This is a genomic window from Gudongella ferriphila (genome assembly GCF_046224405.1).
In the GTDB taxonomy this organism is placed as follows: domain Bacteria; phylum Bacillota; class Clostridia; order Tissierellales; family Tissierellaceae; genus Gudongella.
Genome location: NZ_JBJXRK010000022.1, coordinates 1 through 43,344, shown reverse-complemented (window position 1 = coordinate 43,344; position 43,344 = coordinate 1). Strand labels below are relative to the sequence as shown.

At 35.4% G+C, this 43,344-nt stretch carries 39 protein-coding genes, 1 pseudogene and 1 riboswitch; of the genes and pseudogenes, 34 read left to right on the top strand and 6 right to left on the bottom strand.

Annotation, left to right across the window (positions count from 1 at the left end; genetic code table 11):
• Positions 1 to 20: 20 nt before the first annotated feature.
• The 4 genes from ACKVDP_RS10610 (at position 21) to ACKVDP_RS10595 (ending at position 3,454) form a co-directional block, all read left to right on the top strand.
• Positions 21 to 557, top strand: a complete 537-nt coding sequence (locus ACKVDP_RS10610) for a GNAT family N-acetyltransferase (RefSeq protein WP_409228826.1) — start codon at positions 21 to 23, stop codon at positions 555 to 557.
• Between the two features lie 68 nt (positions 558 to 625).
• Positions 626 to 711: riboswitch (cyclic di-GMP riboswitch) on the top strand.
• A gap of 109 nt (positions 712 to 820) precedes the next feature.
• The gene (locus ACKVDP_RS10605; protein WP_409228825.1) at positions 821 to 2,647 is read left to right on the top strand and encodes a stalk domain-containing protein; all 1,827 of its coding nucleotides are present in this window, start codon (positions 821 to 823) and stop codon (positions 2,645 to 2,647) included.
• 131 nt (positions 2,648 to 2,778) lie between these two features.
• Positions 2,779 to 3,153, top strand: a complete 375-nt coding sequence (locus tag ACKVDP_RS10600) for an AbrB/MazE/SpoVT family DNA-binding domain-containing protein (protein WP_409228824.1) — start codon at positions 2,779 to 2,781, stop codon at positions 3,151 to 3,153.
• Positions 3,154 to 3,163: 10 nt separating this feature from the next.
• Entirely contained in the window at positions 3,164 to 3,454 is a 291-nt protein-coding gene (locus ACKVDP_RS10595) for a type II toxin-antitoxin system RelE/ParE family toxin (RefSeq protein WP_409228823.1), read from the top strand.
• Between the two features lie 31 nt (positions 3,455 to 3,485).
• Here ACKVDP_RS10595 and pdxA read toward each other — a convergent pair whose 3' ends face one another.
• From pdxA to ACKVDP_RS10565, 6 genes are all read right to left on the bottom strand, one after another.
• Positions 3,486 to 4,475: a 4-hydroxythreonine-4-phosphate dehydrogenase PdxA gene (gene pdxA, locus ACKVDP_RS10590; protein WP_409228822.1), complete on the bottom strand. Its 990-nt coding sequence runs from the start codon at positions 4,473 to 4,475 to the stop codon at positions 3,486 to 3,488.
• Between the two features lie 93 nt (positions 4,476 to 4,568).
• Positions 4,569 to 5,366, bottom strand: coding sequence for an ABC transporter permease (locus ACKVDP_RS10585; RefSeq protein WP_409228821.1), 798 nt, complete (start codon positions 5,364 to 5,366; stop codon positions 4,569 to 4,571).
• 15 nt (positions 5,367 to 5,381) lie between these two features.
• Positions 5,382 to 6,188, bottom strand: coding sequence for an ABC transporter permease subunit (locus ACKVDP_RS10580; RefSeq protein ID WP_409228820.1), 807 nt, complete (start codon positions 6,186 to 6,188; stop codon positions 5,382 to 5,384).
• A 12-nt stretch (positions 6,189 to 6,200) separates the two neighbouring features.
• Entirely contained in the window at positions 6,201 to 7,082 is an 882-nt protein-coding gene (locus ACKVDP_RS10575; RefSeq protein WP_409228819.1) for an ABC transporter ATP-binding protein, read from the bottom strand.
• Positions 7,079 to 7,693: a TetR/AcrR family transcriptional regulator gene (locus ACKVDP_RS10570; RefSeq protein WP_409228818.1), complete on the bottom strand. Its 615-nt coding sequence runs from the start codon at positions 7,691 to 7,693 to the stop codon at positions 7,079 to 7,081. The genes ACKVDP_RS10575 and ACKVDP_RS10570 overlap by 4 nt, the downstream gene beginning before the upstream one ends.
• A 156-nt stretch (positions 7,694 to 7,849) precedes the next feature.
• Positions 7,850 to 8,482, bottom strand: coding sequence for a hypothetical protein (locus ACKVDP_RS10565; RefSeq protein WP_409228817.1), 633 nt, complete (start codon positions 8,480 to 8,482; stop codon positions 7,850 to 7,852).
• A gap of 188 nt (positions 8,483 to 8,670) precedes the next feature.
• On the opposite strand from ACKVDP_RS10565, the gene ACKVDP_RS10560 reads away from it, so the two are divergent.
• The 30 genes and pseudogenes from ACKVDP_RS10560 to ACKVDP_RS10415 all read left to right on the top strand — a co-directional run.
• Positions 8,671 to 9,264: a type IV toxin-antitoxin system AbiEi family antitoxin domain-containing protein gene (locus ACKVDP_RS10560; RefSeq protein WP_409228816.1), complete on the top strand. Its 594-nt coding sequence runs from the start codon at positions 8,671 to 8,673 to the stop codon at positions 9,262 to 9,264.
• Positions 9,265 to 9,374: 110 nt separating this feature from the next.
• Positions 9,375 to 9,788, top strand: a complete 414-nt coding sequence (locus tag ACKVDP_RS10555) for a hypothetical protein (protein WP_409228815.1) — start codon at positions 9,375 to 9,377, stop codon at positions 9,786 to 9,788.
• A 92-nt stretch (positions 9,789 to 9,880) separates the two neighbouring features.
• On the top strand, positions 9,881 to 10,720 hold the full coding sequence (locus ACKVDP_RS10550; RefSeq protein WP_409228814.1) for an ADP-ribosylglycohydrolase family protein: 840 nt from the start codon (positions 9,881 to 9,883) through the stop codon (positions 10,718 to 10,720).
• A 229-nt stretch (positions 10,721 to 10,949) separates the two neighbouring features.
• Positions 10,950 to 11,711 (top strand): LamB/YcsF family protein, encoded by a 762-nt coding sequence (locus ACKVDP_RS10545; RefSeq protein ID WP_409228827.1) that lies wholly within the window; start codon positions 10,950 to 10,952, stop codon positions 11,709 to 11,711.
• 13 nt (positions 11,712 to 11,724) lie between these two features.
• Positions 11,725 to 12,921, top strand: coding sequence for an NRAMP family divalent metal transporter (locus tag ACKVDP_RS10540; protein ID WP_409228813.1), 1,197 nt, complete (start codon positions 11,725 to 11,727; stop codon positions 12,919 to 12,921).
• Positions 12,922 to 12,932: 11 nt separating this feature from the next.
• Positions 12,933 to 13,682, top strand: coding sequence for a 5-oxoprolinase subunit PxpB (gene pxpB, locus ACKVDP_RS10535; RefSeq protein WP_409228812.1), 750 nt, complete (start codon positions 12,933 to 12,935; stop codon positions 13,680 to 13,682).
• Complete coding sequence (locus tag ACKVDP_RS10530) at positions 13,672 to 14,697, top strand: 5-oxoprolinase/urea amidolyase family protein (RefSeq protein WP_409228811.1); 1,026 nt, start codon at positions 13,672 to 13,674, stop codon at positions 14,695 to 14,697. Before pxpB ends, ACKVDP_RS10530 begins: the two co-directional genes overlap by 11 nt.
• A 165-nt stretch (positions 14,698 to 14,862) precedes the next feature.
• Positions 14,863 to 15,753 carry a dihydrodipicolinate synthase family protein gene (locus ACKVDP_RS10525; RefSeq protein WP_409228810.1) on the top strand — a complete coding sequence of 297 codons (891 nt, stop codon included), beginning with the start codon at positions 14,863 to 14,865 and terminating at the stop codon, positions 15,751 to 15,753.
• A gap of 224 nt (positions 15,754 to 15,977) precedes the next feature.
• Positions 15,978 to 16,565 carry a hypothetical protein gene (locus ACKVDP_RS10520; RefSeq protein WP_409228808.1) on the top strand — a complete coding sequence of 196 codons (588 nt, stop codon included), beginning with the start codon at positions 15,978 to 15,980 and terminating at the stop codon, positions 16,563 to 16,565.
• A gap of 23 nt (positions 16,566 to 16,588) precedes the next feature.
• Positions 16,589 to 17,185, top strand: a complete 597-nt coding sequence (locus tag ACKVDP_RS10515; protein ID WP_409228806.1) for a DUF5105 domain-containing protein — start codon at positions 16,589 to 16,591, stop codon at positions 17,183 to 17,185.
• A gap of 93 nt (positions 17,186 to 17,278) precedes the next feature.
• Complete coding sequence (locus ACKVDP_RS10510; protein ID WP_409228805.1) at positions 17,279 to 19,504, top strand: AAA family ATPase; 2,226 nt, start codon at positions 17,279 to 17,281, stop codon at positions 19,502 to 19,504.
• A complete protein-coding gene (locus ACKVDP_RS10505; RefSeq protein ID WP_409228804.1) occupies positions 19,491 to 20,759 on the top strand; it encodes an McrC family protein in 1,269 nt (422 codons plus the stop codon). Before ACKVDP_RS10510 ends, ACKVDP_RS10505 begins: the two co-directional genes overlap by 14 nt.
• Positions 20,760 to 20,877: 118 nt before the next feature.
• Entirely contained in the window at positions 20,878 to 21,297 is a 420-nt protein-coding gene (locus ACKVDP_RS10500; RefSeq protein WP_409228803.1) for a hypothetical protein, read from the top strand.
• Between the two features lie 198 nt (positions 21,298 to 21,495).
• A complete protein-coding gene (locus tag ACKVDP_RS10495; RefSeq protein WP_409228802.1) occupies positions 21,496 to 22,149 on the top strand; it encodes a type I restriction-modification system subunit M N-terminal domain-containing protein in 654 nt (217 codons plus the stop codon).
• Between the two features lie 146 nt (positions 22,150 to 22,295).
• Positions 22,296 to 23,600 (top strand): hypothetical protein, encoded by a 1,305-nt coding sequence (locus ACKVDP_RS10490; protein WP_409228800.1) that lies wholly within the window; start codon positions 22,296 to 22,298, stop codon positions 23,598 to 23,600.
• Positions 23,601 to 23,825: 225 nt separating this feature from the next.
• Entirely contained in the window at positions 23,826 to 24,812 is a 987-nt protein-coding gene (locus ACKVDP_RS10485; protein ID WP_409228799.1) for a DUF6017 domain-containing protein, read from the top strand.
• 24 nt (positions 24,813 to 24,836) lie between these two features.
• Positions 24,837 to 25,337, top strand: a complete 501-nt coding sequence (locus ACKVDP_RS10480; RefSeq protein WP_409228798.1) for a PcfB family protein — start codon at positions 24,837 to 24,839, stop codon at positions 25,335 to 25,337.
• Positions 25,334 to 27,226 carry a VirD4-like conjugal transfer protein, CD1115 family gene (locus ACKVDP_RS10475; protein ID WP_409228797.1) on the top strand — a complete coding sequence of 631 codons (1,893 nt, stop codon included), beginning with the start codon at positions 25,334 to 25,336 and terminating at the stop codon, positions 27,224 to 27,226. Before ACKVDP_RS10480 ends, ACKVDP_RS10475 begins: the two co-directional genes overlap by 4 nt.
• 157 nt (positions 27,227 to 27,383) lie before the next feature.
• A complete protein-coding gene (locus tag ACKVDP_RS10470; RefSeq protein ID WP_409228796.1) occupies positions 27,384 to 27,596 on the top strand; it encodes a Maff2 family mobile element protein in 213 nt (70 codons plus the stop codon).
• Positions 27,597 to 27,605: 9 nt separating this feature from the next.
• On the top strand, positions 27,606 to 28,475 hold the full coding sequence (locus tag ACKVDP_RS10465) for a VirB6/TrbL-like conjugal transfer protein, CD1112 family (RefSeq protein ID WP_409228795.1): 870 nt from the start codon (positions 27,606 to 27,608) through the stop codon (positions 28,473 to 28,475).
• Between the two features lie 14 nt (positions 28,476 to 28,489).
• Complete coding sequence (locus tag ACKVDP_RS10460) at positions 28,490 to 28,780, top strand: hypothetical protein (RefSeq protein WP_409228794.1); 291 nt, start codon at positions 28,490 to 28,492, stop codon at positions 28,778 to 28,780.
• Positions 28,780 to 29,175 carry a PrgI family protein gene (locus tag ACKVDP_RS10455; RefSeq protein ID WP_409228793.1) on the top strand — a complete coding sequence of 132 codons (396 nt, stop codon included), beginning with the start codon at positions 28,780 to 28,782 and terminating at the stop codon, positions 29,173 to 29,175. Before ACKVDP_RS10460 ends, ACKVDP_RS10455 begins: the two co-directional genes overlap by 1 nt.
• Positions 29,126 to 31,537, top strand: coding sequence for a VirB4-like conjugal transfer ATPase, CD1110 family (locus ACKVDP_RS10450; protein ID WP_409228792.1), 2,412 nt, complete (start codon positions 29,126 to 29,128; stop codon positions 31,535 to 31,537). The genes ACKVDP_RS10455 and ACKVDP_RS10450 overlap by 50 nt, the downstream gene beginning before the upstream one ends.
• A complete protein-coding gene (locus tag ACKVDP_RS10445; protein WP_409228791.1) occupies positions 31,538 to 32,269 on the top strand; it encodes a phage antirepressor in 732 nt (243 codons plus the stop codon). It begins immediately after the preceding gene.
• A 463-nt stretch (positions 32,270 to 32,732) separates the two neighbouring features.
• Positions 32,733 to 34,292 (top strand): annotated as a pseudogene (locus ACKVDP_RS10440) (CD1108 family mobile element protein); the annotation flags it as partial.
• Between the two features lie 10 nt (positions 34,293 to 34,302).
• Entirely contained in the window at positions 34,303 to 34,536 is a 234-nt protein-coding gene (locus ACKVDP_RS10435; protein WP_409228789.1) for a hypothetical protein, read from the top strand.
• Positions 34,537 to 34,570: 34 nt separating this feature from the next.
• Positions 34,571 to 35,554 (top strand): CD1107 family mobile element protein, encoded by a 984-nt coding sequence (locus ACKVDP_RS10430; RefSeq protein WP_409228788.1) that lies wholly within the window; start codon positions 34,571 to 34,573, stop codon positions 35,552 to 35,554.
• Between the two features lie 218 nt (positions 35,555 to 35,772).
• Positions 35,773 to 40,383, top strand: a complete 4,611-nt coding sequence (locus tag ACKVDP_RS10425; RefSeq protein WP_409228787.1) for a sacsin N-terminal ATP-binding-like domain-containing protein — start codon at positions 35,773 to 35,775, stop codon at positions 40,381 to 40,383.
• Between the two features lie 220 nt (positions 40,384 to 40,603).
• Complete coding sequence (locus ACKVDP_RS10420) at positions 40,604 to 42,652, top strand: DNA topoisomerase 3 (RefSeq protein WP_409228785.1); 2,049 nt, start codon at positions 40,604 to 40,606, stop codon at positions 42,650 to 42,652.
• A 413-nt stretch (positions 42,653 to 43,065) separates the two neighbouring features.
• The coding region (locus tag ACKVDP_RS10415; RefSeq protein WP_409228784.1) for a sigma factor at positions 43,066 to 43,344 on the top strand (279 nt) is incomplete at its 3' end.

Genomic DNA, 43,344 nt, shown 5'->3' with positions numbered 1-43,344 from the left:
AATTTGACCGGAGGCGGCCCATGAAAGAGATAGAATTGAAAGACGGAAGTAAAATGATCATAAGAAGGGCGACAAAGGAGGACGCACCTCCCATAATCAGGTACCTGCAGCAGGTTGGTGGAGAATCCGACTTCATTACCTTCGGGCGGGGTGAGTTTGAAAAGACCGTTAAGGAGGAGGAAAGGTTCATCGAGAACATCTCAAGCCAGAAGAATGCCCTCTTTATCCTTGCGGAAAAGGATGGAAGGATCATCGGCAACCTAAGCTTTGCAGGAGGGCCGAGAAAAAGGGTCGAGCATGTGGGTGAGTTCGGAGTGACTGTCCTTAAGGAATTCTGGGGCATTGGAGTAGGGAAGGCCCTGATCCAGTATCTTATCGATTGGAGCAGGGACACGGGGATAATCCGAAAGATAAACCTCAGGGTAAGGTCCGACAACTTCTCAGCAATATCAGCATATGAAAAGCTGGGCTTTATCCAGGAGGGAATAAGGACAAGGGACCTTTGCATAAAGGGGGAATTCTTCGACTCAATCTGCATGGGACTGGAAATTGATTGATATTGATCAGGAAAATGAATTGTTGAGCTGATTTTTTGGGTATCAAGTAATCAAAGCAGAATATACTTTAGATGAATGGGCGCCTTGATTTTGGAGTCCATTAGATGGACGCTTGACTCCAAATGAGCGAATAGCGAAACCGACCTTTTATTTAGGTCGGTTTTTTTGTGGATAGAATAATAGGGCCAAGAGCAGAACAAGGATTGGGAGGTGAGAGGACAAATCAATTATGAGTATTTATTAAGAGAAAAGGAGGCAGAAAAATGAATGCCAAATGGATTAAAAGGATTTCATTTTTACTTGTTCTGGGGCTGCTTTTGATGAATCTACCATACCTTGCAGCCTTTGCAAATGAACAGGAAGAAAAACCCATAAGCATAATAGTAAATGGGAATGAGGTTACATTTGACAGTCCCCCAATAATTGAGGATGGAAGAACCCTAGTCCCTCTTAGGGCCATATTCGAAAGCCTTGAGGCTGATGTTCAATGGGACCCAATAGAAAGAAAAGTGACCTCAACCAAAGGAGACACCACAATAGTCCTGTACATAGGGAATAGGGAGGCATGGGTGAATGGAGAGTCAGTTATCCTTGATGTTCCTCCAAGCATTGTAAATGGAAGGACTCTTGTACCGGTTAGATTTGTAAGCGAATCCTTTGGAGGAGACGTCAAGTGGGATGGTATAGAACGGATTGTGAGGATTACAACTGATATGGCCGAAGCTGAAACAGGGCTGAATATTCCCGGATTTAACTTGTCCCAGACAGATCTGGCACTACTGCCAAACTGGGTCAAGGAGGGGATCAATCGATCTTTAATAGACAAGGAATACGATTCGGCCAAGATATACCTTGATTCGTTGTCCGTCCAGAAAGGTGTGAGTATAGCTGATGTAAGACCTGCAGGCCAGGACGGCATTATAAACTTTGAACTGCACAGGGGTATTATCATATGGGACACCGGATGCGATTACTCGCCCTATGTCACCTTCCAGGGTAATCAGAGCAACACCGGAGGCTGCGCAGGTAGGACCATGGTTCACATCATGAATATCCTAAAGGAAATGGAGCACCCATACACACCTGATGTCTCCTTCTGGTATCTTCACAGCAGACAGGAGCAGTTGGCCGATGGAGGGCCTGTGGACTCCAAATCCTTGCTACAGAACAATGGACTCTGCCCTGAGGCTTACGCACACACTGACTATGACAAAGCAGTTAAAATAACAAAAGCTGATGGCAGCATCTACTACGATTACAGCAATATGCCTCAGCCAAACGGATGGACCAACTCCCTGGCAAAATACTATCGTATGATGGAAAGCGAGGAATTTGAGCCCACCATTGAAAACATCAGGTATGGATTGAGGAATTATGGACCGCTGCTTGCAGCTGGATGGCTCTACAATATACAAGGTGAGGAGCCTAATGAACAGCACGCAGTGACTGTAGTGGGATATGATGATAATACAGAGACCGTAAAGTTCCTCAACAGCTGGAGTGACTTGTGGGGACCAACCGAGAATGGGTATTTTACACTTTCATACGATGACCTTGCGGAAAACTTCGAGTTTATGAGATTCTACCTGGTAATCCCTGTGGAGCGTGTTGGATCAGACCATGACTTTTCCGCAAGGATCCATATTGAGACAGGACACTTTTCAAGGAACAAACTCAAAGTTACAATAGGCACAGGTACACAAAGTCCCCTTGTTGTTTGGGATACTCCCAATGAATCAGTGTTCATAGACTACAGCAAGACCCTCAAGCTGGATGTTCCTTTACCATTCTATGCTGAAGAGCATTGGCCGCCTGCAAAGGGAATGCATTGGTATATTGAGGTCCAGAACACATCCACATGGGACACCGCAGAAATCAAGGCGCTGACCCTTGCAAGGCTTAAAAAGGACTCCAGTGGAAAACACAGCGTTGAGACATTCCCATCCAAGGATACGGGAACTGTTCTTCAACCTGGAGAGACAAGGAAGTTCTTTATACCGAACGTAGAAATGCTGGATATGATTCCAATTGACCCAACCTTTGATCCAATTACTTTACCTTTTGAACCAATTACATTTCCAATAAGGTAGACACTAAAAGGGCAGTCTGAAACTTTCGGGCTGTCCTAATGAATACCCCAAAATATGTCATTGACAATATTAAGGGGTTAGCTTATCCTAAAAGTAAGGAAACAAAGAAAATTTACTTTCGGAGGTGCTTTATGGAGGCCAGGAAACCTGGAGATATTAAAAAATATGATAAAAAGAGAATCAAGATTTCATCCAAAAGACAGATTACAATCCCTGCCAAGTATTATGATGCACTTAAGATCGACAAGGAAATGGAGTGCATCTATACTGATGGAATGCTGATACTCCTACCCATAAGGAATGAAAAATCAGATTTTGCAGAGGAAATATTAAGGGATCTGATAAGCCAAGGCTATAGTGGAGAGGAGCTTCTGAAGGAGTTTAAAAGAGTAAACAGAAAGGTTCGTCCTGCAGTTGAAAAGATGATAGAAGAGGCTGACCAATTGGCCAGAAAAGTAGCTGAGGATTACGTGGATTACACAGCTGATATTTTTGATGAAGAATAGGAGGTTGAGCATGCTTCCTATTGTATATATGCCAGCAGCTGAAAAGTATTTTAAGAAATTAAAAGATAAATCACTTAAAGAAAAATTCAAGATAGCTATAGAGGAAATTAGAAAAAATCCATATTATGGGAAATATAAAAAAGGTGATTTGGAAGGAATAATGGCAGTCGATGTTTATCATAACAAGACAAACTATGAGATTGCTTATAGGGTTTTAATGCTTGAAAATGGTGAAATTATTGTAATAATAATGGCAGGTACAAGAGAAAATTTTTACAAAGAACTTAAAAGATATCTATAGAAAAAATCCTATTTGAGCAATAGGATTTTTTCTATAGATAAGTAAGTGCATACTCCCCAGCCAGCCTGATTGCTTCAATCATGCTGGCTTCACTGACAATACCCTTGCCTGCAATATCAAAGGCTGTCCCGTGGTCCACTGAGGTCCTTAGGAAGGGCAAATTGTTTGTGATTGAAACCGTCTTTTCGAAATTAAGCATCTTGGCTGCGATATGGCCCTGGTCGTGATACAGGGATATGACAGCATCATATCTTCCGATGGCTGCAAAGTGGAAGACCGAATCGGCAGGAAGGGGACCCACCACATTGTATCCTTCATCAGCTGCTCTTTTAATGGCAGGCTTGATCTCATTCTCCTCCTCATCCCCAAAGAGTCCATGCTCTCCACCATGAGGGTTAAGTGCTGCAACTGCAAGAATAGGATCCTCCACGCCAAGTCTCTTAATAGCTGCAAAGGATCTTTTTATCATTTCGTAGACCCTATCATCAGTGACCATTTCACAGGCCTTTCTCAGGGACACGTGTCTTGTGAGGAAGAATATCCTTAAGCCTTCAACCTGAAACATGGTCAGGGGATTGGTGACGCCAGTAAGCTTTTCAAGCATTTCAGTATGACCGATATAGGGTACATTGGCAGCCCTAAGTGACTCCTTGTTTACAGGTGCTGTTGCAATGGCACTTACCTTTCCATCCAGGGCAAGCTCCACAGCTTTTTCAATGTACTCAAAGGCCGCTCTCCCGCAACCTCCGCTGACCTTTCCACGGATAAGACTTTTCATGTCAACATTATCGATGTTTATCATGTTTACTGACCCATCCTTGTATAGAAATTCTTTTTCATCAAGTACATTGATATTCGCATCCAGTCCACAAATACCAAGAACTTCCTCCATCACAGCCCTGCTTCCAACCACAACAGGCCTGCAAAGCTCAAGGATTCCTTTATCCATTAGTGCCTTTGCAATTATTTCAGGGCCAACCCCTGCAGGATCTCCCATGGTAACTCCAATTATTGGTTTCATAAATATCCCTCCCTAGCAATGCACTCATTAGAATCAGCTTGTGCTTATAATTTGATTATATTGCATAATTGCAACAAATCAAATGGATTGATTCTAAATAAGGTCCCGCTTTCCAAGCCTCTTGACAGCAAGGAGCATCAACCCTCCAACCAAAATGGCTGAAAGAGCTAGATAGAGAGGATCAAACCCACCTTCAGCCAGGGAAGCAAGATTGAAGTATCTGACAGGTGAAAGAAAGTTCAGGTGATCCAGATTGCCAACAAACTCTATTGAAAATGCAATGGCATAAGCGATAATCAGAACCATAAAGCCTCCAAGCATGCCTTTTCTGAAGTGTCCGGTTATGGACCCAAAGAACATTCCAACAGCTGAAAAGATTATTTGCGTAAAGAACATTCCAATTGTTGAGGTGACTATATGTGGAATTAAGCTTGATCCATCGGCAATGAAAGGCACAAGGAATATCACGGTACCCACAGCCGTTAGGATTGCAAATACAGCATTTATTATCAGAACCACTACACCCTTTGAGAGCAGTACTGTCCTTCTGTCATAGGGCTTGGTGTATATGAAGTCAGCATAGCTATCTTTTTCATCCCTTGAAACAATATAGTATCCGATGTAGACCGCCAAAGCAAAGAGTACCAGCTGATACCAGTAGAACATGCTGGCGTATCCCCCAAGAGGAGTGCTGATGGGGAATGCATCCACACCAAACATGATCTTGACGATTCTTGGGAAATCTGCAACAGTGGTTTCAAGCATATCCATCTGGTTTTGAAGACCCTTGAACTCGATCCCTCCAAAGGCAGCTGTAAGGATGAGGATAAAGGACCAGATAAGGATAAGCTTTCTTTGGAGTCTTAATTCCTTAAATATTATTGATTTCAATTCACACACCTCCCTTTAGACGGTAATAAGATCCTTTTTCCTGAAAATGAAGTAACCAGATGAGATAAAGGCTATTACAAGGAAAAAGAGCCAGTATACAAATCTCATATCGTAACCACCAAGGCTTGCAATTATCGATCCTCCAAAGAATTTGGGAGGCGATAGAAAGAGTAACCAGTCAAAGCCCATGGTTGCGGCAAAGGTCCCGATTACAACAGTAATAAATACAACAGTCACTGAAAGTAGTAGAGGTCTTCTGTTTCTTGGCCATATGACCCCAACAAGTATTCCCAGGGCCAGGTATATTGCCTGGAGCATAATAAGTGAAAAGGCAATATGAAGAAACATCCACATCTCAAACCCCTCCGGTAGGTTTATCCTTAGGGCTCCGTAGGATGATACAAAGTACACGATTCCAACTGTAAACACCCCCACTGATGCTGCAAACAGCTTCGCCAGGAACACTTTGCCCCGGTCCAAGGGTTTGGTGTAAATAAAATCAGCTGACTTACCAGCAAAATCCTTGGTATTGACCGATAAGCCCACATGCATGGCAAGTACTGATGCAGCCAGTGCAAAAAACCATCCGTTGAGGAATCCGTACATGCCGATTGGCTTGGACAGGAACTCAGCACTCATATCGACAGCCTGAAGGAACTGATTATCTGAAATGACCTGCTCTAGCTGTTGGCTGTCAGAACCTACGCTTTTTCCAATATCCATATATACTGGTACAAGAAGAAACACAAGAACAGCCATCACAAGGGACCAGGCAATAATGAGTTTTTTTATCTGTTTTAGTTCATATTTGAAAACAACCATAATCGTCACCTCCTACTGGTAATAGTGGAGGAAGATCTCCTCCAGTGTTGGCTCTTCAATGAATACATCCCTTACTGGGAATGAGTTGATTTTTGATAGAAGCTCAACGACAGGGCCCATGTATATAAAGGAGGTGTTGCCATTGGAAATGGTAAGGTCAGCAACGCCATCAAGATCCAGATCTTCCCTAACAAGGGGATTCTCAGTTACAATGGATACCTTCTTGTATCCGTTCTTTCGTAGCTCAGTTATGCTTTGGGTATCGATGATTCTACCCTCCTTGATGATTGCAACCTTGTCACACAATTTCTGAACCTCGCTAAGGACATGGGATGAGAAAAGTATGGTTGTGCCCTTTTCTTTCTCCTCCCGGAGAATCTGGAAGAAGGTCTGTTGTATCAGAGGGTCAAGCCCGCTTGTAGGCTCATCCAGAATAAGAAGCTTTGGAGAGTGCAAGAGGGCTGAGATGATTCCAACCTTCTTTTTGTTTCCCATGGAAAGGTCCTCGATTTTGCGGTTCATATCAAGCTGGAGCCTCTCAGCGAGCTCATCCAACCTTGAAGTATTTTTCTTTCCGTACAGTTCTGCTGAGTATCTTAGGAATTCCTTTACTTTCATATTTTCATAATAACTTGGTTCACCTGAAAGGTAGCCTATGTCACCTGCAATCTCTGCGGCATGTTTGATACAGTCCTTGCCAAATATTGTGGCGCTTCCTGATGTTGGCTTAAGGAGAGCCAGAAGGGTCCTGATGGTGGTTGACTTTCCAGCACCGTTGGGACCGATAAATCCGAATATTTCTCCTTCCTGGACTGAAAAGCTTACATCCTCAATACCTCTTTGCTTTCCGTAATACTTTTTGAGATTTTTGATATCAACTATAGGTTCCTTCATAGATACTCCTCCTTGTACAGGTTTTTTCTCAACAATTCTACGGACTCCTTGAATTGATCGATATACTTATCCAAGGTATCCTCACTTTCCAGGGATACATTCCTGGAAAAACCCTCAGCCATCCACACCATCATCCTCAAAACGACCTTCAGGTCAACATCATCCTTGAATTTTGAAAAGTCAATGTCATCAAGGGCGTAGCTGCTTTGAAATGACGCTGCATATTCCCTGTAGGTCTGAAGCTCCTCAGATATCTCAGGATCTGATTCAGATAGCATTGTAGTAAGGAACTTAAGAAAAAATGGCTCTTCCTTCAATACCCCCATCTGCTTCTCTGTGGCAACCTTCATTCTCTCAAAATAGTCCCTGGGCAGATCCTTTTGTATGCTTGTGAGGGGACCTGTTAAGACCTTCGAGCAGTAATGCACAAGATACAGGTAAAGGTCCTTCTTAGTCCCAAAGTAGTGAAACACCATGGACTTGGAGATATCCGCCTCATCAGCAATATCCTTGACAGATGACTTCTTGTAGCTGTTTTCACCAAATACCTTTAATGCTGCATCCCTAATTGACTTTTGCTTATCACCAGGGAGCGATAGAAAATTCTCCATAAACTTCACCTCACCTATATTTCGACCGAATCGGTTTATCTACCTTAACAATACCACTATCGACCGAATCGGTCAATAAACATTTTCGCACTTTACCATGCAAAACAAACACAGAAAAAAGATACCCAACGCAGGGTATCTAAATATAAATAGTTTCTATTCAACTATAACCGTATCCTTGAAATAATAATCCTCACCATCATACACTGAAGAACGGACCTTTAGCTCCTCAACATCAAAATCAATGGCATCATCTATCCTTGAGACAATATCCTCAAATACTGGATCGATTTCATTGCTGTCAATCTTTTCCACATCCCAGCTAAAATCCACCGTATAGCTGTTCATTGCAAGTCTCCTTTGCAGATCTGGCTCAAATACATAACTTGAATTACGATCCTCAAATACATTCATGGTATAGCCCAGATAATCAAAATCAGAACCAAGGGCTTCGGAGACCATTTCGTGAATATAGGATCTGGATCTGACCTCACCGTAGGCATCCTTATACCGCATGGTATTTAGGCTTGTCCTGAAGGTAATGTCAGGATCATCTTTAGGGTAGAGGGTAAACTCAAACTCATTTCTCTTAAAATCAAAGTTGGATTCCTCAACCACAAACTCCTGACCGTACGCCTCTTCATAGATCCTTACAACCTCTCTTCTTTCCTGCCATTTCTCAAAGGGGCTTCCCTCAAGGGCAAGGTAGAGATTTATACCGAAGAACAGAACAATTGCAGTAAGAACACCAAGGGCAAATATAACTATCTTTTTCCAGTTCATCTTCATGGAATCACCACCGTCATTAATAGGATTTGTTGAGATGATTATATCATGAAAGTAGTGTTAAAAAATTTCAAATAGTCTAATTTATTGGGCTATCACAGAGTATTTCATGTTTATATTATTCACAAAATTGACAAACGTGCTAACATAAAATATAATAGTAGCACGAAAGACAAAAGGGTGGTGTAATGATGGATGGTGCAGATATTCTGAGGGAATTAGTGGAAGAGTATAATGGAGTAATTACAACGAAAGCAGCTGAAGAGAACAATATTCATAGAGAGTACTTAAGGGAGTTGGTAAGAGAAGGTGAATTGGAACGTGTCGCCCATGGAGTCTACATCACTCCTGATAACTGGGAAGACAGAATGATGATTCTTCAGCTAAGAAGGAGCAAGATGATTTATTCTCATGAAACGTCACTCTTTTTACACGACCTTACTGATTGGGACCCATTGCAGTATGTTGTGACCGTTCCAAGTGGATATAATCCTAGCCGACTAAAAAAAGATGGGCTTAGAGTTCACACAGTAAAAAAAGATTTATTTAATTTAGGTGTTTGCGAAGTGGAAACAATTTTTGGAAATAAAATCAAAGCATATGATAAGGAGAGAACGATTTGTGATATTTTACGGGACAGGAACAATCAGGATCCTGCAGTAGTGAATGAAGGTGTTAAAAATTATCTAACTAGAAAAGATAAGGATATCAACAAACTGATTAAATATGCAGAGATTTTGAGAATTGAAGCAGTGCTAAGACAATTTCTGGAGGTTCTGTTATGAATACATCAACTCAACTTAAGGCATTAATAAGGAATTTATGTAGGTAAAACATAGCATTTTGGAATAAATTATCCATATTGTGGTATGTTATAGTCAAGAGGTGAAGGGTAATGGACGACAAAAAATACCGTAGAGGAATATTAATATTGTTGGCGATTTTCATGGGATCTGGAATTTGGTGGAATGCACCAACTAAAATAATTGACATTGAACCATCAGAGGTATCCAAGATTACTGTCTTTAATGGGAATACCGGTGATGCCATCACCATAACAGATACAGTTGACACTAAGCATATCATTGATAATCTTAATGAGGTCTCACTTAAGAAGTACAAGGTTTCAGTGGGCTATGTTGGATATTCATTTAGAACCACTATCTATGATATTGATGGTAATGTCTATGATGAACTCTATATCAACTCGGATGAGATTATTCGAAAAGACCCATTTTTTTATCGGGATAACCAAGGTAGAATCGATTACCAATATATCCAAGACCTATTTGACGAAAACATAAATTGACAAAAGACAAAATGCTTTAATTTGGAGTGGTTGTGGGTATAATCAATATGGATGTCATACAAATTAGTACATATTTTTAAGGAGGAATATTCATGCTGGGAGCAATCATTGGAGATATAGCAGGATCGAGATTTGAATGGAAAAACCGCAAGAGCAAGGACTTTCAGCTGTTCAACCATGAATGCAGCTTCACAGATGACACGGTGCTGACGGCAGCTGTAGCAAAGGCGATCATGGAAACGGAAAAGATGGTGGAGCCATCACCGGGAAGATACGGCTTCAGCCAGGAGTATTACAATCTCCTTGGGAAGATGTCAGTAAAATACATGCAGGAGATCGGAAGGAACTATCCCTATGCAGGCTTTGGTGGAAGATACCGTGGCTGGCTGTTCTCAAACAATCCACAGCCCTACAACAGCTTTGGAAACGGCTCGGCCATGAGGATCAGCCCTGCAGGGCTTGCAGCAAGGACTGAAACGGAAGCAATCCTCCTTTCAAAGGCAATAACAGAGGTAACCCACAACCACCAGGATGGATTAAAGGGAGCGGAGGCTACCACCATGGCAATCTACATGGCAGGCCATGGATTCACCAAGGAGGAGATTTCCGAGAAGATCTCCACAGAATACTACCCACTTGACTTTATGATAGATGATATCAGGGAGAACTACTCCTTTGACGTATCCTGCAAGGGTAGCGTACCACAGGCGATCAAGGCATTCCTTGAGTCGGAATCCTTTGAGGATGCAATCCGCACTGCCATATCAATCGGAGGAGACAGCGACACCATAGCAGCAATAGCAGGCTCAATAGCGGAGGCCTTCTACGGAGTCCCAGAGGACCTTAAGAAGGAGGCCCTTGGTTTCCTTGATGATGACCTAAGGGGAATATACCAGGAGTGGGAGGAGTTTCTGGGTAAGTGTGAAGCATAGACAAGCATGCATTATCATATAGTGGTTTGGATTTTATCCCTTGCAATTATTGTTGCAAGGGATCTTTGTTTTGCACGGAAAACCAGCAAAAATATAGAAAAATAATGGGAAAAGTCTAATAATTAAAATATTTCTGTGATATACTATTGTCAATATATTCTGCAAATGTGTAGAATGTGTTATATTTTCGTTTTTACCACATATTTTGGGAGGTGTAATTGTGAAAGCGATGGTAGATTTGAATTCGGATCTTGGAGAGAGCTTCGGAGCCTACAAGATGGGAATGGATGAAGAGGTGCTGAAATATGTAACCTCGGCAAACGTTGCCTGTGGATTCCATGCAGGGGACCCCATGATCATGGGAAAGACAGTCAAGCTGGCAGTCCAGAACAAGGTAATGATCGGGGCACATCCAGGATATCCAGACCTGCTTGGATTTGGAAGAAGAAAAATGGACATCACAAGGCAGGAGGCCAAGGATTACATGCTGTATCAGCTGGGAGCCCTGGAAGCCTTTGCAAAGGCTAACGGAACAACCCTTCAGCACGTAAAGCTACATGGTGCCTACTACAACACCGCAAGCGTAAATGAGGAGATGGCTGAGGGAATAATTGAAGGACTCCTGGAGTATGATGGAAACATTATACTTATGGCCTTAAGTGGCTGCCTACTTGCGAGGATGGCAGAGGAGAAGGGAATAAGGGTTGCCCATGAGGTTTTTGCAGACAGGGCCTACAACAATGACGGAACCCTTGTAAACAGGAAGATTGAAGGAGCTGTAATCCACGACGAGGAACTGGCTCTCCAAAGGATCAAAAGGATGGTCAAGGAAGGCAAGGTTGAAGCCATTGACGGCCAGTTGATCGATATCAAGGCAGACTCAATCTGTGTTCATGGGGACAACCCAAAGGCAGTCCAGTTTGTTAAATTCATAAGGGAGAGCCTTGAGAAGGAAGGAATTGAAGTGGCTCCAATAGGTAAATTCATCTAGAAAGGGGATACATATGGCTAAAAAACCAAGATCAAAAAATTATTCGGTACTCTTAGGTGCGGCGTTTCTGATGGCAACATCTGCAATAGGACCAGGATTCTTGACCCAGTCAGCGGTGTTTACAGAGCAGCTGGGAGCAACATTTGGATTTGTAATACTTACTTCCGTAATACTGTCACTGATTGCTCAGCTTAACGTATGGAGGGTAATAGGTGTATCGGGCCTTAGGGGACAGGACATCGCGAACAAGGTATTCCCGGGACTTGGATACTTTGTGGCCTTTCTTGTAGCCCTTGGAGGGCTGGCATTCAATATAGGTAACGTAGGGGGAGCTGCCCTTGGAATGGAGGTCCTCTTTGGATTCGACCATACAATAGGTGCTGCCATAGCGGCAATAATTGCAATAGTGATCTTCCTTTCAAAGGAAGCCGGTAAGGCAATGGACACCTTGACCAAGATCCTAGGTGGAGCAATGATTCTTCTTGTTGGATATGTTGCAGTCACAACAAACCCACCGGTTGGAGAGGCAGTCGCAAGGACATTTGTTCCTGACCAATTACCTATGCTTGCCATAATAACCCTAGTAGGGGGAACAGTGGGAGGCTATATAACCTTCTCAGGCGGTCACAGACTGATTGATGCCGGCATATCCGGAGAGGAGAACCTGGATGAGATAAACAGGTCAGCCTACATGGGAATGGGTATAGCCACAATTGTTAGGATACTTCTATTCCTTGCAGTACTTGGGGTTGTTTCCAAGGGCTTTGCACTTGATCCAGGAAACCCACCTGCGTCAGCCTTCCAGGAGGCAGCTGGAACAATAGGCTACAAGCTCTTTGGAATGGTAATATTTGCAGCGGCACTTTCATCTATAGTTGGAGCTGCATACACTTCAGTATCATTCCTAAAGACCTTCACACCTGCAATTGGTGACCATGTAAACAAATGGATCATAGGCTTTATTGCAGTGTCCACAATCATATTGATAACAATTGGTAGACCGGCAACCCTTCTTGTAATTGCGGGCTCACTTAACGGCCTTATTCTTCCCGTAACCCTGGGAATAATGCTTGTGGCATCCACAAAGAAGGAGATAATCGGAGACTACAAGCATCCAAAATGGCTCTTTGCACTTGGAATATTGGTAGTCCTTATAACCGCATACCTTGGAGTCATGTCCCTGTCAGGACTAGCGGCTCTTTGGGGATAGGAAGTGATTAGATGTATGATAAAGTCAAATACCTGCCGGCAGGAGACTCAGCCCTTACAATGGAGTTTGGGAATGAGATATCTGTCCAGATAAACAAGAGAATACGAAACACGGTTACTGCAATAGAGAACAACCCACCTGAAGGATTACGGGAGCTGATTCCCACCTACAGGTCAATCCAGGTGATCTATGACCCAATGCTTTCGGACTTTGAGAAGATGGTCCAAGGCCTTGAGGAGGTTATGGGGTCTGTTGGAGAAGGTGGAGAGGACAACTACAGGATTGTTGAGATTCCAACCTGCTATGGTGGAGACTACGGTGCGGACATTGAATTTGTTGCAAAGCACAATGACCTAACCGTGGAGGAGGTTATAAGGATACACAGCTCAACGGACTATCTTCTCTACATGCTGGGCTTTACACCAGGCTTTGGCTACCTTGGTGGAATGAGTGAAAAGATTGCAACACCAAGGCTTGAGGTCCCAAGGACCATCATACCTGCAGGCTCAGTGGGCATAGCAGCCTCACAGACGGGAATCTACCCAATCGACAGTCCTGGAGGATGGCAGCTTATTGGAAGGACTCCAATCAAGCTCTACGATCCCCTGGCTGAGGTTCCGGTCCTACTTAATGCCGGTGACTACGTAAGGTTTAAGCCCATATCAGAGGATAAGTACAAGGAGATTCAAAGGCTTATAAATGAAAACAAGTATGAAGTCAATATAATCCACAATGGGGAGGTGCGTCTGGATGTCCTTTAAAGTACTTAAAGCAGGCCTCTTTACAACAGTCCAGGATCTTGGAAGATACTCCTATCAGAGGTTTGGAATGAGCGTTGCAGGGGCAATAGACCCCTTCTCACCAAGGGTTGCAAACATCCTTGTTGGAAATAAAGAGTCAGAGGCTGTCCTTGAGACAACCTTCATGGGTCCGACCCTTGAGTTCAATTCCTCCGAGGTCATAGCCATAACTGGAGCGGACATGGCTCCAAAGATAAACGGAAGACCGGCGCCAATGTGGAAGACCATCCTTGTAAGACAAGGTGACCTACTCTCCTTTGGAGGGGTCAAGTCCGGCTTGAGGTCCTACATTGCCTTTTCAAGAGGGCTGGATGTCCCGGTTATCATGGGCTCAAAGTCAACCTTCACAAGGGGAAAGATTGGTGGATTTGAAGGAAGGAAACTCTCAGATGGAGACCAGATAGGCTTTGAGAGAGACCTGACCCTTTCCAAGGGATCTTACCTTAAGGATGTACAGATACCAGAGTACAGGAAGGATGATTCTGTCAGGGTGGTTCTTGGACCCCAGGATGACCACTTCCCTGAGGAGTCAATAGAAACATTCCTTTCATCCACATATTCAATAACAAACGAGGCAGACAGGATGGGCTACAGGCTTGAAGGGGAGAAGATCATCCACAAGGATGGAGCTGACATAATCTCAGATGGCATAGTCTTCGGATCAATCCAGGTGCCAGGTCACGGAATGCCAATCATCATGATGGCTGACAGGGCCACAACCGGTGGCTACACCAAGATTGCAACGGTCATCACCCCGGATCTTTCAAAGGTTGCACAGATGGGACCAGGAAGCAAGATCAGCTTTTCAAAGGTCTCTGCTAAAGAGGCTTCAGAGATCTACAGAGAGAATGAAAAGAGGATTGAGGAGATCAGGGACCACATAGCAGCAAGCACCTTCAACCTCAATGAAACAAGATCCATGAACCTGAAGCTAAAGGGAAAGTCCTACTCGATTGAGGTTAACGAGATAGTTTAATTGAAAATGGAGCAAAGCAATCCTCCCGGAGAAAAAAGCGGGAGGATTGTTAAATCACTAAATATCAGAAAAATGAGAAAAACACATAGAAATAAGCTGTAAATCCTATATAATATGAGTAACGGGACTTATAATAAAGTGGTAAAGAAAAAGGAGAATCAGCAAATGAAATGTAAAATCTTAACACCAGCAATAACAGTATTCAATGAAGACGGTAGCATTGATTATGAGGGCAACAGGAAAGTGATTGATTTCCTAATAGACAATGGAGTAGATGGGATAATACCTTTAGGGAGCTCCGGGGAATTCCCTGATATCAGCTATGAGGACAGGAAAGAGTTCCTGGAGCTCTACATAAAAGAAGTTAATAAGAGAGTAGAGATCATAGCTGGAACAAGTTCAATGAATTATGATGAAGTTGTAGAGCTTAGCAATTTTGCCATTGAATGCGGGGCAAATGGGGTTATGATCATCCCACCATATTATTTTGCAATTTCTCAAGACCAGGCGTTCAGATACTACGACAGACTTGCCAATGACATCAGCGGAGATATCTACATTTACAACTATCCAGCCAGGTCAGGCTTTGATATTGAGCCTCAGACTCTGGCAAAACTAGCAAAAAAGCACAAGAACATCAAAGGAATGAAGGATTCCACAACATCAATTGAACATACTAAAAGCTGTATCTACGCAGTTAAGGAACATAGAAATGACTTCGAAGTTTACTCTGGGTTTGACAATCACTTCGTTCCCAATGTAATGGCTGGCGGAAGTGGTTGTATAGCAGCAATATCAAACATCTTACCAGAGCTTTGGGCAGAATGGATAAAGGTTACAAGAGAAGGAAATCTGGATGAGATAACTAGGATCCAAGTAGAAATTGACGATCTTATGCAGCTGTATGGAATCGACAGCAATTTCTCACTTCTTTATAAGAAACTAATGAAAGAAAGAGGTCTAGACATTGAATCAACTACCCTGTTTCCCTTTGATTTGATCGACGACGAAAAGTATGAGAAGGCCTTAAAAATATTTAAGAGGCATGTTAGATAGAATAGTGACTGTGTCACCGAGTCCCTTCCAGGATAAAACCTGGTAGGGACTTTTAAGTTAAGAGAGTTTCAAACACATACATCATCCACTGCTACACCGTGAGCCACTAATATCAGAAAAATGTGAAAAATACCTGGAAATAGGCTGCCAATACGGTATAATATGAGTAACGGGAATTCTAATAAAGCGATAAAGGGAAAATGCGATTTTAAAGGAGCCGTGCCATGAAAACTGATAATGCTAAACCTGATCAACTAATCTATTGCAGCGTGTCCTTCAGCAAGGATGGATACACCTATTATTACAGAACAGAAGATGGCAACATAGAAACAGGAGACAAGGTCGTTGTGCCGGTTGGACCGGATAGGTTCGAAAGGGTAGGGATCGTTGAGGAAATTGAACACTTCCTCCCCCATGAAGTGCCATACCCAATAGACAAGACCAAGTTTATCCTCAGGAAGTGGACCAAGGAACAAAATCAGGATCAAGAGGAATCAAATGTATTCATATTGTGTGACAAGGCAGTTCACTCAACGCAGATACACGTTTGGTGCGAGGTTAAAGATGGGTGTTTGAAGATCTCAGGCCAAGACCTAGGTAGAGACCCTGGGGCTTTCTTTGGTGATAACGAGTACGAATATTTCTATGACTTTGACAGCTACAACACAGAAAGACTCTTCCAGCTGCTATCCAGTGAAGACAGGGATGGTGTTGCGGAGTTTAGGAGACGCTTCAGCGGTAACTTTGGGATAAAGAATCTAAGGGAGTTTTGTGAGGAGAACAAGATCAAGTACAGGTTCTTTTCGTTTTGATGTATGAGGGAAAGGGGTTAGATATGAGAAGATGGTTATCATTAGTTCTAGTTTTCGTTTTGGTTTTTACATTGACTGGTTGCTCAGGGGAGTCACCAGAACAAGCGGTCACAAATGCTATTGAAGCTATAAAGGATATGGATCAGGAAGAGTTAAGTAAATACATTGAGTATGATGAGTTGATTAACACCGACGACTCAACTGAAATGACTGAGCAAGAGGAAGAACAAGCTAAGTCCATATTCAAAAACCTTGAATATGAGATCAAGTCTTCCACTGAAGATGGAAATACTGCAGTTGTAAATGCTGAAATAACAAACATTGATATGGGGATTGTGTTTTCAGAGATGTTTATGGAGATGTTCTCACGAGCTTTTGAGGATGCTTTTTCCTCAGATCCAATGACAGAAGAGGAATCAGACGAGATGATGCAAGAACTTATGACGGAACTAATGGAAAAGCACAAGGACAATACCGTTACCAATACAGTTGCCATTAAACTCAATAAGGTAGACAACCAATGGAAAATTGACTTGGATGATGAATTCCAGAATGCCTTGATGGGAAATCTATTCAATGTTGTTGAGTCCATGGGAGAAGCCTTTGAAGGATTGGAATAATAGATATGTGCCGAAGTGATTATTTTATACCTTTGAAGTTAACTTAAGGTTCATTTAGAAATTATCAGAGTCAATTAAGTGGGAGGACAACGTATGAACAACGAATATAGCTGGATCGAATTTTATGAGGATTTTGCAAATAAATTGCTATCATACAAGAATAGGCAATCAGAGTTATTTGAGATTATTAAAGGTCTTTCTGAAGAACAACCTCTAATGAACTATTTGCATTTTGAACGTGAGGATTGGTGGGCACCCAGAGATTATAGGATAGACCCCTTCTCTGTTATGGGGATTTTTAACCGTGGACTAACTGATTCTAATCGTAAATATCTTGCTGGTATACTGGCGGATACATTTCATATTGATCATCCTACACCTAGTGAATTTACAGGAATACCTTTACTTAATAATATGAACTCATTTTTTGGTGGGACCGATGAATTATGGACTCTATTTATTGAAGCTATAAAAGCTGCAGATTCAAATAGCATTACAGATGAATTTAAATCCGCCTTTAATGATGCAATAGCCGTTACAGGAAACGGCTTAGCATATATCACAATGAGTTTATTCTGGATTAGACCCAATAGTTTTATGACTTTAGACAACAATTCAAGGGACTACATCACAAAAGAAATTGGAATAAAGGTTCCTAGTTTCAAGTGTAGTGGACAAGATTATGTGGACTTCTTAAGTGAACTAAATAATAAGATTAAAAGTCTATCACCAAGTTTAACATTCCCAGAAGTATCACACATAGCCTGGAGTAAGAAAAAACAATCGCTAAATGGAGAAGATAAAAAGCCTGTAGAAAAAAAGAAGGAGTCTAAGATGGTTATATCAGACAAAAATCTAATTCTATATGGACCTCCTGGAACAGGAAAAACTTATAATTCGGTTTACTATGCTGTAGCTATAATTGAAGAGAAAAGTATCTCAGAAGTACTTTTAGAGGATTATGAAAATGTATTTAAGAGGTATTTAAAATACAAAGAAGAGGGCTTGATTGAATTTACAACATTCCATCAGTCTTTTAGCTATGAAGAATTTATTGAAGGTATCCGACCAGTTCTTAATTCTAATGAAATGGCTGAGTTGGAAGGTGAAATTATGTATGAAATACACGATGGGGTATTTAAGAAGTTCTGCGATAATGCAGGAACCCCAATAGAGAGTGGGAAAAACTCTGATTTAGGATTTAGAAAGAATCCAACTGTCTGGAAAGTCTCTCTTGAAGGAACCGGGAATAACCCAACAAGAACAGAATGTATCGAAAATGATCACATCAGAATTGGTTGGGATAATTATGGTGAATCAATTACGGACTCAACTGATTTTACCCAAGAAGGTGGAATAAATGTACTAAATGCTTTTTATAACAGGATGCAGTTGGGAGACATAGTTTTCTCTTGTTACTCAAGTAGAACTATTGATGCAATTGGGGTAGTGACCGGAGAGCCAGAATGGCATGATGAATATCCTAAGTATAAAAGACTTCGCAAGGTTAAATGGCTCGTAAAAGGAATTAGTGAAGACATCGTAGAGGATAATGCTGGTAAGACTATGACTTTGTCAGCAGTGTATAAATTGTCGGTTTCAGTTACAAATGCCATAAAAATACTTAAGCGAATACGTCCAGAATTATTTACTAAAAGCATTAAGATTCCTAATCGAGTATTCATAATTGATGAGATAAATCGTGGGAACATTTCTAAAATATTTGGGGAACTAATTACTCTCATTGAACCGACCAAACGACTAGGAGCGATTGAACAGCAAACAGCAAAATTACCATATTCTGAGCAGGATTTTGGTGTTCCTGATAATGTTTATCTAATCGGAACAATGAATTCAGCAGACAGATCTATAGCTATGATTGATACAGCTTTGAGACGTCGTTTCAATTTTATTGAGATGATACCGGATGCAGATATTCTTAGAGACGTTATTGTAGAGAGTATAGATATTTCACAAGTTTTAAGTACCATGAACAAAAGAATTACTGTTTTGCTAGACCGTGATCATACAATTGGACACTCATATTTTCTACCATTGAAAACTGGACCCACAATTGATACTCTATCAAAGATATTTAAGCATAACATAATTCCACTTTTACAAGAATATTTCTTTGATGACTACGAGAAAATCCAACTTGTAGTTGGAGATAATCAAAAACAAGACCCATCAACTTGCTTCATAATTAAAAAAACAGATAATCAAAAGTTATTTGGGGACACCATAAATGATGTTCCTGAGTATTATGTGATAAATGAAGAAGCATTTATGAGGATAGATTCATATGCATACTTCTAAGAATGTATATGCGATTACTGAATATGGAGGATTTACCAATAACGTAAAGGTTAGAGGTTATGAACGGTTACCTGAGCAAACATTTAGGGCACTAGAAGAGTTCATTTTGACTAATAGAGAAGGTACAAATAGCAATGAATTGTTAACATTATCCTCTAAACGAAATCTGGGGAAATTGATAATAGCGAAAAATTACGTAGGTGTTATCTCAATGACAGATGGCACTGTCATTGAGATATTACCAAAGATTGTTAGTGAAATAATAACCCCGAAAAAAACAAAGGATATTTTTCTTGAGATGCTGGGATATCTGGATGATATGGCTTTTAAAGACTTTAACCTATCACATTTAAATACTGGGAAAATGAACATACTTGAAATTTTTATAAAAATGTTTCTTAGTGAGGTTTCTTCACTAACCAAACAAGGACTTAAATCATCTTATACCACCATCGAAAGCAATGAACGCTTTTATAAAGGGAAACTTGTGACCACACAGGATATTAAACATAATTCAATTATAAGAGATAAATTTTTTGTTAGGTACGATGAATTTAACCTAGATAGACCTGAGAATAGGATAATTAAGTCAACACTGAGACTTTTAATGACAGTAACTAGAGAGAGGTCAAACAGGGTACAAGCGATTAGATTAATAAATTTCTTCGATGGAGTACCATACTCTAAGGATTATGAAAAAGACTTATCAAAATGTTCACTTGATCGGGGTATGAAGCATTATAATAATACATTGACATGGTGTCGGATATTCTTGAAAGGGAATAGTTTTACTAGCTTTTCCGGTAATAAGGTTGCCATTGCACTGCTTTTTCCTATGGAAAAGGTTTTTGAAAGCTATGTAACAAAAAAAATCAAAAGATTAGTAGGGAACAAAGTTGATATGTGGGCACAGGGTAGCCGCTATTGTCTTTTTGATCGTCCTAGAAAAGCATTTTCACTACGTCCAGATATTGTACTAGAAAGAAAAGGAGAAATCACAGTAATAGACGCCAAATGGAAGCTCCTTTCAAGTACACTGAATAATTATGGGATATCTCAAGCTGATATGTATCAGATGTATGCTTATAGCAAGAAATATAATGCTAAAGAAATTATCTTGCTTTACCCAAAATCAGACGCGCCTAATAACACTATAAACTACACTTCCGAAGATGGAGTTAGAGTGAGTATTAAGTTTGTTGATCTAACAGATGCAGATAATAGCATTGCTTCAATTTTGGAAAAAATATTTTAAAGAGAATAGAGTATTTGAAGAATAAAGATGTGGGAGCATACTTATAGTTGTAAATTAAGTTATAAAATTTTTGGAGTTGTTCTAGATGTGAAATAAGAAGGTCTAAAGGAGGAATTACATGAGTTATACTTGTAAATTTAAAATTGGAGAAACTGTGACAAATCAAGAAATGTATAATGAGTTCAAATGTGCAATGATGGGCGGAATGAGGAGATCTAAGCAAACAAATACGTTAGTTATAATCTCTGATTACACAAAAGGATTATATAAGGATAAGTGGTTTGGGGATAGTTTGCACTATACGGGCATGGGGAAGATTGGAGACCAGGATATAAATCGAGCTCAAAATAAAACCCTAGCAAACTCAAAGAATAATGGAGTGGAAGTACATTTATTTGAAGTGTTTAAGCCAGGTAAGTATGTTTATCAAGGCCTTGTAGAACTAGCATCAGATCCTTATGAAGAAATACAGGAAGATGACGAAGGTAATCCAAGAAAAGTATGGATGTTTCCAGTAAAGAAGATATCTAATCGATGAATTTCAAACAATTGGAAGAAGAGTTACTATAAAGATAGTTCTTCTTTGTATTAATATCAGAAAAAAATGAAAATATTCTGGAAATAGCCTATATGTTATGTATAATAGAAGTAATAGGTTGATATATAAAAATGAGGTATATTCTAATATTTTAAGAGATTTATTCAATCAAGACAGTCACAACGTAGGAGGGAAAACATGACAGAGAACACCGGTAATATCGGATTTGAAGAAACCTTATGGAAAGCTGCAGATAAGCTTAGAGGCAGCATGGATGCATCTGAGTACAAGCATGTAGTTCTTGGTCTGATATTCCTAAAATACATATCGGATAAATTTGAGACTAAATACAATGAACTGGTTGAAGAAGGAGAAGGCTTTGAAGAGGACAGGGATGAATACCTGGCAGAAAACATCTTCTGGGTGCCTAAGGAAGCCAGATGGTCCTTTATTATGGATAGTGCAAAGGACACCAAGATCGGCCAGTACATTGACGATGCAATGATCCTTATTGAAAAAGAGAACCCTTCCCTAAAAGGAGTGTTGGATAAGAGGTATGCAAGACCAGAGCTTGACAAGAGAAGGCTCGGTGAGCTCATTGACCTAATATCTACCATAAAACTGCATAACAATGGAGAAAAGGACCTTCTTGGAAGGGTATATGAGTACTTCCTGGGTCAGTTTGCCAGTGTTGAAGGCAAAGGGGGAGGAGAATTCTACACACCAACAAGCATAGTAAAGACCCTTGTAGAAATGATAGAGCCATACAAAGGAAGGGTCTATGACCCATGCTGCGGGGATGGTGTTATAATGATGACACAAGCAAGAAACGTTGGAAATAGAATAGCTTAAGACTTTACCTCTTGAAATTATCCTAATGACCTTTATAAATATTTGAAGTTGTATTTAAGAAGACTAGAAACAAAAACACCTTGGAGCCACGATAATTATAATTTTAGTTTAAAGCTTAGATTTTATTGTTCATAAAAGGAGTGGAAATGATAAATTTATTAAGAATAAAAACAGAAAAAGAGAAGAAGAATTGCATAGAATACTATAAAAAGAATGTTAATACTGATGAATTTAAAGAATATGTAAAATCAAGCAAACTTGTGGGAGATAAGAACCATCGTGAATATATTAAAGAGGAGCATCCAGAATGGTTAAATCGTACGGATTATTATGATAATTCTGTGGTTTCAGGTATAGACATATATGATGTTTTATCAAATAATGGAGTTGGGAAATTATTAAAAAAACTATATGCCCTTTCCAAAAAAGAATATAGTGTGAAAAATTATTATAAAAAGCCAACTTTCATACAAAGATATGATTATATTCGTTTACAATATTCAAGTTCTGGATATGGACAATTTGCAGAAATTATCTTCTTAAATGATAAATATATAGATAGAATTAACATATCTTGGGTTCAGATCAATAATTATTTTGCGCTTTTAGAATATAAGTTTAAATTTAAAAAGTGTTTAGATGATACTTCATATAATAGCTTCATTCTTGATAACATAGACTTAATAAATCGAAAAGACTATTTTAATTGGTATGATATAGATAATAATAGGCATGTATCTGAGTACTATTTAGCTTTAGAGCAAATGCATAAGGAATTTTTTTCTTTAATTTGTCAGCATTATATTACAAGTTTATTATTTAGTGAACAGGGTCAAACTAATCAATTAATTAATTTAACAGGTATGACAAGAAAAGAACCTATTAATGTAAACACATTGTATCTAGGGGATATAAGTCTTTCTTATCATAATAAGAATAATAATTATATAATTTCTTCTGATTTTGAAGAAATTAACCATACTTTAATCGCAGGGAATAATAGGATCCCCCATTTTAGCATTTGTTCATATATTGCAAGATATGGCAATGAATTTTATTACAATTTTTTTGGATATAGGGAACTAAATATATTTGAGCGTGAATTTTCAAAATATACAACAGGAAGAAAAAAGATTTTGTATAATAAAAAGATTAAAGATTTACTTATGAGAATACAAAGCACATCAGAGCAAGAAAATAGGAAAAGCGAAAATTTTTATGAAGAATTTGACAAGAACTGGGACTTTTATATAAGCAACAATAAAACAAAATTAAAAGAATTTCATAAAAACAGAAAAATAGATCACAGAGAGATTTATAGAGAAAACTTTTCCTATCTACAACTGCTATTAGAGATAAATTACACTAAAAGTAATAATATAAACGCTGTTGTGGCTACAATTGCATCTATAATAGCAACTATAATTGCAATTATAGCTCTTGTGTATTAAATTATGAGAGCTTATTGTAATAGCTAGGTGATTTTCTACTCAAAGTTTCTGAAAGAAATAACATTTGGAGAAGGTAGCTTTAATCCTAATGATACCTATAGATATATAATTTATCTTATATGTAACATTGTAAACTTAAAAGACCTTCGGGTCTTTTCTAACTTAAAATACTAAATTTATGAATAAAATTTTTAACAAATAACCAACCACAATGGGGGTGAAAAATTGAACAACATATACAGTTCAGGTAATGAAATTGTAGATGAGGTTGGTAAGATACATTTTACTGGAAATATAGTACCTACAATATGGAATAAAACAATAGTTAAAGAAAATGGCAAGCCACATTGGCTTGCCATTAATATTTTAGCAGACATTGTTTATTGGTATCGACCAACTGAAATCAGAGATGAACAGACAGGAGAATTAATTGGTTTTAAAAAGAAGTTTCAAAGAGACTTACTTCAAAGAAGCTACCAGCAATTAGCAGATCAGTTTGCTATTTCTAAAAGAGATGGGCAGAGAGCTATTGTATTTTTAGAAGACCTTGGTGTAATTAAAAGAGAATTTAGAACTATAAGTGTAGGGGGTACTACTTTAAATAATGTTTTATATCTTGAATTAATTGTGGATAAGTTAAAGACTCTTACATATCCTGTCAAGACCCTCTCACCAGAAAATGTAATAGGGGATTCAGAAAATGGTAAGAGTCTATCGCAGGATTTTGTAAGGCCTATTTCAGAAATTGGCAAGACAAATACAAAGAATATAACAAATATTACTACAAATATTTCTGACATAGACTATCCACTTCAATCATCTAATGAAAATGATAGAAATGATGTGGATAACTACAAGAAAGAAAAAGTATTAGAACTCATTAGAGAAAATGTTGAATATGAATCTCTAATTGTTAGTTATAAACATGATAGAGAACGTATTGATGGGATAATCGATTTAATAGCTGATGTATATTTGCAAACTAGTGGAACTGTAAAAATTAATGGTCAAGATAAGCCACTAGAAATAGTAAAAAGTCAGTTTATAAAGATTAACTATTCTCATTTGGAATATATTTTAAATTCTCTAGATGAAAATACTACTAAGATTAAGAATTTAAGAAATTATCTATTGACTACAATTTACAATGCACCAATGACAATGGCTCAATATTATCAATCTTGGGCAAGCAATACCCTTTATGGAGATTGATAGTAAAAGGAAGGAGGGATCTTTATGCAAGAAGAAGTTAACAGTAAAACAGTTGCTATAAGCGTTCAAGCTTCAAAGGTATCAATGCAAACTATGTTTAAAGTAGCTCAAGCAGCTATAAGAGATATAGAAAATAAGAAAAAAGAACAAAAATCCAAGTCCTTAAATAAAGGGAAGCAAACTACTAAAAAGAAAATGACAGTAAATGAATTCACCAAAAAGTATGATGGACTTAAAACAGTTGAAATTGATGATTCAAATATTAAAAGTTTTGAAAAGTATGCAAGAAAGTATAATTTGGAATATGCTCTTAAGAAAGATAAGACAACAGATCCACCTACCTTTGTCCTATTTTTTAAGGGTAAAGACACCGATATGATATCACAAGCCTTTAAGGAAATGATTAATGACAACATGGTAACAAAGAAACCTAGTTTACTAGAAACACTAAAGAAATTCTCAGAAAAGGCTCTAGGAATAAATAAAGATAAGACAAGACATAAACATAAGGAGCAGAGCCTATGATGACACCAATAGAAGATTTGAAAATGTCAATTGAAACTACAGATAAAAAGAGATTTGTAGTCAGATTAGCCCCTTATATAGTTATAGCGTTCATATTCCACAAAGTTAGCTATCTATACAATCTATTACCTGAAGGGAATATAATTTTAAAACTATTAGAAGTTTTGAAATATCTAAAGTATATATTTAAGTCTCCTTTGATTAGCTTTAATATAATGGATTGGTTAGTTGGAATAACAATATCAGCCATAATATTTGCCATAGTGTACAGTAAAGGCAAAAATGCAAAGAAGTATAGAAAAGGTGAGGAGTATGGTTCTGCAAGATGGGGAACTACTAAAGATATTCGTCCTTTTATGGATAAGTGTTTTGAAGATAATGTTATTTTAACTCAAACTGAAAGGCTAACCATGGATTCAAGACCAAAGAATCCAAAAAACTCTAGAAACAAGAATGTTCTTGTTGTAGGTGGTTCAGGATCAGGTAAAACTAGATTCTATGTTAAACCAAATTTGATGCAGATGCACTCATCATATGTGGTGACAGATCCTAAAGGAACTTTGTTAACTGAATGTGGGAAGATGTTAGCTAAAGGAGCTCCTAAAAGAAAGTATAGTAAGGACAATAAGGAGCTTAGAGATAGAAAAGGTCAACCAGTATATGAAAGGGATAGAAATGGTAAAATCATTTATGAACCTTATAAGATAAAGGTTTTAAATACTATAAATTTTAGTAAGTCCATGCACTATAATCCCTTTGCTTATTTACAGAATGAGAAAGATATCTTAAAACTTGTAAATACAATTATAGTAAACACAAAAGGTGAAGGGGATAAATCAGGAGAAGACTTCTGGGTAAAGGCTGAGAGACTTCTATATACTGCATATATTGGCTTAATATTCTATGAAGCACCAGAGGAAGAACAAAACTTTACTACTCTTTTAGAATTAATAAATAAAAGTGAAACTAGGGAAGAAGATGAAAGTTATAAGAATCCAGTAGATTTAATATTTGAGTCATTAGAAGAAATAGATCCAAACCACTTTGCAGTAAGACAGTATAAAAAATATAAACTAGCTGCTGGAAAGACTGCAAAATCTATCTTGATTTCATGTGGTGCAAGGCTTGCTCCTTTTGATATAAAGGAATTAAGAGATTTAATGGCATATGATGAAATGGAGCTAGACACTATTGGAGATAGAAAAACAGCCTTGTTTATCATTATTTCTGATACAGATGATACTTTTAACTTTGTTGTGGCTATGCTTTATACACAACTATTTAACTTGCTTTGCAATAAGGCCGATGATATTTATAATGGCCGATTGCCTATCCATGTAAGGTGTTTATTAGATGAATTTGCAAATATAGGAACTATCCCTAAATTTGAAAAACTAATTGCAACTATACGTTCAAGAGAAATTTCAGCAAGTGTTGTTTTGCAAGCACAATCTCAGTTAAAAGGAATTTATAAAGATCATGCAGATACAATAGTTGGAAATTGTGATACAACATTATTTCTGGGAGGGAAAGAGAAGACTACTCTAAAGGAGATATCAGAGATATTAGGAAAAGAAACAATTGATTTATATAACACATCTGAGAATAGAGGTAGGGAAAAATCTCATGGACTTAATTATCAAAAAGTTGGAAAAGACCTAATGAGTCAAGATGAATTAGCAACTATGGATGGTGGAAAATGTATATTACAACTTAGAGGAATACGTCCATTTCTATCCGATAAATATGATATTACAAAGCATAAGAATTACAATAAACTATCTGATTATGATGAAAAGAATACTTTTGATATAGAGAAAATGCTAAATACAAAACTTACATTAAAAGGTAATGAAGAGATAGAAGTAATAGAAATTCCAGATTTATAACAAAAATGCAACTAAATACTATGTCAAAAGGCAGTAGAAACCTACTGTCTATTTTTGTGTCAACAAACAGAATTCAAGTAAGTAGCTCGAGATGCTTATTAGGCTTCTGTTTTTTATATAGATAAAAATTAATGAAAAAATTAGGAGGAAAACAAATATGGAGTTTTTTAACAGTGCAGTAGATACATTAGGAACATTAGTAGTAGCTCTAGGTGCAGGACTTGGAGCTTGGGGTGTTATAAACCTTCTTGAAGGTTATGGTAATGACAATCCAGGTGCAAAATCTCAAGGCATTAAACAACTTATGGCTGGTGGAGGAGTAGTTGTTATAGGCTTAACTCTAATCCCATTACTTTCTGGATTGTTTTAGGCGGATAAGATGTTTGGTCTGTGGGAAAATCTCACAGAATGGATCAAAGAATTACTTTTAGGGGTCATACAAAACAATTTAGAGAATATGTTTGCTGATGTGAACGAAAAAATCGGTACAATTGCAACTGAGGTTGGTACTACCCCTCAAGGGTGGAACAGTGATGTTTTTAATGTGATTCAATCCTTATCAGAAAATGTCATTGTTCCAATTGCTGGCTTAGTAATTACATTTGTATTATGCTATGAGCTTATTATAATGATAACCGATAGAAATAATTTGCATGATATAGATACATGGATATTCTTTAAATGGATTTTTAAGGCATTCATTGCAGTAACTATTGTTTCAAATACTTGGAATATAGTGATGGCAACTTTTGATGTTGCCCAGCATATGGTTAATCAAGCATCAGGGGTAATCAGTTCCGAAGCTAGTATAGATATTTCATCAAATATTGAATCCATGATGCTTGGTATTGAAGAGATGGAAATCTCTGCTCTTTTAGGATTAATGTTAGAAACTACTATAGCAAGATTTGCAATGAATGCTATTTCTATTTTAATAACAGTAATATTGTATGGCCGTATGATTGAGATCTATCTTGTGAGTAGTGTGGCTCCTATCCCTATGGCGACACTAGCTAATAAAGAATGGGGACAAACTGGTACAAATTATTTTAAAGGTCTATTTGCTTTAGCAATTCAAGCTTTTTTCATAATGGTATGTGTAGGTATATATGCAGTATTAATAAGAACTCTTACTGTTACTGACAATATCCATGCAAGCATTCTAATGATATTAACATACACGGTACTATTATGTTTTAGCTTATTTAAGACTGGTTCATTAGCAAGGTCAGTACTAAATACACATTAAAAAAGGAGAATTATATGAATAGAAAAAGAGAAGAAAAGATTGAAAAGATTAATTTATTAGGGGTTGGATCAGTAATACTTTCCGGAGGTCTAACTGCTTATACAATGTATAAATTATTAAAGGAAAGGAAGAAACAAAGTATAATAAATGAAATTATATTCTCAAATCAAGAATTAATGTTAGATGAATTAGGATATCACGAGGAAGTCCTTGAAGAATTTGATGAAAGGCTTTCAAATACCAAGGATACAGAGAGTTCTATGGTCAATTTATCCGATATTAAAATTGAAGAGGGGAAAAAATAATGGCTTTTGTACCTGCACCAAAAGATTTAAGCAAAGTAAAAACAAAGGTTGCACTTAATCTAACAAAAAGGCAATTGATCTGCTTTTCTTTAGGAGGAGCAGTTTCAATTCCTGTCTATCTAATTTTTAAAGGAATATCTGGAAATGAAGTATCTATGATGGCTCTAATAATAATTGCTTTCCCTTTTTTCTTTATGGGAATTTTTCAGAAAGATGGGATCCCACCGGAAAAGTATATAAGCTATGTGATCCGTCAAAAGTTTCAATATCCTAAGGTTAGGGTGTATAAGACACAAAATATGTATAGAGAACTATCTACAAGCAGAAGGGATGTGAATTTAAACATTGAAGCAACAAAAAAGACAAGGAATAAGTCCTCAAGAAAACAAAAGTAAATTAAATAACAAGAGAAATAGCAAAAAAAATAATCATAAGAAAAACAAAGATATTAATGTACCATCTACTGTCCAAGAAACAATCCCATATAAAAGAATTTTACCAGATGGGATATGTCAAATAGATAGGAGAAAATTTTCTAAAATTGTACAGTTTTATGATATTAATTACCTGCTTGCACAAAATGAAGATAAATCCTTAATATTTGAGAGCTATTGCGAGTTTTTAAATTATTTTGATTCATCAATTTCTATTCAGCTTACATTTTTAAATCAAACTGGAAAGGGCGAAGAAATGGTGGATAATACCCATATTGAAGAACAAGATGATGAGTTTAATGATGTACGAAAAGAGTATTCAGATATGTTGAAAGAACAATTAGCAAAAGGAAATAACGGTCTTTCAAAAACAAAGTATATTATTTTTGCTATTGAAGCAGATAATATAAGGCTTGCAAAACCAAGACTTGAAAGAATTGAGAGTGATATTATTAATAATTTCAAGGCAATGGGCGTGAGTGCCTTTAGTCTGAATGGTAAAGAAAGATTGGAGTTGCTATATGAGATCTTAAATCATGATACTAATACTAAAATGAGTTTTAACTGGAATTTAGTTAAAGAAGGTGGTATGAGTACAAAAGACTTTATTTCACCTAGTTCTTTAAATTTTTCCGACCATAGAATGCTTAAAATAGGTAATATGTATGGTGCTGCATCATTCTTACAAATCCTTGCTCCTGAACTCTCTGATAGTATGTTAGCAGAATTTTTAAATATGGAAAATGATATTCTTATAAACTTTCATATTCAGTCTTTAGATCAATCAGAAGCTATAAAAAACATTAAACATAAAATATCTGATTTAGACAAAATGAAAATTGAAGAGCAAAAGAGAGCAGTGCGAGCAGGATATGATATGGATATTATTCCATCAGATTTAGCAACTTTTGGTAAGGAAGCTAAATCACTACTGGAAGAATTACAATCTAGAAATGAAAGAATGTTTTTAGTTACAATTATATTTTTAAATACTGCAAGAACGAGACAAACACTAGAGAATATAATACTTCAAACATCAGGGATTGCACAAAAGTATAACTGTCAGTTAAAGAGATTAGATTATCAACAAGAGCAAGGTTTTGTTTCATCTCTTCCTCTAGGAAAGAATGAGATTGAGATTGATAGAGGTTTAACTACAAGCTCAACAGCTATATTTATTCCTTTTACAACACAAGAACTATTTATGGATGGAGAAAGCCTCTATTATGGCTTAAATGCTCTATCTAATAATATGATTATGGTTGATAGGAAGAAATTAAAGAATCCTAATGGTTTGATTTTAGGAACTCCTGGATCAGGTAAGTCCTTTAGTGCTAAGAGAGAGATAACAAATGCATTTCTTATAACTAAGGATGACATTATTATCTGCGACCCTGAAGCAGAATATAATCCTCTAGTTGAAAAGCTAAACGGACAAGTAATAAAGATATCCCCTACATCAACTCAATATATAAATCCTATGGATTTAAATCTTGATTACTCCGATGATGAGAATCCATTATCTCTAAAGTCAGATTTCATTTTGTCACTTTGCGAGTTAATTATAGGAGGAAAGACAGGGCTTGAACCAGTTGAGAAAACAATAATAGATCGTTGTGTTAGATTAGTATACCAAAATTATTTACAAGATCCTAAAGCAGAAAATATGCCAATATTAGAAGACTTATATAATTTACTACGTGCTCAAGTTGAACCAGAAGCTCAAAGATTGGCCACTGCTATAGAAATATATGTAACAGGTTCATTAAACTTATTTAACCATCAAACGAACGTAGATGTTAATAATCGTCTAGTATGCTATGACATAAAAGAACTTGGAAAACAGTTAAAGAAAATAGGTATGCTTATTGTCCAAGATCAAGTTTGGAATAGAGTTACAATTAATAGAACAGAAAAGCGTAATACAAGATATTATGTAGATGAATTTCACTTGTTACTAAAAGAAGAGCAAACAGCATCATATTCAGTTGAAATATGGAAGAGGTTTAGAAAATGGGGAGGTATGCCTACAGGTATAACACAGAATATAAAAGATTTATTAGCTTCTAGAGAAATTGAGAATATATTTGAAAATAGTGATTTCATATATATGTTAAATCAAGCACATGGAGATAGGCAAATACTTTCTAAACAATTAAATATATCTCCTCATCAGTTATCTTATGTGACCAACTCTAATGAAGGTGAAGGACTATTATTTTATGGTAATGTCATAATTCCTTTTATTGATAAGTTTCCTAAAGACACTATGCTTTACAGGGTAATGACTACTAAACCAGACGAGGTGATGAAGGAGGAATAAATGAACCAAATCAAGACATTTACCAATCCAATATTTGGTGATGTAAGAACACTACAAGATAAATATAATAATCCTTGGTTTGTTGGGTTAGATGTAGCTAAAGCCTTAGGTTATTCAAATACTAGAGATGCACTAATTAGGCATATAGAGGATGATGATAAAGCTAGCGTCGGGATTCACGACGGCAGGCAAAAACGAGAAATGACACTTATAAATGAAGCAGGTCTTTATTCTCTAATTTTATCTTCAAAGCTACCACAAGCAAAGGAGTTTAAAAGGTGGATTACAAGAGAGGTTATACCATCCATAAGAAAAAATGGAGGATATATATACAATCAAGAGGAAATGAGCGAAAAGGAATTACTTGCTAAAGCATTAGAAGTTGTTATGAGAATTAATGAGGAAAACAAATCAAAAGTTATATTTGCTGAAAGTCTATTAGGCTCTGATGATTCAATATTGATAGGAAATCTTGCAAAGATACTAAGACAAAATGGGATAAACATAGGTAGAAACCGTCTTTTTCATTTCTTGAGAGAGGCGGGTTTTTTAATGAAACCAAACGGTGAAGACTATAATCTCCCAACGCAAAAATCTGTGGATATGGGTTTAATGGAAATTAAAGAAAATGTATATTTTAAAGATAACAAAGAACCTAAAATTTCTCTTACAACAAAGATAACATCTAAAGGACAAGAATACTTTATCAGATTATTTTTGGATAAGGATTGATGGAGGTGATATATTGCCAGATAAAAGTTCAAATTCTTCAAAGGCAGATAAGATAGAAAAAACTCAAAAACAAAATCAGAAGAAAATAAGAAAATTAGAGAAAAAACTAGGGTTTGAAGAAAATAGGAAAAAATCAAGCTCATTAGATTTTTCGGATGAAAAACACATTAAGAGAGGTATTACTGATGGTTCAATGGCTGGGGTCTTTGCAACTAGGAAAGCAGTTAATGAAAAAGAAGATGAGAATGTAGGTATTGAGTCTATAGAAGGGGTTACTTCTGGAGTAAATACAGTTAAACATGTAGGCAGAGGTCTTGAATCATATCAAGAAAAAAGACAAGAGAAAAAGCTTCAAAAGTATCTTAATCAAGATGCAAAGTTAGAACAAAAGATAGGATTTGAGAAAGTATATGAAGAAAAGTATAAACCCAAAGGTTCAAATAGGATAAACAACTATTTTTACAAGAAAAAAATACAACGAGAGTACAATAAGGAAATACGCAATACGACTGGAGCAAGACTTATAAGGGGATTTAGGGAAACAACGAGAAATGCTTGGAACTCAATAAAACTAGGTTCTAAAAAGTCATCGTTATATATCTTAGGTCTCCTTTTTTTATTCTTTGGAATAATGGCTTTAATGCATTCGTGTTCATCAATTATAATGGGTGGTTTAGGTTCAATAGCAGGAAGCTCTTATCAAGCTGATGATATTAATGTAACTAATGCAGACATTGAATATACAAAACTTGAAGCGAGTTTATTAAAAGAAATACAAGATATTGAAATAAATAATCCTAATTATGACGAATATAGATACAACCTTTCGTCAGTTGGCCATGATCCCCATGAACTCGTTGCCTACTTAACTGCTTTATTTCAAGATTTTAGAGTCAATGATATTCTTTATGAAATTGAAGATGTTTTTAATTCCCAATATGATTTAACAACTCAAGATGTAATTGAAAGATATACCACCACAAGAACTGTTACGGATCCTGATACAGGAGAAAGAATAACAATTCGTGAAGTACATGAGAAAAAAATATTAGTTGTAACCTTAAATTTAAGACCATTAGATTTAGTGCTCAAAGAAAGAATGAATGATGAACAAAATGAAATGTACAATATTTTAATTGAAACAAAGGGCAACTTTATGTCCTTCCCATCACCAATAGATGGAGAATGGAAATCGGCTATTACATCAATGTTTGGATATCGAATCCATCCAATAAGTGGAGAAATGGTTATGCATAATGGAATTGATATTGCAGGTGATGAAGGCGCTAGATTAAAGGCTATCTTTGATGGAAGAGTAGTTGAAGTAGCATTTGATAGAAATGGATTTGGTAATTATGTCATTATAGAACATGAAAGTGGTGCACAAGCCCTATATGCACATTGCTCTTCTATAGATGTAAATGTAGGCTATAAAGTTACAAGGGATGATGTAATTGCAAGAATGGGAAGCACAGGGAACTCAACTGGGAATCATCTTCACCTAGAGTTAAAAGAGCCAAGTGGTGAGAGACTTAATCCTTATTTCTATTTGCATAGTGAAATAGATGAGTATCCTTTATCTGCCTCAACATATTATAACGGTTATACAGGAAATTATGGCAATCCAGGTATTGCTTATGATACTGAAACTGTTAGGCAACTTTTTAATGAAGCTGAAAAACATATAGGAAAACCATATGTATATGGAGCTAATGGACCAAATGCTTTTGATTGTTCTAGCTTTGTTGCTTGGTCATTCAGAGTATCTGGAGTAAAACCAGACTTATATAGGACTACTGCTCAAGGGATATTTAATAAGACAACCCCTATTAGTAGAAATGAAGCAAAGGCTGGAGATATTGTGTTTTTTACAGGAACATATAATACAAGCAATCCGGTTTCTCATGTAGGCATCTACGCAGGTAACGGATTTATGCTACATGCAGGCGACCCAATTCAATATACCAGTATAAACACTAATTACTGGAGAAACCATTTTTATGCTTTTGGAAGATTAAACTAAGGAGGAATCAATGAATCGAAAACTAATAAGAAAATATGAAGAGTTAAAGAAACTAAATTTACAGAAAGATAAATTAAATAATAAAATTGACAATGTTGAGCTTGAAATTAAGGAATTAGAGAAAACAGAGATTTATAAGGATTTCTTATCCATGGATATCAGTTTACAAGAATATAAGGAAATTGTTGAAAAAAAGATTAACCAATATCAAGGTAAGGAAGATATTGAATTTAATGAAGAATAAAAACTAAAAGAAAATATAACATAGGAGGTTATGAATGAAAAAGATATTATTTATATTGTGCTCTATATCTCTAGTAATAGCATCAGTTTCAATATTCCCATCTACAAGCTTAGCAGCAGATAGTGAGGAAATTATAATTATTGATGATGAGAGAGATGGTAGTCCTATCATTATAGGGGATGAAAATTATGATCCAGACATTTATATTGAAAAAGAAGAGGGGGATATTTTAAAACCACAGGAAAACAAGACAAGTGGTAATCAAGACATATTAATAAATTCAAGTTCAGATACTGACAATACCCTTGTAGAAGGAGGAAATGAAAAGGGAATAAATCCTCTAGCAACTAAAGAAAACAAAGCAAGAGGCACAGTGATGGAAAATGTAAATAGAAATGGTCAGGATATTACACCTAAAGCAATTAGTGTTGCAAAAGCAGTTGAAGAAGAAAATCCTAAGAAAAATCCCAATGGAGATACAACGACTATTATAAATGACCCTAAAAATCAACCGGAAATCATACCAAGTGAAGAGAGCAAAGAGATAGATGTTAGACAATTTCTAACCTTTCAAACAAAATCAGGCAAGACATTTTATTTAATAGTAGACCATGATAAAAACACTCAAAATGTTCAACTCCTCATAGAAGTAGGAGAACAAGACTTACTGAATATGGTTGAGGGAGAAAAACAAGTAGTTAATAAGACAGTTGGAGATTCTAAAACCATAGAAGAATTACAAAAAGAAAGAGAAGCTCAGGAACAAGTGGAGAAAGAAGCAGAGTTGGAAGTTGTAGAAGAGGGAAAGAAAAACTCTAGTCCTATTTTCTTTATAGCAGTTCTCTTAGTAGTTGGTGTTGCAGGTTATTACTTTAAGATATATAAACCTAAACAAGAAGAGACATATTTTGACGAAGATGACTATGATGATTATGATGATTCATTTGATGAATATTTTGAAGATGATTTAGAAGAGGAATATATAGAAGATACAGAAAATATGGATGAAAACGAATAATTGAGGGGATAGATTTATCCTCTCTCTATTTTGGAAAAAGATCAGAAGTCTAAGCAATTATTAAGTTGTATAGATTATCAAGAAGTAAAAGATATATTAATCGATAGAGCAATCTGTATGGACGGAGAATAATGGAATAATTAAGTTGAGAAAAGATAGAGCATGCTATAAAATTGTAATTAAGGAAAAGGTAAAAATAAAATTAGTAGGTGATATTGATGAATGATAGCCAAAAATACATAGAAACTTTAAATCAAGAATATAAAACAAACCATCTTATTGAGCAGGAAAGAGAATTGCTTATAGGTGAGAACAATATAGAAAAAAGAGATGTTAAAGGCTATCATGGCCGTGAAATATTAGAATTGCTCCAAAATGCAGATGATGCATATCAGAAAAGGATTAATGAGGGCAATATACCAAAATCTGAACTAGAGGTTTTAATTGAATTTAAAAATAACACTTTGACCGTTTCAAATACTGGAACATACTTCGATAAAGAGGGAATTAAAGCAATTGTACAAGGTAATAACACTTCCAAAGATAAAGGAAAATATATAGGGAATAAAGGAACGGGGTTTCGTTCTGTATTAAACTGGACTGAAGAAATAAGAATATATTCTGGGGAGTTTAATATTGAATTTTCCAAAAGTATAGCTGAAAGAAAATTTGAAGAAATTAAAGACAATGTTCAAATAAAAAAACAAATTAACAAACAAAAATCTAAGGGTTCAAAACTATATGTCCCAATTTTAGCAGTACCTCAAAATATTGATGGCATAAAATCTGATTTTGACACAACGATTCAAATGTCAATAGATCCATCTAAGATTATGGATGGATTTGGTGTAGTTGAGCAGATAAAAAATATGGACTTAAGGCTACTTTTATTTTTACCTAACATTGATAGAATTATAATCAACTTAACAGAAGATGGAGAAGATAACACAATCAAATATGAAAGAGAAATTTTCTCTGAAGACTTTAAAAGGGTTAATTTGTATAAATATATTAATAATAAAAAGGAGAATTCTGAGCAATACTATTTATTTGAAAAATTAGTACCTAAAGCTGTTAAAGAGGATGAAGAAAAGAAAGATATTTTGTTATCTATAGCAGTTCCTTTATTATATGATGATTTTGAGAGCAGTACATTATACTCCTTTTTCCCCTTAAATGATACGGAGTCGCCTTTTAACTGTGTAATGCATGCATCTTACTTGTTAGGAGATGATAGAAATAATATTACTAAGAATAATATTAATGAGACTATAATTAAAGAACAACTTAAATTTTTAAAAGAAGTGGCTTTAAAGTTTTCTCGCACCGAATATGGGGATTTGGCATTAAGATTATTGACCCCTAAGAACTATCCTTCAACAAGTAGTTTTCGCAAAAAATGGAAATTCATACCACCGTTTTCTAAATTTAATTTAGAAGATTATTATTTGGATTTAATAAAGGATGCAAGAGTTTTAGAAACAGTGAATGGAGATTATATATCTATAAAAGATTATCCAAAAGTACTAAAGAGTGATTTTCCGGAAATTTTTAAAGGGAATGAATTTAAAAAGATTTTAAAAAACAGTGAAGAAAAACTAGATAAGGAAAACTCATTTTCAATGCTTAAAGATATTGGGGATAACAATGATATAGAATTGAATTATGATGAAGACGACTTACTTAATGTAATCAATTCTATATCAGAAAAATGGGATATAGATAATCATATTAGAGTATTTACATGGTGGAATGATAACTTCAGAAACTCATTGCCTAGACTTTTGAAAACGCAGACAGGTAAATGGATAGGATACCAAGATGAATGCTATTTTTTAGTAGGAAAAATCGGAAAAGGAATACCATCATGGGTTAGGGTCCCATCTTTAGATAAAGACTATCAAAATAAATTTTTTGAGTATGCTAGTAATAATCCTAAAATAATTGAACTTCGAGAAAAAGATAAGGATATTCATATCTCTAGATTGATTTCTCAAAATAAGATATATCCTTTAGTAAATTTCTCTTACCGTGATAAAAATAATATTATTACAACTGTAAATAGTTCTGTGGATACTTATAATAAGGCTATAGATTTTATCAAATGGCTTTGGAGTAACTATCGTTTTGAAGGAAATGGATGGACACCACCAAAAGGTACCGAGTTATCACCTATAAGGTATAATTTCCCCAATGTAAATGATAAAGAGGTATCCAGTGCGGACAAATTGTATTTTGGTGTTGAATATGGAAATAAATTAGCCCCAAAAATGTTTGATGAATCCTATGGTAGCTTTCCTCAACAAAACACATTTATTTATAATACAGTAGATGAAGTTGAATTTATTGATTTTATAAAAAAATTTGGTGTAAATATTTTTCCTAAAATAAACAAGATAAATATTGAACCGAATTTTAAATATAATATGATATATAACAATAAAATTTTGAATAGTCCTGAAATAGGTGCATCTGAATATGTTTATATTGAATATGAATTGCCATTTATCATTAAATTAGAAGATATTCTTAAAAAACTAAGAACAAAGGAAGTAATTTATTGGATTAAAAATGATATATCCTTGCATTCATATTTAAGCAATAAATATTATTCGGAAAATGCAACAATACAATTTATGGGGGCTCGACAGCAATATTATCGAAAATATCGAGGTCAAATTAAAAACTATTTACTGTTTGTTTTTAATAATACTAAGTGGTTAACATTTGGAGATAGTAAATACTCACCTATGGAAGTACTTTGGGGAGTAAATCTCAGAACTAACAACAGGTTTTCAGAGGTTTTTCCAGTTATAGATGCAGAATATTTAGAGATGATTGCTAAGGCCTTAAATTGTGCCTATGCTGAAGTTCTTGAAATAATGGGTTTATTTGATTTTTGTAATAAGATTACTGACTTATCTTCAGATGATTTCTACGGGTTAATGTTAAAATTGCCTAAATATGATTTTTTGAAGAGTGTTGAGCTTTCAAAATCAATATATAGGATTATTGAACAACCTTCCTATTCTAAGGAATTTGTTGAATCAGATAATAAAAGAAAGTTCATTGAAGAAGGAAAAGTCTTAGTCCGGATAAAAGATAAATTGCAGTATTATTTGGCTTCAGAAAGCTATTTACCAAGTTCTCAAATTATAGATAAGAGAAGCATACCAATACTAGATAAAGGGCAAAGAACAAATAATAAAAATTTTGTTCATACTTTTGGATGCAAGGAATACAATAAGGATTTTGAAATAATAGCAGAATCTATTAAAGAAAGTCGAGCTGATACACATTTTCAGATATATTTTAAAGAATTTTTAAAGTTCGCACGTGCATATGGTGAAAAAAATGATAACATTGCTGAACTTGGTGGGAGACTTAAGATAAGTTTAGTTGATAAAATTTGTATAAGAGAAAACAATAATATTATAGAAATTAAAGAAGGCTATTCTATTTTAAAAGAATCAGCAACTAAGTGGTATATTACAATCAACAATGATAATTACGATATTAATTTACTTTCTGAGCAAATCGAAAATATATATTCTAATATAGCAAATACCCCTGGTTTTGATTCTGGAAAAATTGGGGAACTATTTAGAACTGAGAAAAGGAAAGACCGTGAATTTCTAGTAAAAAAAGAATTCGGGACATTGGATGTAATTGAAGATGAGTTTTATAACAATCAACTTAAAAACAATTTTATAGAAACTATCTATAGAATAGACACCAATTTTGATTTAACAACGATGGATGTAGACTTTGATAATTTCTCAAATATTAACAATGGGAAAAAAATCATTGATATCTTAACTAAATTAGGTAAGGATGTAGATGAATTTGCGAATCTTGGTTTTGTTTATACCATAGATTTAATTTCATATTATAAAAAAGAACTAGAAGATTTTTTAAGGAAGGAAAGAACGAATTATATTAATACAATATTTAATCAAGCAATAAATGATGTGACCTTACAAAACACATTTATAAATAAAATAGATAGATTTGATAACTTTAAAATAAAAGAATATAGAAATTCTATTTATTTTAATATTGTTAAGGAAGTGAATAATGAGTTTGGATTTTGGGATATAAAATCCGAAAAAAATGCAGATGAAGCTTATAGAGAAAATTATGAAAAGCTAAATGGTAAAAATCAATTTTCTGATGAAATAACAACTGATAAAAAAGCACAAGAGATGATTTATTTTAATAGAGAAAAAGAATTTAAAGAATGGATAAAGAAACAAGAGTTGACAAAGATTAAAGAAGAAAAAGATTTAGAAAGGGACCCATACAATGAAATAAGGGGGATACTACCAACTGAAACTAAATTTGAGTATTCTAAAGAAGAAACAAATAAAAAAATAAATCATAACAGAAGAAAAGCTGCCTTTACTGAAAAAGAAGATCAGAAAAGTAGAAGAAATAAAAAAATTGCAGGTAACAAAGGAGAATTATTAATATATAACAAATTATGTAGCGAGTATGGAAAAGAAAATATATTTCCTAAATCTGAAGCTTTTGTAGAATTAGGTATTTTAAAGGCAGGACAAGCTAGTTCAGGAGATTATGACTTATCTTATATTGATTTTAATGGAAATGAATATTTTGTAGAAGTAAAGGTAGGAAATGGGCAATCATTTGTAATAACACCAGGTGAACTAGAATTTGCTAAAAATAATCCAAATCAATTTAAAATATATTTGGTTTCAGAAATTGATTCTATAAGTCCAAAATTTAAAGTATTACCTCTAAAATTTTGGGAAGATGATGAATTTATACTTAAGCCAGTTATAGAGCGAATTGAAGTGGAATTTTAATTTATTTATAGGGGAGAAAGAAATAATGTCTAAGAAGTTGATTGAAAAATACTTAAAATATAGAAAGTTAAAAAACAACATAAATAAATGGCAAAATTTCTAATATTCAAGACTTAAGAAGAAAACCATCTGATGAATATGAAGAAGATACAGAAAATATGGATGAAAACGAACAATTGAGGGGATAGATTTATCCTCTCTTTTAAAATTGGAGGTGCCCATGAAATTAGTAATAGCAGAAAAACCATCAGGGGCTAGGAGTATTGCAGAGGTATTAAAAGCATATAACAAATATGATGGTTATTTAGAAGGAAATGGATATATGGTTACTTGGTGTATTGGACACTTAGTCGGATTAGCAGATGCAGATGTGTACGAAAATAGATATAAGAAATGGAAGCTAGAAGATTTACCTATCATACCTGATGTATGGGAAACTACAATATTTAATAATACTTCTAAGCAATTTAGTCTATTGAATAGACTTTTGAATGATAAAAGAGTTAAAGAAATAATATGTGCAACTGATGCAGGTCGGGAAGGAGAACTTATTTTTAGGCTAGTGTACAAGAAGGCTAATTGTAATAAACCAGTAAAAAGACTTTGGATTTCCTCAATGGAAGATTCTGCAATTGAAAGAGGATTTAATAATCTAAAGGATGGTAAAGCCTATGATAATCTATATAGCTCAGCATTAGCAAGAGCAAAAGCGGATTGGCTTGTCGGTATAAATGCGACTCGCTTATTTACAACACTCTATGGTAATCTTTTAAGTGTAGGTAGGGTTCAAACACCGACTTTATCAATGATTGTTGAAAGGGAACATATAATTCAGAACTTTAAAAGTAAGTCTTTTTATCATGTGCAACTTGATTTTGGGGAATTTATTGCAGAATCTCAAAGAATTGAAGATAAGAATAAAGCAAGAGAACTTTTGTCTAGAATCACAAATAATAGTGGAGTGTGTGAGGAACTAGAGGGAAAAGAGCAAGTAATAAAAGCTCCCCTTCCTTTTGACTTGACTACTCTACAAAGAGAAGCTAATAGATATTTTGGTTATACTGCAAAGCAAACATTAGACTATCTTCAAGAATTGTATGAGAAGAAACTGATTACTTACCCAAGGACAGATAGTCGTTATTTAACAGAGGATATGGAAGAAAATATTAAAACAATTATTGAAGATATAAGTGATAATACTAATTATACAAACTTAAATATAAAGAAGATAATAAACAATGATAAAGTTAATGATCATCATGCTATTGTTCCAACTAAAGAAATTAGAAAATTTAATATGAAAGAGTTACCATTAACATTACAAAATATATTTGGTTTAATATATATGAGACTAATATCATCAGTACTAGATGATTGCTTAGAAAAGAAGATCAGAGCTTCCTTTATAGTGAATGATGAGAAATTTGTAGTAACTGGCAAGAAGGTAGTTAAAGAAGGTTTTAAAAAAGTTGAAAATAGCTTTATATCCAAGTTCAAAGAGGCTAAATGTGATAAAGAGTTTAGTGAATTGCCCAATATTATAAAAGGTAGAGAATATGCTATCAAGAATAAAAATATAAGAGAAGGCAAATCTACTTCACCTAAAAGATATACAGAAGATACTCTACTCGGAGCAATGGAGAAAGCAGGCATTGAAGATATAGATAAAGATCTTGATACAGAAAAACAAGGCTTAGGCACTCCAGCAACAAGAGCAACAATTATTGAAAAATTAATATCAATTGGATATTTGGAACGTAAGAAAAAGCAACTTATCCCAACTCATAAAGCTTTTAGTTTAATAACAGTTATTCCAGATGAACTAAAATCTCCATCCCTTACCTCAGACTGGGAGAATATGCTTACAGAAATATCTATGGGTTATATGGAAGCGGATACTTTTATGGAAGGAATAGAAGATTTTGTGAAAGATATCATATCCAATTACTCCCATGTGATTAAAGAAAATCCGTTTCAAACAGACAAAGAAAAGATTGGAAAGTGTCCAAGATGTGGATCACCTATCTATGAATCTAAAAAGAACTTTTATTGTAATAATAATGAATGTAAGTTTGCAATGTTTAAGGAAGACCGTTTCTTCATTTCAAAGAAGAAAAAGCTGAATAAACAAATGGTTATAGAACTACTGAAAGAAGGCTCCACTTTTGTAACAGGATTTTATTCATCAAAGAAAGATAAAAAATATGATGCAATTGTTATATTAGAAGATACAGGCAAGTATGTAAATTATAGATTAGAATTTAAATAATTATTATTGTAGGCTTATATTAAGTTATAACTGAGTCAAAATCAGTATTGTTTGAAAGTCATAATATGATAAACTATAATTAGTAAAATTAAATGTTATGTCGTATAAGTAGAATTATGTGGCATAAATTATAAATAATTGAGTTTGTCACAATAATACAACTGACAAACTCAGCTAAGTTATATTTTATAGGCGATGAGAAAAACTATTAGAATGAATTACTTAAATATATATTTTAATTATTTGAAAGTCGGACTTATTGACTCAAAGGATATCTATAAAAAATATTCTTTGGGTCTTTTTTATATATATAATATTTTTATTTAGGATTCTTGATAGATTCCTATAGTTTGTTACGAAGTATATAGTGAAGGCATAAATAAAACAAAAATTTATCCTTAGGGGGTGTTATATTGAGAATAACGGAGGATAACTTTATTCAAGAGATAAAAAAAAGAAATGAGAAAGCTTTAGAATATGTCATAGAAAATTATGGCTGGATCCTTAAGACTGTTTTAAAAAAGCATTTATTTTATCTTCAAGATTATTATGATGAGTGCATGAATGACTGTCTCCTTGCGGTATGGGAAAATATAAATAATTATAACCCTGAAAAATCAAACTTTAAAAATTGGGTTGGAGGAATAGCAAAATATAAATCAATCGATTATACGAGAAAATATCTAAAAGAT

Coding starts and splice junctions, on each gene's coding strand:
- ACKVDP_RS10610 (WP_409228826.1), top strand. CDS start 21: ATGAAAGAGATAGAATTGAAAGACGGAAGTAAAATGATCATAAGAAGG.
- ACKVDP_RS10605 (WP_409228825.1), top strand. CDS start 821: ATGAATGCCAAATGGATTAAAAGGATTTCATTTTTACTTGTTCTGGGG.
- ACKVDP_RS10600 (WP_409228824.1), top strand. CDS start 2,779: ATGGAGGCCAGGAAACCTGGAGATATTAAAAAATATGATAAAAAGAGA.
- ACKVDP_RS10595 (WP_409228823.1), top strand. CDS start 3,164: ATGCTTCCTATTGTATATATGCCAGCAGCTGAAAAGTATTTTAAGAAA.
- pdxA (WP_409228822.1), bottom strand. CDS start 4,475: ATGAAACCAATAATTGGAGTTACCATGGGAGATCCTGCAGGGGTTGGC.
- ACKVDP_RS10580 (WP_409228820.1), bottom strand. CDS start 6,188: ATGGTTGTTTTCAAATATGAACTAAAACAGATAAAAAAACTCATTATT.
- ACKVDP_RS10575 (WP_409228819.1), bottom strand. CDS start 7,082: ATGAAGGAACCTATAGTTGATATCAAAAATCTCAAAAAGTATTACGGA.
- ACKVDP_RS10570 (WP_409228818.1), bottom strand. CDS start 7,693: ATGGAGAATTTTCTATCGCTCCCTGGTGATAAGCAAAAGTCAATTAGG.
- ACKVDP_RS10565 (WP_409228817.1), bottom strand. CDS start 8,482: ATGAAGATGAACTGGAAAAAGATAGTTATATTTGCCCTTGGTGTTCTT.
- ACKVDP_RS10560 (WP_409228816.1), top strand. CDS start 8,671: ATGGATGGTGCAGATATTCTGAGGGAATTAGTGGAAGAGTATAATGGA.
- ACKVDP_RS10555 (WP_409228815.1), top strand. CDS start 9,375: ATGGACGACAAAAAATACCGTAGAGGAATATTAATATTGTTGGCGATT.
- ACKVDP_RS10550 (WP_409228814.1), top strand. CDS start 9,881: ATGCTGGGAGCAATCATTGGAGATATAGCAGGATCGAGATTTGAATGG.
- ACKVDP_RS10545 (WP_409228827.1), top strand. CDS start 10,950: ATGGTAGATTTGAATTCGGATCTTGGAGAGAGCTTCGGAGCCTACAAG.
- ACKVDP_RS10540 (WP_409228813.1), top strand. CDS start 11,725: ATGGCTAAAAAACCAAGATCAAAAAATTATTCGGTACTCTTAGGTGCG.
- pxpB (WP_409228812.1), top strand. CDS start 12,933: ATGTATGATAAAGTCAAATACCTGCCGGCAGGAGACTCAGCCCTTACA.
- ACKVDP_RS10530 (WP_409228811.1), top strand. CDS start 13,672: ATGTCCTTTAAAGTACTTAAAGCAGGCCTCTTTACAACAGTCCAGGAT.
- ACKVDP_RS10525 (WP_409228810.1), top strand. CDS start 14,863: ATGAAATGTAAAATCTTAACACCAGCAATAACAGTATTCAATGAAGAC.
- ACKVDP_RS10520 (WP_409228808.1), top strand. CDS start 15,978: ATGAAAACTGATAATGCTAAACCTGATCAACTAATCTATTGCAGCGTG.
- ACKVDP_RS10515 (WP_409228806.1), top strand. CDS start 16,589: ATGAGAAGATGGTTATCATTAGTTCTAGTTTTCGTTTTGGTTTTTACA.
- ACKVDP_RS10510 (WP_409228805.1), top strand. CDS start 17,279: ATGAACAACGAATATAGCTGGATCGAATTTTATGAGGATTTTGCAAAT.
- ACKVDP_RS10505 (WP_409228804.1), top strand. CDS start 19,491: ATGCATACTTCTAAGAATGTATATGCGATTACTGAATATGGAGGATTT.
- ACKVDP_RS10500 (WP_409228803.1), top strand. CDS start 20,878: ATGAGTTATACTTGTAAATTTAAAATTGGAGAAACTGTGACAAATCAA.
- ACKVDP_RS10495 (WP_409228802.1), top strand. CDS start 21,496: ATGACAGAGAACACCGGTAATATCGGATTTGAAGAAACCTTATGGAAA.
- ACKVDP_RS10490 (WP_409228800.1), top strand. CDS start 22,296: ATGATAAATTTATTAAGAATAAAAACAGAAAAAGAGAAGAAGAATTGC.
- ACKVDP_RS10480 (WP_409228798.1), top strand. CDS start 24,837: ATGCAAGAAGAAGTTAACAGTAAAACAGTTGCTATAAGCGTTCAAGCT.
- ACKVDP_RS10475 (WP_409228797.1), top strand. CDS start 25,334: ATGATGACACCAATAGAAGATTTGAAAATGTCAATTGAAACTACAGAT.
- ACKVDP_RS10470 (WP_409228796.1), top strand. CDS start 27,384: ATGGAGTTTTTTAACAGTGCAGTAGATACATTAGGAACATTAGTAGTA.
- ACKVDP_RS10465 (WP_409228795.1), top strand. CDS start 27,606: ATGTTTGGTCTGTGGGAAAATCTCACAGAATGGATCAAAGAATTACTT.
- ACKVDP_RS10460 (WP_409228794.1), top strand. CDS start 28,490: ATGAATAGAAAAAGAGAAGAAAAGATTGAAAAGATTAATTTATTAGGG.
- ACKVDP_RS10455 (WP_409228793.1), top strand. CDS start 28,780: ATGGCTTTTGTACCTGCACCAAAAGATTTAAGCAAAGTAAAAACAAAG.
- ACKVDP_RS10445 (WP_409228791.1), top strand. CDS start 31,538: ATGAACCAAATCAAGACATTTACCAATCCAATATTTGGTGATGTAAGA.
- ACKVDP_RS10435 (WP_409228789.1), top strand. CDS start 34,303: ATGAATCGAAAACTAATAAGAAAATATGAAGAGTTAAAGAAACTAAAT.
- ACKVDP_RS10430 (WP_409228788.1), top strand. CDS start 34,571: ATGAAAAAGATATTATTTATATTGTGCTCTATATCTCTAGTAATAGCA.
- ACKVDP_RS10425 (WP_409228787.1), top strand. CDS start 35,773: ATGAATGATAGCCAAAAATACATAGAAACTTTAAATCAAGAATATAAA.
- ACKVDP_RS10420 (WP_409228785.1), top strand. CDS start 40,604: ATGAAATTAGTAATAGCAGAAAAACCATCAGGGGCTAGGAGTATTGCA.